Here is a 57,671-nt window from a genome sequence, read left to right on the forward strand (position 1 = left end):
TTACTCCATATTATTAATCGAACTCAGGTTCATAAATTTTAAAAACGTGTTCCACTGAAATGCTCCGTCGGCTTGCCCCGGAAAATTTTACGGTTGAAAATTCAGGTTTCATTCTCTTTACTAATTACAGAACTGAGGCTGCACCAGCAACATCTGGTCTTAAATAGCCTTAGAAAAAGGTGATAAATTGTAGGTAGATTTGGAATGGAATAGGTAAAAATCAGTCATGAGGACTCTCTTTATCGACAAAATCGAACATGTTCTTATCTTCAATTTTTATATGAGCATAATTTCTCTAAAGTGTTAATATTCAACAATATCTGTTTTAATTGTTTACATTTAATAGGAGAACCAACTAAATATATTACAATGAAAAAAGCAATTTTACTTTTGGGATTTTTTGTATTCGGTGTTCAATCTTCTTTTAGTCAGGGAGACATTGTATTGGGGGTAAACGTGGGGCTTCCTACGGGGGATGTAAAAGATTATTCCAATTTTGACGTTGGAGCAGATGTTGCCTATCTTTTTGGATTAGCTGAAATTGTGAAAGTAGGACCTACAGCTGGTTATATGCATTTTTTTTAGAAGATGGTGAAGATGAAGATCTGTCTTTTGAAGAAAGTGATTTTCAGTTTATTCCTGTGGGTGCTGCCGGCCGCGTAGATTTGATTTTTCTTGTTGCCGGTCTGGACCTTGGCTATGCCATAGGAGTGAATGACGGAAACGACGGTGGATTTTTCTACAGGCCCAAAATAGGTTTTTCTTTAGCAATGTTGAACATTGTCGCATCTTATACAAACATAAGTATTGAAGATAATTTCAATGTATCCACGTTTAATATTGGTTTGGAATTTGAACTTTAAAATGAATAAATAAAACAGAAAGAGCAGGGATAAATCCTGCTTTTTCATATTCACTTTTTGGGCTGAAGATAATATGCTCATATTTTGATATATTTACTGTATGAAAATACTTATTATCAATGGTCCTAACCTGAACTTATTAGGAACCCGGGAGCCGGAAACCTATGGAAATAAAACTTTTGAAGACTACTTTTCAAAACTACAATTCAGGTTTCGGAAGGTAGAGCTTTCCTATTTTCAGAGTAATTTGGAGGGGGAAATTATTAATCAGTTACATGAGGCAAACCATAAATTTGATGGCATTGTTCTTAATGCTGCAGCCTATACCCATACTTCTGTAGCTCTTGGCGATGCTGTAAAGGCAATTGAAACTCCGGTGGTAGAAGTCCATATCTCCAATACTCATGCCCGTGAGGAGTTTCGACATAAATCCTTTATTGCGGCAAATGCAAAGGGCGTTATCCTGGGCTTCGGACTCAGAAGTTATGATCTCGCGATTACCAGCTTTATTGAGGATAAAGAATGAAAAAAGCATATTTAAACTGGAGCAGCGGGAAAGATTCAGCGTTAGCACTTTTTAAACTTCAGGAGCAAAAAGGATTTGCTGTAGAAAAGCTGGTAACGACCATTAATACAGATGTAGACAGAGTTTCAATGCACGGGCTAAGAAATGAGCTGCTTTTTCAACAGGCACAAAGTATCGGGTTGCCACTTCAGGTGATCGCCTTAAATGGAGCTGTTTCTATGGAGGAATATAATTCTGAAATGCAGAAGACAACGGAATTGCTGCTTCAGGAAGGCTATAACTACAGTGTCTTTGGTGACATTTTTCTCGAAGACTTACGAAATTATCGGGAAGAGCAGCTAAAAAAAGCAGGATTACAGGGAGTCTATCCGCTCTGGAAAAAAGATACTTCAGAATTGATTCAGGAGTTTCTACAACTGAATTTTAAAGCAATTGTAGTTTGTGTAAACGCTAATGTTCTGGATAAATCCTTTTGCGGAAGAATAATTGACCAGGCTTTTTTGGATGATTTACCTGAAGGTGTAGATCCTTGTGGTGAAAATGGCGAATTTCACAGCTTTGTTTTTGACGGCCCTGTTTTTAAAAATCCCATTGCATTTGAAATAGGAGAGAAGGTGGAAAAATCTTATCCCCAGAACAAAAACAAAGAGGATAATTGCTTCTCTGACGATGACAGGAGCTGGGATTCGAGATTTTGGTACTGCGATTTACTTCCAAAATAACCACCCTGGACCACCCCGACCTACGGTCACCCCTCCTTTATAAGGAGGGGAGCTTTCTTAGTGGAACTTCAACTGACCTGCGGTCATTATTTCTTCATTCAGAAGAGAATAAGAGGAGCTTAAAAATGGCAATTCTCGGCAGTGTATTCTCCGAACGACGAACTCGCGACTGTGAACGAAAAAACCACCCCGACCTACGGTCACCCCTCCTTTAAAAGGAGGGGAGCTTTTTGATTGGTGCTTGATGAGCAGAATCCGGGATTCCTGCTATTTTTTAGCGATACCTTAAAAATGGCAATTCTCGGCCTTTGTTTCTACGAACTACGAACTATTAACTCGCGACTCGAACTACGAACTAAAGACTACAAACAAAAAATCCCCAAAAACCATTTCAGTTTTTCGGGATTTTTAAATTTTTGTCTATAGTTTAGATATGGATTACTTCATCATAAGCGGCGGCAACAGCTTCCATTACTGCTTCGCTCATTGTTGGGTGAGGGTGAACTGCTTTTAGCACTTCGTGGCCTGTAGTTTCCAATTTTCGGCCTAAGACAGCTTCAGCAATCATATCTGTAACTCCGGCGCCAATCATATGGCAGCCCAGCCATTCTCCGTATTTAGCATCAAAGATCACTTTTACAAAACCGTCAGATTTACCGGCAGCTTTAGCTTTTCCTGATGCCGAAAATGGGAATTTTCCAACCTTCAGTTCGTAACCTGCTTCCTTAGCTTGTTTTTCTGTCATTCCAACAGAAGCAATTTCAGGAGTAGCGTAAGTACAACCTGGAATATTTCCGTAGTCAAGAGGTTCTACTTTCATTCCTTTTATCTTTTCCACACACAATATCCCTTCCGCAGAAGCAACGTGTGCCAGGGCAGGGCCGTGAACCACATCTCCAATAGCGTAAACGCCGGAAACGTTGGTTTTATAGAAATCATCTACAATGATTTTATCTTTTTCGGTCTTAATCCCAAGTTCTTCAAGTCCGATATTTTCAATATTTGTTTTAATACCAACTGCAGAAAGAACAATGTCAGCTTCCAGTGTTTCTTCACCTTTTTTCGTTTTCACCTTGGCTTTTACCGTTTTTCCGGAAGTATCTACACTTTCTACTGAAGAATTGGTCATTACTTTAATTCCGGCTTTTTTGATGCTTCTCTCAAATTGTTTGGAAATATCTTCGTCTTCGAGAGGAACTACATTAGGAAGAAACTCTACAACAGTTACGTCTGTTCCCATAGAGTTATAGAAATGGGCAAATTCTACTCCAATAGCCCCGGATCCAACCACGATCATGGATTTAGGTTGTTTTTCCAGCGTCATCGCTTCCCTGTAACCAATCACTTTCTTGCCATCCTGCTTAAGATTTGGCAATTCCCGCGACCTGGCTCCTGTTGCAACGATAATATTTTCTGCTTCGTAATCTGTGGTTTTATCCTTGCTGTCTGTTACAGCAATCTTTTTACCCGATTTTAATTTTCCGAAACCTTCAATGACATCAATTTTGTTCTTTTTCATAAGAAACTGCACACCTTTGCTCATCCCATTGGCAACGTCGCGGCTTCTTTTTATAACAGCACCAAAATCTTTATCTGCATTCTCAAGCTTCAATCCGTAGTCGTCGGCATGTTTTAGATAATCAAAAACTTCAGCACTTTTAAGAAGCGCTTTAGTGGGGATACAGCCCCAGTTAAGACAAACACCACCAAGGTTTTCTTTTTCTACAATTGCAGTTTTAAAACCCAACTGCGAAGAGCGAATTGCAGTTACGTAACCGCCGGGTCCACTACCCAGCACTATGACATCGTATTTACTCATATTCGGAATTATTTTAATCGGTTATAGAAGTAGCGAATTTAAGGAATTATAGCCTAACCTGAAAGTATTATACTTTGGCTTTGTTCCAAAAAAGATGAAATAAAAAAAGCTTATCGGGAAGGATAAGCTTTTTCTGAAAAATGATCTGAAATATTATTTACTGCCAGGGGAAATCGTTCTGATTTTGGAAGCATCGAAATTCAGCTTTTCCATTACAGCGTTATAATCTGAAATATCCACATTCTCCGTCTCGGCAAAATTTGCAGGAACAATTACAATTCTAAATAACTGGTTATTAGTGTAAGCAGCGTTTATGGTGTCAAAATCTTCATAGGGAATACTGCTATCTAAAAAGATTGTGACGTCAAAGAATGTAAAATCAAAATTGTACTGAATTTGCTCTCCGTCGTTTGTATAAATTATCTGCGGAAGCTGGCGCCAAACATAATAAGGTACTCCATCAGAATCTTCATATTGCCCAAAGGCCATATAAACAAGAACGGCATCATCTTCTTCAACGTCTACACCTGCTTCTTCAAAATCTAAAAAGAGGGTGTAATCATTAGCTTCAGTAAAGTTGGAAATTTCTAAATCCAGCACAGTGCCCACAATTGCATCACCAGGTTCACCCTGAGGACCTTGTTCGCCTTGCGGCCCCTGTTCTCCTTGCGGCCCTTCCGGTCCCTGCGGACCACCTGCATCACCAGGTTCACCCTGTGGACCCTCCGGTCCTGGAGGCCCTTGTTCTCCTTGTGGCCCTTCAGGCCCCATTTCTCCATCATCTGAACATCCTACAAAAAGCGCAGCGGAAATTAATAATAGTGTAAAAATTTTTCTCATAATTAGGTTTTGGTTATTAGTTCACGGTTAACCACAAGTAGCGGAAGTAGGGAGGCAGACCTGTAGTTTTAACCTTAAATTTGTTCGCAACTAATTTAGCTTTTTTTTATGAAATCCACTATTCGGAAAAACGGCTTCCAGAAAATTTATTTTTAAAATATTCTATGCCTATTCCGAAACCAATTCCCTGAATCAGGTATTTATTTGATGGCCTGTTTTAACCTGAAAAAGTTTGTATAAGGAAGATGGAGCGACTTCACTCCAATTGTTTTTCTACGCCAGGTATGGGTGGGAAAGCATGGGAGAATGCTAACGCAGAATCCCTCAATGGTATCCTAAAGAACGAATACATTAATTTTAGTTATATGGATATTACATTGACAGAGGTTCGGAAAATGATAAAAAGATGGTTCTTTTTTACAACAATGAGCGGCCAAACGGTTCACTAAAAAATAAAAAACCACAAGAGTTTGCAAACTTTGTTCAGCAGTTAATTGCTGAACAAAGACCAATATTTAACATTAATTGTTAACCTGAAAAAAGGCAACCATATTCAGGCAAGGCCAAAGGTAAAACTTGAAATTGACAACCCGAACTCCGAACTCCGAACGAAAAAGAATTACTTCACCGCATTCATTCCAAACGTGGCGACTTCATGATCCTGGTCTACAGCACCTCCGGAAACTCCAATTGCTCCTATAATATCTCCATTAATGTCCTTAATTGGGACACCTCCGGGGAACGTGATAAGCCCCGCGTTGGAATGTTCAATTCCGTAAAGAGATTCTCCCGGCTGAGATAGCTTTCCAATTTCTCCCGTTTCCATATCGAAGTAGCGGGCAGTTTCTGCTTTTTTAAGTGCGATATCTACCGAGCCAAGCCATGCACCGTCCATTCTTGCAAAAGCCGTAAGGTTTGCACCGGCATCCACAATAGCGATATTCATGGCCACGCCTATTTCATCTGCTTTCTTTTGTGCAGCATCTACTGCAGTTTGCGCTTGTTGAAGTGTAATATTCATAATCTAATTTTTTTGGCTTCTCCTTAAATTAAGAATTAGAATTTAAACAGGGTGGTCCTTTAAGAAGATAATAACATTGGTTTATTTTATTCTTTCCATGCACCCATTTTCCCGGTTTGAAAATCAGCGTAAGCTTCATCAATTTCTTCCATTGTGTTCATTACAAATGGTCCTCTGGCAACTACAGGTTCTTCAAAAGGTTTAGCATGTCCAAAGAGAAGAACGCTTTCGGCTTTAGCCTCAATTTCGAGTTCTTCGCCATTATTGTCAAATTCGGCTAAATGAAGCGCTTTTACCTGCTCACCATTAACTTCAAACTTTCCTTTAATCACATAAAAGAAGATGTTATGGTCTTCAGGAATATTAAGGGTTATTTTTGCGCTTTCTTCAAAATTAAGAGTAGCGAGATTTATATCTGTAAAGGTGTTGAAAGCTCCGGCGGTCTCTTCTAAAGAACCCGAAACAACCTGACCTGTGACTCTTCCATCGTCAAGAGATATCGTAGGGATCTGATCTTTTTGAAATCCGAGATATCTGGGATCTGTCATTTTATATTTTGCGGGAAGGTTTAGCCATAGCTGCAAAATTTCAAGATCGCCGCCTTCTTTTTTAAATTTTTCCGAAGATACTTCGGCATGTAAAAGTCCGCTCCCGGCGGTCATCCATTGTACACCTCCGCTCCCTATAACACTTTTATGTCCGCCAGAATCTTTGTGTGCAATATCACCATCAAGAATAAAAGTTACGGTTTCCATCCCGCGATGCGGATGCGGTCCAAAGGGTAATCCGTTGTTATTTGGAGGGTACTGTTGCGGGCCGTGATGATTCAGAAACAAAAATGGATCGATCATCTGGATACTTGCAGTGGGCATTGGGGAATAGGTAATAAGGTCTGCAATAGGACGATATTCGGCTTTATGTACTTGTTTTATACTTCGCATAATTTATGTATTATTTGTTCCTAACATAGATTAATTTAAACCTGGAATTATGATTTTCGCGAGACTCAATTTCAAATTTGTCAATAGCATTAATCATGGGGGTTAACTTTTGGTACCCATAATTCCGCGAATCGAAATTCGGCTGTTTTTTCTGAAGAAGACTTCCCACATCACCCAAAAATGCCCATCCATCCTCATCGGCAACGTCAGAAATGGTAGAGGCAATAAGACGGGTCACCTTGGGAGTGATTTTGTCTACGTTGTTCTTCTTTTCTCTTCTTTCCTTACTGGTTTCCTGGCTAGTGTCTTTGTCCTTATTTTTTAGGATTTCGATGTAAATAAATCGGTCGCAGGCTACGATAAATGGCTCCGGAGTCTTTTTTTCGCCAATTCCTATTACTTTTTTACCTGCTTCCCGTAACCTTGTAGCAAGACGGGTGAAATCGCTATCACTGGAAACAATACAGAAACCATCAACCTTATTGGAATATAAAATATCCATGGCATCTATAATCATTGCTGAGTCTGTCGCATTTTTACCCTGTGTATAGCCATATTGCTGCATTGGGTTAATTGCGTTTTCCAGCAGTACTGCTTTCCATTTGGCGAGGTGGGGCTTTGTCCAGTCCCCATATATTCTTTTAATGGTTGGATTACCGTATTTGGCAATCTCTTCCATCATTTCTTTAATGTATGCAGAAGGGATATTATCCCCGTCAATTAATACTGCAAGGTTTATTTCCATAGAGTTTTTCGTGATTTTCCTGAACTATAAAGATAGTATTTTTAACTAAAAAAGGCGGCAACTGCCGCCTTAGTGAATTTCTATAATAGATGATCTTAGCTGTATCTAAAGATCGCGTTTACTTTAGCTTCTTTCTCTGGCATAAAAGCACTTTCTATCAGGAAAACCGAACCTCCGGTTTCTATAACTTTTGCTGCCGCCAGGTTCATTAAAGAAGTATTGTCTGAAGATTGCTCTTTACTCACTTCTACTTTACGGTTCTGCTCGTCATAAGTACCCCAAACTTCAGATCTGTTTTCCAAAAATAAAGTATCCACTTTACCTTCATATGCTGCGGGAATAATGTCTGAAATGCTGGAAGATGTTTTATCTGGCGTTAGCTCGTTAAAACTTTCTAATTTAGAGCGCTTTTTCTTTTCCAGGTGAGGCTCCATTACTTTAAGTGCTTTTTCGTGAAGGCCAAACATATCGGTATCAGAAGGATTACCGGGAACTACCTGATCAAAAAGGTTTTTATAGGAATTTGCTTCCTTATAAATTGGGAAAAGATAATCCTGACAGGCAACTACTAAAGGTACATTTTCATCCCGAAGAACCTCGTGCAGTCCTTTGTCTATGGCATTAAAGAATCTTAAAATTTCATTTTTATCATCCCGGTTAGCAGCGTCATAACCATGACTGGTAGAAGTTCCCATCGTGCTGTTTTGCGTTTTCTGCTTCCGGTTTTTTTCTTCAAAATCATAACCAACGCGGTCTTCCAGTTGTGACGGAGTCAAATCTTCTACATAAATTTCTCCAATGGTATTTTTTGTAGCTTCATAAAATTCCACTTTATCCTGCTGTACAGCGAGGAGGTAAAATCGTCCTTCATCTGTAGTGAGAGGCGCCAAAGGTTTGACGTAGAAATCATTTGAAATATAATGGTGAGCTTCAAAATTTACCGGTACGGTGTATTTTTCAAAAAATCCTTCGGAAGAAAATATTGCCAATCCGTCAGACTGATGTCTCCAAAATTCAGGATCTTCCAGCAAAGCCTCTATTGGTTTCCCGATACCCTTAATTTTTTCCGCAGAAACGCTTCTGTCTTCCAATTCTCTTTTTACCTGGTCCCAGGTAGATTTAAGATGTTTCTTATTTTTTTGCTCCAATACTTCTTTTCCCCCTCTTTGAGTAGGAATAAAGATGGAAACACAGATATCCTGCTTAAAGTCTGTTATTTTTTTGAATTCTTCCTGACTTATCAATGCCATATTGTTGTATTTTTTGGGTTAAAAAAGGGAGTGAAAAATTATTTTCATTCCCTGTTCTTTGTTTAGTTTCTCTTATTCTCAAGATAAGCCGAATTGTAGCCAATTCAAAGGCTCACAAGCGCTGTATCTGCTAAATCTTTCTTAATTAATGTTTATGTTTTGAAAATAAATCGAGGAAGAGCGAACAGTATAAAAGAGTTTTGGCTGTTCTCAACAACTATGTTGTTATAAAAAGATAATACGTTCAATTGCTATAGGTCCATAATTGCCAATTTTGAACTCTCGTATTCCAGCCCGGCTGGTGTGTAAAAGTTTTTTGTTGTCAACAGCATAAGAAGCCAGTAATTGTCATTTTGAAGGACCTCCTTTTTTTCTTCAGAAGAAATTTTATACCATTCCCTTTAGTACTGCGGTTTTACCGCTTTTCCAGGCACTCTTTACCACCAAACCACAAAAAAAAGTTCAAATTCTGATTCATTTTTTTTCATCCAGAGTAGAGGTGATCTTTTACATCCTATAAAGTAGTCTACTTGTTTTTTAATGACCTCATAAGAATGCCAGTTTTCGGCATACTGTGGATGGACAGGCCATTGTTGCTTTTTAGGAGAATAGAACCAATATTTTTCATATTCCTCACCGCAAAAGTTTTCTGAATGTATCCAATATCCTGCAATACATTCGGGGTTGATTTCTCCGGTTTCGAGCTGCTTTAAAAGCTTCGGAAGGAATAAATTTGCCTTAAAACAAACTTCCTGCTTCAATTTTTTAGGATTAACCTGAAAAGCAGAGAGATAATCTATAGTTTCGTGCTTATATAGTAGAGGAAATTGCTTTTCCTTTAATTTCTTTACCTTCTGAAGTAGCGAATCTTTTCTGTTTGGTCCAATCCATCGTTCCAGTTCTTTTTTAATGGAAGGATCGTAGACGTAGAATTTATAGACCAGTTCTACATGATATTGTTGATTGCGGGAAATGCTCTTCAGAAGAAAATCCAGCTCCCCAACAGTAATTTTGTTAGTATGAATTTGAATATTTGAGGCAAGCACCTCATAATCAGCAGAAATATTTATGAGTGCTTCAAAAGCACTCTCCATCCTTTTTCCCAGAATAGAATATGGAAAATCCGGAATAGCAGCAGGATCGGTTATTAAAATGTCCTTAGGAAAATCAAACTGAGATAATCCAAAAAGCGTATGCTTCCAGAGGGGAGGAGTAGCGAGAAAACCTAAAACCTGCTGATAACTATTTTTATCCATAGAAATCCTTATTCCAGTATTACCTTTTCCCGACGAGGATATTTCACTTCGTAGCCAAGGATGAGTTCCCTTTGTTGTTGTGGGGCCAGCGATAATTGCCATTTTACCCCACCGGTTTTTTCATCCAGTTTTCCTCCCGAAAGTTCTGTTGCCTCCACTTCAATCTCACCAATTGCCGAAACCGGAATCTGATCAAAAAGAGTGATCTGGATGGGCTGGGATTTTTTATTTTTTACAAGAATTCTGAATTCCCGACTATCAACTTTGTTACTGCCTAAAAATCTTTGCTTAGAGAATTGATCCACTTTTGTCCTTCCAATCACAATATTACGATCCCGCCCAAGGGAAATGTCCAAAGTATCGCTAAGAGATTTTGCGTCCAGAACCGTTCGACCAACAAAAGCATCTTCAAAGAATAAATTTGCTTCTCCTTCCAACAGGTTATATTGATCCCAGTCGGTAATATTGGCAATTAAAAAAGCATCTTTATCCAGTTTTGGAACCGCATAATATTCATAAGCGGTTTCAATATCATATTCATTCAATTCAATGGCGAGTTTCTCTCCGTTGGATTTAATGGAATAAGGTTTTTCTACTTCAAACTCTACAGTGGTCTGATTCTCTACTGCGGTGGTGGTGATTTTTTTAGATTGTGGTAGGGAAGAGGCTCCTCTAATTCTTATTCCTGCCACACTGCCCTGCAATTTTCCTCCATAACCTGTTACCACAACTTCTTCCAGCGCTTGTGAGTCTGCTTCTAACTTTACATCTATTCGGGAACTTGTTATAGGAACTTCCTGTGTTTTCATTCCCACGAAAGAAAAAATTAGCCTTTCAGCATTATTTGGTAACGTTAGTTGATAATTCCCATCAAAATCTGTCTGGGTGCCAACCGTGCTGCCTTCCACCATTATATTTGCACCGGGAAGTGACAGATTATCTTCATCAAGCACTACTCCCGTAACAGTACGGACAGAGCGATCTACTGCTCCATTAAATGTGGGACGAAAAATGGTATTTCTGGCGTAATTGAGATACCATGTGGAAAGTTCCGGAGCCACGCCGCTCTCGTTGGGATTGCCATTGGAAAATTTCAGTTTTACATTATCCCAGTCCACACCTGTATTTTGATAAACATCTGCTTTGTATTGAAGCTGTAGCGGATTGTCAATGTCTTCTACCCGTATGTCATAATTAGGAAACCATCCCGCGTTTGCTACCAGATAATTAATTGTAAACTCTCCGCGGGTGGCATTATCTGCTTCTATTCTTATTTCTATTTCACCTGAAGGTAAATTCTCTTCTCTGCTCACATCAGCAATTTGTTGCTCTAAACGTGATTTTCTTTTGGTAAGTTCCTCAATTTCAATTCTTGTCTCTATTTCTTCATTCTTTATAGCCGAAAGTTGTTCATCATAAAAATTAATGGCTTCTCTTAATTGGGAAAGCGATGCTCCGGAATTTGTTCCGCCAAGATTTTTATTTTTATCGAGCAGACTCTGTTTTTCCTGAAGGATTTCCAGGCGCGCTATATTTTCTGAAATTTGGAGTTCCAGGTTACTTATCAGGCTTTGGATGCTGTCAATTCTATCATTCTTCTGGCGCTCATTAAGGAAGTTTTGTTTATGGTTTACAGAAAGAATGGTGAAATTACCATCTGCACTAACCTGTACACTTTTGTCATTGATGTGTGGCGATAGGCCATCTAAGACAAGCAAAGAATTTCCTGCGGGTATTTGCACTTCTCCTTCACGGCTAATTTGCGCTCCCTGAAGAAAAACGGTGACGTTCTTAATGGAAGTAGATAAAGGAATTTCTTTAAAATTTTGAGCAAATGCTGAAGAGCCAATCAGCACAAGCAATAAGAGGATTTTTTTCATTTTTGTTTGATTGATGATGTGTTTGTGATGTGAAAAATTTTAGCTGTTTTTATATGATTACTTTCTGGTTGTTTTGGAAAAGATAAATGGAATTTCCGTTTCCCCATCTGTTATTGTAGCTAACAGTTGATCGTTTTGCAATTGATATGTAATTTTCTTCGGAAATTCATTTTCTTCGTTTTCTGCAATGAATTTATTTGAAGCATAAGTGCTAACTGGAAAAATGACAGGTTTTTCATCTTCTCCGGTTACTTCAAGATTCCAATTCCCCGCTTTGTAAAAAAATCTCAGGTCTTCCTTAAAAATCGTGTCTCTATTATTTAAGGTATAGCCAACACCGGAATATTCTTCAGAAGATTTCTTTATCCAGTTTTCGAAGGTGCTGCTATTGTCTGTATTGTTGGTGCGTTTCCAGGTGCCCAGCATCCAGTCAAAAGAAACTTGTTGATCTTCATGAGCTTTGCTGCTGTCAATATTTCCGAAGGAAAAAATTATGAGTGCGAGGCAAAAAGTAAAAAGAGCTTTCATAGATTATTCTTGAAGTTGTGCTTCACGAATCCTATTTTGATGAAGTACATTTTTGGTGACTAAAGAATGTAATCTCAATAATTGCCAAATTTCGAGCCTGACTTTAGAATATAAAAATTGAGTTTTAACCCTTCAGATTCAGAAAGAAACAAAATAAGATTTCTGAAAAAACTATTCTTTCAAAAGTAATCCTGTGGGCACTTTTAGATCTTCAGGTGCGGGATCGTACATATTAAAGTAAAGGATTATTGGTTCTTCAAGGCCGTCGTAATTTACTTCATATTTATCCAGCATACCACCTCCAAGAATTCCATTTTTAGTTTTAAATTCACAACAGCTGCCAATTCTTTCATAAGAAATCACTTCTCCGTTGGGGCCGCTAAGGTTGTTCAGGTAGTCTTGTTGATTACGGGGCCCTTCCTGGAGGTTGTCACTGCCCACGATAACGGGGTGCCTTGGATCAACTCCAAAATTACGCTCCATTTGTTCCTGAATCTGTGGGTCACGTTGTGTACCGCAGGAAGCGAGAAGAACTATGGTAAGTATAAATAGTATTTTATTCATGGTTGTTTGTTTTAAGCTGAAATATATTCTAAAAAATTCAATTTTTATTGAAAAATAACTAAGCGGTTAATACTAAGCTAAAAATAATTTTAATAATTAGTTACTAATCGTTATAATTTTTGCAAATCTTTAATATTTTTGAAATTTTCTTCAATGACTGCAGAGGACTTATTTTCCCAGGCGTTTGTTACCTTTGCCGGAAACAACAATTTTGCAGCGAAAACGCTACTATTATCTTATTAAGATTCAGTTTTTGGGCTATAGATTACATGGCTGGCAAAAACAACCAGATGTAAAAACAGTTGAAGGGCTCGTAACCAAAACACTACGTTGGGCAATGCCTGAGGCAAAATTTAAGATTCTGGGCAGTAGCCGTACAGATGCAATGGTATCTGCACAGGAGTCGGCTTTTGAACTTTTCCTCGATAATGAGCCATTGGACGATCTGGATGCCTTTTTGGAAGTTTTCAACCTTAATTTACCACAGGACATAAGGGCTTTGACGGTGGAAGAAGTGGATGCGAAATTTAATATTATACAGCATCCAAAGGTAAAGGAATACGCCTATTTATTTTCTTTTGGAGAAAAGAACCATCCTTTTTGTGCACCATTAATGGCTAACTTTATGGTGGATCTTGATATTGAAGAGATGCAGAAGGCGGCGCGATTATTTAAAGGCATTCATAATTTTAGGAACTATTGCGTGCGAGTATCTGAAAACAGCAAATTTGAAAGGGAAATCAATAATGCTGAAATTACCGATAATGATCTTTTTAGTGCCAGTTTTTTTCCGAAGCAAACTTACATTTTTCATGTGCATGGTGAAGGATTTCTGCGCCACCAGGTACGTTTAATGATGGGCACATTAATCCAGGTGGGAAAAGGGGAACTGAGCGTAGAGCAAATACAACAAAGTCTTACAGGTACTCCAGATTTACAAATGGATTATATTGCTCCCGCATCTGGGCTTATTTTGAACAAAGTGGGGTTTAGGGATTTATAGTAAAATTTTTTCTGTGAAAGTATTCCCCTCCGGCGGAGGGGTGTCCGAAGGACGGGGTGGTATTTCATTTTTTTCCAAAATGCTCTACTATAAAACGTTCCAGTTCTTGCATTACATTTTTTAATTCGTTCCGGACTCTGGAGGAGGGAATTCTATATACATGAAGGCCCAGATTTTTCAGATATTCCTCTCTTTTCTGATCACAGATTTCTTTATTATTATGACTGGAGCCATCAATTTCTACTACCAAGCTTAATGTTTTTACATAAAAATCTACGATAAAACTTCCGATTACCCGCTGCCGGTCAAAATCTATTCTGTGAAATTTGCCTTTATGTACTTGCTTCCAAAAAATAATCTCAGGAAGGTTACCGGCTTTTCTAAGAGCTCTTGCTCTGTTGCGAAGTGATGAATTTGCCGGTAGATTATATGTGAAATTTCGATAAATGGGAACTGCACAAATATGGGTGACTATTTCTCTTGAAGTGCTTTTTTCCACCCCGGTCTTCGACCACCCCTCCAAAGGAGGGGATTTCGCATCCCTAGTATTATCTTCGTTAGAAAGCATTTGATTAAGATACTACTTTTATTCTAAGAGGGTAAATACTCCGAGACTTGTCTCGTTAGTAAATTTTTAAAGTTTGAAAACGTGTTCCTCCAAAATGCTCCGCGGGCTTGCTTCGGGAGAAATTTTACTCTCCATTCCCCTAGTTTCTCACTCTTCCTTCTCCAGAATCCTTAGGGCAACTTTGAGTGTTTCGTATCCTATGGCTTCCTCAAAATGTTCAAAATAGGTTTTTAAAGAACCTGGGTTATCCAGGTCTTTTTTTGCTTTCTTAATTGCTTCCAGGTCGGCTTTCGATACGAACTGATGGAGATCAATATTTTCCCCATCCTTATAAAGTTTCAGCAAATGAGAAAAAATAGTGGTGTTCGCTAAATTCCGTTTTTTGGCAATTTCTTCCACACTAAGTCCTTCTTTGTAAAGCTCTTCCGTAATTTTATGAGTATTTCCTTTTTTAGCCGGTTTCTGTTCGCGCTTTTCTTTGCTGAAGGCGATAATCTCTTTGATAAAACGATAGCCGTAATCCTGCATTTTCTGGCGGCCAACGCCGTTAATTTGCAAAAATTCATCATCGGTCATGGGCCGTTCTTTCTCCATTTCCTTAAGCGTGGCGTCATTAAAAATAAGATAGGCGGGAATTTCTTCTTCTTTTGCAATCTTGAGCCGCAGTTGTCTCAGTTTTTCAAATAATGAATTGTCTTTTTTCTTTAATGAGCCTTTATTTTCTTCCTGAACCGTTTTTCTGTCGGGAACTTCAGCTAAACGGACTTTTTCGCCTTCAAAAAGTACATTTTTGGCTGCTTTTGTAAGCTGAAGGTGATTGTTTTTGTGAAAAGCGACTTCAGCATAACCAATATTGATCAATTGAATAATATATTGCTGCCAGTGATGCCAGGAAATATCCTTTCCAACCCCATAAGTCGGCAATTTCTGGTAATTTTTCGATAAAACGGCTTCATTTTGAGAGCCCCTTAAAACGTCAATTATCGTACTTATAGGTTCGCTGCCTTTAAGCCTGAAGATACATGAAAGTGCTTTTTGTGCGATTACAGTCCCATCAAAGAAGGCAGGCGGATTTTGGCAAATATCGCAGTTCCCGCAGTCTTCCTGCTTTAACTCCCCAAAATAATTAAGCAGAATTTTTCTACGGCACGTTAAAGCTTCAGAATACTGCTTCATGCGATCCAGTTTTGCCAGCTGTACCTCCTCATTTGCGGCATTGGAAGCAAAACGCTGCAGCTGTACCACATCTGCATAGCTATGGAAAAGGAGGGTGTCTGATGGTAATCCATCACGTCCCGCACGGCCAATTTCCTGGTAATACCCTTCCAGGTTTTTTGGCATGTTGTAATGGATTACCCATCTAATGTTGGATTTATCTATTCCCATTCCAAAGGCAACGGTAGCACAAATAATCTGCTTTTCATCGTTGATAAATTCATCCTGGATTGTAATTCGATCTTCATGATTAAGCCCTGCGTGGTAAGCCTCGGCTTTAAAACCTTTTGCTTTTAATTTTGCCGCAACTTCTTCAGTAGTTTTTCGACTTAGGCAGTAAACAATTCCGCTCTCTTTTTTCCGGTTTTTGACGAAATTTGCAATCTGTTCAAAGCGTTTTATTCCCGGCCGAACTTCCAGGCTCAGATTCTTACGGTCAAAAGAAGCTACATGTTTTTTCGCCTTTGGGATATTTAGTTGTTGCGCTATATCACTGCGTGTCGCCTTATCTGCAGTAGCGGTTAGTGCTATAACGGGAGTAGAGGGGAAGCGGTTTTTAAGGTAGCCCAGTTGCGTATAGGCAGGCCGAAAATCGTGGCCCCAGCTGGAAATGCAGTGCGCTTCATCTATTGCAATGAGACTTATTTTTCCTTCAGTTAAAACCTTATCGATAAACTGAAGGCTTTCGGGAGCAACATAAAGCAGCTTTAACTCTTTCTTATCTATCTTCTGAAAAATAGCCTGCCGGTCTGCTTCCTGCTGGCTGCTGTTAAGGTAGGCTGCAGGAACACCGTTGGCAGTTAAACCATCTACCTGGTCCTTCATTAACGCAATTAGTGGGGAAATTACCAGCGTGATTTCGGGAAGTAAAATTGCGGGAAGCTGGTAACAAATAGATTTTCCGCCACCCGTAGGCATTATTACAAGGTTGTCTTTTCCGGCAAAAACAGAATCGATTACTTTTTTCTGAAGGGGACGAAAACTATCGTAACCAAAATATTCTTTAAGCGTATTTAACAGCGTGGCTTCTTCCATTTTACAAAGATAAAATTTAGGTATGGAAGAACATCTACCGGAGTAGAAAAACGTTCCTTCTCTTCAGAAAAAAAAAGGTTTAGCTTTCTCTTTCCCTTAAATTCTCAAGTATAATGTGATTATTATTACTTTTATGGAAACTTTTTAATCTTCATGGCAAAAGTAAAACGTTATTCACTAAAGCGACCAAAATCCACCAGGGCTCTTAACCAGGCGCCGGGAACTATGACTTATGTGGGGCATAAGGAAACAAAAGAGACGCTACTTGAGGTTATAGATTACAACAGGGAAAATTATCAGAGGTTTACTTCGAAATCGTTGGAAGACGCTTTTAAATTTGAAGAAGAAAAGAATATTACCTGGATAAATATTGACGGCCTCAACAATACTTCAGAAATTGAGAAACTGGGGAAATATTACGATTTGCACCCTTTAATTCTTGAGGATATTGTGAATACCGGCCAACGGCCTAAGATTGACGAATATCCCGAATATATTTTTATCGTGGCCAAAATGCTTTATTACAATGCAGATGGTACAATAAATAATGAGCACCTGAGTATGGTGGTGGGAAAGGATTATGTGCTGACTTTCCAGGAGGCGGGGGGAGATGTTTTTGACGGGCTAAGGGAGCGTATAAAAAGTGGAAAGGGGCGCGTAAGGAATAGTGGGGCAGATTATCTTATGTTCGCACTTTTGGATGCTATAATTGATAATTACTTTGCAGTGGTTGATGATATTAGCGATAAAATAGAAATTTTTGAAGACCGGATTTTTCAGGCTCGTAGCGACGAAAATCTTGTGCTGGAAATACAGGATCTAAAACGTACAATTTTAAGAATAAGACGTGCAGTTTTTCCTTTAAGGGAAGTCGTGACCCGGCTTTTAAAAGTAAATCACGAAATTATTGAGGAAAAAACCGAGAGTTATATTAGAGACCTGCATGACCATATGATCCAGATTTCAGAAAATATAGACCTGTATAGGGAAATGATAAGGAGTTTACTGGACATGTATATGAGTACCATTAGTAATAAAATGAATGAAGTAATGAAAGTACTTACCATTATGGCTTCTATTTTTATTCCTCTTACATTTATTGCGGGAATTTACGGGATGAACTTTGAATATATGCCCGAGCTACAATGGAAATACAGCTATTTTGTACTTTGGGGAATAATGTTGCTTCTTTTTGCAGGTATGCTAATCTATTTTAAAAGGAAGAAGTGGCTTTAATTGCCTGATATTATATTTTAGAAAACTAATTATTATAACATGAAAAATTTCCTGCCGGTCCCGCTATTATTATGCTTAGTCCTTACTTCTTGTAGAGATAAAGCTGAACCAAAAACAGAACCAATGGAAAATATAAAAACAGCATATATAGGCACCTATACGAGGGAAGAGGGCCACGTAGATGGTGAGGCACAAGGGATTTACACTATTTACCAGGAACCTGAAAGTGGAAGCCTTAGGTTTGGAACTACCGTTGCCGAAATTACCAATCCGTCATTTGTAAAGGTTTCCGGGGACGGCGAAAATCTTTATGCAGTAAGTGAATTAGGAGGTGGCGGTGAAGAGGCCGGCTTTATTCACTCCTTCAGGATTAAAGAAGACCAGGCGCTTGAGGAGTTGAATAAACTTTCTACCGAAAGTACTGCACCGTGCCATGTGGCGCTGGACAGGACGGGGAGATATGTTTTTGCTGCCAATTATATGGGTGGCGTAGTGATGATGTACAAGAGGCAGGAGGATGGAAGCCTGGAAAAACAGCAGCGTATCGATCTTGAGAACCCAGAGGGATCACATGCACATTCTGTAACACTTTCTAAAGACAATAAGTACGCATATATCGCCGATTTGGGGAATGATAAGATCTTTATCTACAATTTTAATGCAGAAGCAGGAGAACTTACACCCAACGAACAGGTTTCTGTAGCATTAGAAGAAGGAGCAGGACCTCGGCATTTTACGCTTTTTGAGGAGCAAGGTACCGCATATTCCATAAACGAATTGAACAGCAGCGTTACGGTTTTCAGAAAAACTGAATCTGGCGGTTTGGAAATTATTCAGAAAATTTCTGCACTTCCGGAAGATTTTACAGAAAGAAATTCGGCCGCAGATATCCATTTGCACCCTTCGGGAAAATTTCTTTATACATCCAATCGCGGTCATAACAGCATTGCTGCTTTTAAGGTTGGTGAAGACGGGAAATTAACTACACTGGATTTTTATTCAACAGATGGGAGAACGCCCAGAAATTTCGCTATTGGTCCCGAAGGCAAATTTCTATATGTTGCAAATCAGGATTCCAATGATATTACCATTTTTAACATAGACCAGAAAACGGGCGAATTAGTGCAAAAACTTCCGAATTTTGGATTAAAAACTCCGGTGTGCATTGAATTTGTACGACTGAATAATTCGGACTGAACTTGCCTTTCTCAGAAAATTTTTTCGGAGGCAGGTTTTCTTTCTTTATGCTGAAAATTGCCGTTTTTAAACCCTTGCTTATTTAATTTAAACATCTTCGGAAAAACAATACCAGCAAACTTTATCTTTTTTTTATGAGTTAAGGCATTCATATCATTTTAAGAGGTGCTTTCGTTTTTTTATCTTTCAATAGAAGAATTAATGAAAGAACCGTATGAAATTAGGATATCACGCTTCTCACGAACAATTTCCACCTTCAGATCTACTAAAACTCGTACAAAAAGCTGAGGAAGCAGGTTTTGAAGCTGTTCTTTCTTCAGATCATTTTCACCCCTGGAGCAATAAGCAGGGGGAAAGCGGCTTTGCCTGGAGCTGGCTGGGTGCTGCCATGCAGGCCACAAATCTTGAATTTGGAGTTGTAAATGCTCCCGGGCAGCGCTACCATCCTTGTAAATGAAGAACAGGAGGAGTTTATAGATTTTTTTGGCAATAAACTTCAACCTAAATTTCAGAAATAACCCATAAAATTAATGAACAAGTACTGGTATAAAAATGCGGTAATTTACTCTCTGGATGTTGAAACTTTTAAAGATTCAGAAAATGACGGTATCGGAGACTTTGAAGGTCTCAAAAATGGCCTTACTTACTTATCCAGCCTGGGAGTAAACTGCCTTTGGTTGCTGCCTTTTTTTGATACTCCCAACAGGGATAATGGTTATGACGTGCGGGATTATTACAAAGTAGATTCCCGGCTAGGGGACCTGGGTCATTTTGCGCAACTTATAGATGCCGCAGATGAGGTGGGGATAAGGATTATTATTGACCTGGCGGTAAACCATACTTCCAAAGAACATATGTGGTTCCAGGAAGCCAGAAAAGATAAAAATTCCAAATACCGGGATTTTTATATCTGGGTGGACGAAAAACCTGAAGATGTAGAAGAAAACATGATGAGCGATGGTGATAATAAAGGTTCTAAATGGGAATGGGATGAGGAAGCGGGTGCTTATTACTTCCATACGTTCTATCCCCACCAGCCAGATCTTAATATTTCTAATGAGAAGGTGCAGGAAGAAATCTTCAGGATTATGCAGTTTTGGTTAAAAATAGGTGTTTCAGGATTTAGGATCGATGCTGCGCCGCATATGTTTAATGAAAAAGGCAAAGTGGATTTTTGTAAGGATCCTCATTCGGTTTTCAGGCATTTTCGGGAATTTGTGGGAACTCAGAAAAAAGATGCTATTCTCCTGGCAGAAGTAGATCTTCCTCCTGATAAGTATGAGAAATTTTTTGGAGATGAGGATCAAATGCACATGCTTTTCAATTTTTATGTGAACAACTATATGTTTTTGGCTTTTGCAAGAAAAGAAGCTACTCCATTGGCAGACGCGCTCAAAAAGATGCCCCAGATTTCTGAAAAAGAACAAATGGCAATTTTTGTTAGAAATCATGACGAATTGAATCTCGATAAATTATCTGATGACGAGCGGGAAGAAGTATTTGAAGCTTTTGCACCGCAGGAAAACATGCGCATCTTTGAACGTGGTATAAGGAGACGTCTGGCTCCTATGTTGAACAACGACCGTAGGAGAATTGAACTGGCCTACAGCCTGTTGTTTACCCTGCCGGGAACTCCTGTTATAAGATATGGCCAGGAAATTGGAATGGGAGAGGACCTCTCTATGGAAGGCCGTTCCAGCGTGCGCACAGTAATGCAATGGTCTAACGATAAAAACGGCGGATTTTCTGATGCTTCTGAAGATCAACTTATTAGAAATGTTATTTCTGAAGGAGATTTCAGTTACAAAAAGATCAATGTAAACGATCAACATCGCGATCATGATTCTTTACTAAACTGGATGGGACATGCTATTAAATTCAGAAAAGAATTCAGGGAGTTTGGATGGGGCGATTATACCGTAATGGAAACAGGAAACAAAAGTGTCCTTGCCCACTGTAGAAATTCTGATAAAGGCACAGCAATCGCGCTTCATAATTTTTCTGAAGAAGAGGTTGTCGTGGAAATAGAATTTGAAGATCCGGAAGAAATTGTAGACATTTTTGGAGACGAGAGACATAATGCTTTTGATCCAAATACCCGAAAAATTAGACTGAACCCCTATGGATATAGGTGGTTACATAAAAGGAAACGCTTTTTATAGCAGTTTTCTAATGTCCTGTTTAATCAATGAATTGCATAGAAAAAGAAAGCGATCAACAAGAAATTTTGACTTATGAAGGAAAGAGAACCTGAAAATTATAAATGGTGGCAGAAGGAAATTGTATATCAAATTTATCCACGTTCCTATAAGGACAATAGCGGCGACGGAATAGGCGATTTACCCGGAATTATAGAAAAGCTGGACTACATTAAGGATCTCGGGATCAAAGTTATCTGGATTTCCCCAATCTATCCTTCACCAATGGCAGATTTTGGTTACGATGTGAGTGATTATACCGGTATCCATCCTATGTTTGGAACTATGGAGGATTTTGACAGGTTGCTGGATGAAATTCACAAAAGAAACATGAAATTAATCCTGGACTTTGTCCCCAATCACTCCTCCAATATGCATGAGTGGTTTCAGGAATCCAGAAAATCGAAAGACAGCCCAAAGCGGGATTGTTATATATGGAAAGATCCTGCGCCAGATGGTGGCCCGCCAAACAATTGGCTTAGTGTTTTTGGCGGAAGTGGTTGGGAATATGATGAGGAAACCAATCAATATTATTATCATGCCTTTCTAAAAGAGCAACCAGATTTAAACTGGCGCAATCCTGAAGTCCAAGAAGCAATGTTTCACGTTATGCGGTTTTGGCTGGAAAAAGGTGTTGATGGTTTTAGGGTAGATGTGATGTGGCACCTTATAAAAGACGATCAGTTTAGGGATAATCCGCCAAATCCTGATTACACTAAAGATTATTCACCTTATGATAAGCACCTTCAGGCTTTTACAACAGATCAGCCTGAGGTACACGATATTGTGGAAAAAATGAGGTCGGTGATAGATGAATATGATGAGCGGCTTTTGATTGGGGAGATTTACCTGCCGGTTGAGCAGCTCGTGGAATATTATGGTAAAGATAATCGTGGTGCGCATTTGCCATTTAATTTCCAGTTGGTAGTGTTGCCCTGGGATGCCAGGAAAATTGAAGCAGCAATAAATAAATACGAAGGTGCCCTGCCGCCGGAAGGTTGGCCAAACTGGGTTTTGGGCAATCACGATAATTCCAGGATTGCCACAAGGGTAGGTGCGAAGCAGGCCAGGATCGCTGCAATGTTACTTTTGACATTAAGAGGAACCCCAACCATCTATTATGGCGATGAAATAGGCATGGAAGACGTGTCCATTGCTCCAGATCAGGTTCAGGATCCCCAGGAGAAGAATATTCCGGGGAAAGGACTTAATCGTGATCCTGAAAGGACTCCGATGCAATGGAATGCTTCAGAAAATGCAGGATTTACAAACGGAAATCCCTGGCTTCCGTTAATGGGAAATTTTAAAGAGCTAAATGTAGAGAAACAATGGGATTCCGAAGAAAGCATGCTCAGTTTTTACCGGAAATTAATTGCGTTAAGGCAAAAAGAGCCGGCACTCCAAATTGGCAATTATCGGCCTGTATTAAGCAAAGGCAACCTGCTGGCATATATACGTTCTTCTGAAGAAAAGAAAATTTTTATCACTCTTAATCTCGGCAATTCAGGAGCAGTTATGGACTCCGAAATTCCATTTTCCAAAGCTGTTATTCTTGCCTCAACACATGCGGGAAGGGAAGGGAAAAGCTTAAATAAAACAATAGACCTTCAGGCAAATGAAGGTTTAGTAGCTGAAATCACAGAATAATACAATATTAATTTTTATTAAAAGCTTATGAAGACATTCGGAAAAAAAACGTGGGTAATTGCTGAAGGGTACATTCCTTCTTATAGCAACGGGCCGGAACCAGAATTTACAAGTCATGAAACGGCGTGTATTCTAAATACTTCCAACCAGAAAGCTGAGGTAGAAATCACCATTTTCTTTACAGATAAAGATCCTATAGGGCCTTATAAAGTAGAGGTAGGGGCACAGCGAACAAAGCATCTTAGATTTAACGACCTTAAAGATCCCGAGCCTGTTCCCAGGGATACCGATTATGCCTGCGTTATAAAATCCAACATTCCCGTGGTGGTGCAACATACACGGCTGGATTCACGACAGGCAGAGAATGCTTTGTTAACTACTATAGCTTATTCAGAATAAATTTTTATGGGGAATAGGGAATGGAAAAACTGGAGTGGAAGTTTAAGGTTTACACCCGGCAAGGTGGTCACCCCAGAATCTGAAGATGAAATTGTCCAGCTCATTAAAAAAGCAAGAAAAGATAATAAAAAATTGCGGGTGGTTGGAGCCGGACACTCTTCCAGTCCGCTTGTAAAAACTGAAGATATTCTTCTTTCCCTAAAAAATTTTAAAGGAGTGGAAGCACCAGATCTGCAAAAAAACCTAGCTACAGTATTGGCGGGAATGACGATAAAAGAAGCAGGAAAAGATTTATACAGGCATGGGCTGGCCATGCATAACACCGGAGACGTAGATGTGCAGACTGTTGCAGGGGCCATAGGTACAGGAACTCATGGTACGGGGAGGGAATTGCCCAATCTTTCTTCTATGCTCGTTGGCGTAAGAATGTTCACGGGAACAGGAGAAATAATTGATACCAATATAGAAGAAGATAAAGAACTCTTCCGGGCCCTACGTGTAGCAATGGGAACCTGTGGGATCTTTATTAAAATGCGACTTCAACTGCAGCCATTTTTCAGGTTAACAAGAAAGGAATGGTGCGTACCTTTAGAGAAATGTCTTGGAAATCTGGAGGAACTACAGGAGCGTAATCGCAATTTTGACTTTTACTGGTATCCAAGGAGTGACATGGCAAAAATAAGGGTGATGAACAAGGAGGGAGAGAAGATGCCGGAAATTCCTTATGGTAAGCTAACATTCAAAAAAGAAGGAGACAGCCATAAAGTTTTACCTCGCTCCAGGCACCTTAAATTTGATGAAATGGAATACGCCCTTCCCGCCAAAAATGGCCCGGAATGTTTTCTGGAGGTACGTAGAGAAATTAAGCAAAAGTGGCGAAAAGACGTTGCCTGGAGAGTTCTTTACAGAACAATAAAAGCAGATGACGCTTTTATGAGCAGCATGTATGGACGGGATTCGGTGACGATATCCCTGCACCACAATGCCGGACTTCCATTCTGGGAATATTTTAGAGCTATCGAGCCAATATTCAGAAGATACGGCGGGAGACCACATTGGGGAAAAAAGCATACGCTTAAAGCAGCGGAATTAAAAGAGCTGTTTCCCTGCTGGGATGATTTTCAGAAGTATAGAAAGAGATTTGATCCTGATAATATTTTTCTTAGTCCGTATATGGAGGAACTTTTAATACCAAAACAATGAAAGCAATAGGAAAAATCGACTGGGCCTTTTCGGCAGGACGAATTCCTTTTAAAAATAATGGGGAGGAGCCCTTGTTTATGAGCCACGATAAAATTGCTGTTTTAAATACTTCTGAAGAAAATGCTATAGTAGAGTTATTAATTTTCTATGAAGATCAAAAACCTGTTGGGACCTACGAAATATTGGTAAGAGCTAAACGTCTCCGGAAAATAAGATTTAACGATCTAATTGCTCCTGAAGCGGTGCAGCTGGAGCGAAACTACAGTTGTCTTATACAGACCAATGTTCCGGTGGTTATCCAGTTTAGCAGGATGAACACCGGTGCAAATTCAAATGCGGAAATGAGCACAATCGCCTTTCCGGTAGAACCAGAAAATTAGAAAGATGTTAGGATTTTTATTGGCATTCGGGACGGCTATTTCAGAAGCATTAAAGGATATTACCAGTAAATTCAACCTGCATTATATCGACGAGTACACTGCGGCCTTTTCTATGCACTTGGTACAGAGTATTTTGCTTGCTCCGCTCATTTTCTATTTTGGTTTTGAAGAAATGACCCCAAGGTTTCTATGGGCGCTCCTTGCCAGTTCTGTTCTTCAGTTAATTGTTATCCTGCTTTATTTTAAAGCTATAAAACGTTCTGAACTTTCGGTTACTGTGCCGTTAATAACCCTCACTCCGTTGTTTATGTTGCTCACTTCACCAATTTTAATCGGTGAATTTCCCAGTCTTTTGGGTATCGTAGGAATTATTTTAATTGTTACGGGGACTTATATTTCGAACATTAGCGAAAACAATAAGAACTTTTTTGCGCCTTTCGCGATGCTGGTAAAGGAACAGGGGCCCAGATATATGTTGTTGGTTGCTTTTATTTGGAGTATTACCGCAAATATTGACAAAATAGGAGTGGAAGAAACTTCACCCGTGTTCTGGTCTTTCAGTAAAGATTTTGTGATTCTTTTTTATCTTATTCCTATCCTGGCGATAAAGTCCAAAAAACCACTATCACAAATAAATAAAAGAAAATGGCCTTTGTTGCTGGTGGGCTTCTTCAGATCTGCAAGCGTGCTAACCCAGATGTTTGCTATACAATTTATCTTGGTGGCCTATGTAATTTCGATTAAAAGGGCAAGTTCTGTCTTTATTATCCTCTTTGCTTTCTTTTATATGAATGAAAAGAGAAATTTCAGGAACCGACTTATTGGAATTGTTATTATTCTTACCGGACTTTTTATAATTGCGGTTTCCTGAAAAAGTCAATGCTGAAAATTGCCAATTATCGATCCGGAGAGAGGCTCTGATCGATTTGAAAATTTGAAGATTCTTATTTGAGAATGAAGGGCCTTCGACAGGCTCTGGCTGACGGTGATTTGCGTGTAACGAGTGTTGTACGAAGTATTTACTCCGAGTGCGACACTCCTTTGTATCGAGGAGCTCTTACTATTGCCGAAAATTGCCATTTTTCAGGTTTCCCTTCAGAATAAAAAGGTTTCCTGAAAAATATCCAGAAAACCTCTTTGTTTAAAATATGTTTTTAACCGTATAATAGCTCGCTACACTTCCTGAACTATAAAAAAACCATCATTTCCTTGGGCCTGATAAAGCGGCATAAAAATATACGCATCCCATTCGCTTTTAACTTCGTTTCCGTTCTGTTTTGCAAGTAGCTCTCCTTTTTCAATCTTCTGAAAATTCTCATAACCCGGCTGCATTTCAAATATATCTCCATCTTCGAGACCGTGACGATGGATAATTTCAAAAGTTTTTTGTGGTGGTGCATTTTTTTCAGCAAAACGATTTACACAATCAGGATAAGTTGAAATATTGTCAAGATCAAGTCCGCATGCTTCTTTTAGGGCTAGCCAGATCACGCCTTCGTGATTTTCTACAGAACGTTTGTCTGTATGCTGCCCGGCTTCAAAAACAAAACCGGTCATCCCAATGCGACTCAAATAATGGTCAATATCGCCCGTAATAATATCACTGAAACCTCTAATAATGTAGGTCGGAAATTTATGCGCCCATTCATCATTATCATTCACTTCCTGAACCGAAACATACGGAAGACTGGGTGAGGAGGTGGTATGGCAATCGAGAAAATAGCGTTTAGTGAAATCTTTTTCAGAAAACTTTTCGAGAAGTTCTATAATTTCAAACATTTCCTTTTTCTCGTGGGAGTCTTTTTTCTCCTGATTTACGTTTTCTTCAGTCCATGTCCTGTTGAGGTCTTCATCTATATAGCGCTTATTTTGGTTGAGTGCCATTTTATTGCCGGCAACGCCTACAATTGTCCCTTTTATCTCAGGCTGCGTTTTTTCCAGTTCAGAAAAAACCTTTTCCAATGCTTTCACCCCGCTTGGTTCGTTGCCGTGAATTCCGCCGGTTACAAACAGTAAAGGTCCCTCTTTACCTGAAGTATATTTTCCTATTATTCTTGGTATTTCTTCTTTTAATTCACTGTTCATGATCTTTGTATTTAATCCATAGTTGCCAAGGTGCGGTTGGAGAGCGTACCTTTATACATTTTCTTATATTCAACTTTACGCTCAATAGCTTCAATAACCACATCTGTAAATGTTGGAAGGCCAATATCTTTGAAACGTTCCATTCCACCGGGGCTAAGTACATTTATCTCGATAAGTTTATCTTTAACAATATCAAGACCTACAAAAAATAGCCCGTCCCTGATTAATTTTGGAGCTGTAAGTTCCACAATACGTTTCATATCATCTGTTAGATCACTACTATCTGCCGTTGCTCCCAGCTTAAAATTACTACGGAATTCGCCTTCGCCGCTAACCCTCCTGATAATTGCCTTTTTTCCATCTTGCTCCATGACACGACCATTCATAAGAAGTACCCTCACATCACCGTCCTTAACGGCGGGGAGAAATTCCTGTGCGATAACATATCCCTGGGAACTAATGGTTTCTATAATCTGGTTCACATTTTTTTCATTTTCGTCAATAAGAAAAACATCCTTTCCTCCGGAACCTTCCAATGGTTTAAGGACCATCTTTTTATTCTGTTTTTCCCAAAAATCCAGGAGATCCTCCTTACTCCTTGTAATAATAGAGTCTGGTTTAATATCCTGAGGTAGTTCTTCAAAGTAAAGTTTATCTATAAAAGCGTGGGAAAGGGCATAGGCATCATTTAGAACCAGCACACCTTCCTGTTGTATCATTCTTCCAAAAGCCACACCTGCCTGCTCTGCCCACTGTCTCGAATCCTCTTCTGTAGGATTGTTTCTAATAAAAAGTACATCAATATCCTTAGAAGAAATCTTCTTCTTTCTTGCTTTAGAACCTTGTAGCGCCTCCAGAAATTTCTCCGGAGATTTTATTTTCGAATTTTTGGGTAAAATAGTGCTGTTTATGCTTATTGGGGCATCGTGATGAAAACTGAAATCCCCCACTCCCATTGCAAAAACTTCATGTCCTCTGGCATGCGCCTCTGTCATTAATGCTGTAGATGTACCATTTTTTTCGGTGGCCACATCGTTTAATACAAAACATATTTTCATTTACTTACCATTTTTGAAAGAGGTAACCCCTCTCTGATTAAATTTAATTTCTCTTTTACATTTTCAGTTAATAAATAACTGGGACGTAGAGCCCCTGGATTTAATATTTCCCTATCTGTAAGCTCTTTTATTACGCCGGTGTGTTTTATTCCGAATTTACCTGCTAAAAGAGGTTCATACTCACCCCCGTCCTGCAGATATTTTCTTAGCTCAACCAGGCCCTGCATATAGATAATGTCTTTTAAAAAACCACCTCCCTGCATAATCCTGGAGGTAATATTAAAAGCCCTTTCCGGAGAAAATCCGTACCTTTTGTTAAGAAGCCGGAAAATTTCTCGAAAATCCCCGCCATCCATTAAAGCTTTACCGGCTATTACTCTACCCGCCAGTGTTCTAAGCCTGTTTCTTGTAAGCCCGTCTACCATATACTCTGCCATTACAGCCAGGCCTTCCTGCAGGGGATCATAATCTGCCAGGCCAATACTTAATTGCTCCAGCGGCTGCCTTTTACCATTGTGATAGGTTAGAACATGGGTCCCTACTTCATGCTGAATAAGTGCTTCAGATTCTTTTCTTCTCATTTTATAATCATGAGGGACATAGAGTTCCCCCTGTGATACCATCATGATATTCACATCTTTTCGAATATGTACCTTTCCCTTAAAATTTTCATCCTGGTTCCTGAAGTAGTCAAATTCTTTACGTGCAAGGCTACTAAACTCCAGTGAATCTATGAGGTCCTTCTCATCTACGTCTGAATTCTCCTGTCCCTCTTCAATTTCGTTAAGAACCTGTTCTGCTTCTTTGCACAAATCTCTTCCAACTCCTTTGTGAAGCCTGATGCTGTTATAAAAGAAATTACGCGTTCCGCGCTCATTAAGCATGGTAATTTGCTGATCCAGTTCTTCCCGCTTTTCCCTGAATATCTGCGACATTGCAGGATCGTCTACTTCTTCAATTTTTAAATTATAGAGTTTTCTTTTTAGCACATCTGGATCTACAGGAAGCAGCCGATAGTGATAATCCAGAACTTCTTCATAATTACTTTCAAAAAAAGTCTTTTTTATATCATAAATATTGGAAGGGGAAACCAACCATAGAAATTGATAGGATTTTTCAATTTTTGAGAGCTCCCGGTCAATTTCAAAAACTTTGTCTTTGAGCACCTGCCTTCCCAAAGCGTTATAACTGGGGACGCTACTGGAAGTTTGCACTCTTAAAAAGTCATACAACGCTATATGGAGCGCTTTTATAATATAATCTCTGTAGTTTCTGAAAAGGACAGGATAAAATTCTTTGTTGTCACCTCTGTAAATCGGAGGGATTTCCAGTCCCAGAAGTACTGCTCCACATTGCTTGGTTTGTTCTATAGTCAGCAGCGGCTTATCGCCGGTGGCCTGTCGGTCTTTTGTATCTGATATTTCTGCCTTCAGATATAATCCTGAATAAATATGATTTATACTATTTAGTTCCTTCTGTAATACCTCCAAAGTGGTAGGTAATTTTCTTGAAGGGCCTTTTATTACAAAGGTGCTACTTCCATTTTCGCCCGCATACATTTCAAGGAGCATATAGGATTTGAATTTTACCGACAACTCGTCTGAAATAGCAAAAATTAGCTGCTGGTAGCCTTCAAAATCTTTTTCGCCTATTACGAGGTAAGACGATTCACTTATTACCATCCTTTTGGTATAAGGATCATTTTTCTTTTTCCGGTAAATAACCAGGTAGGGAAGTTCTTTTTCAATATGCATCATTCCGCCTCCCGGAAGTTTGCAATTTGTTTCTGATTCTTCCTCTAAGTTTGTTAAAATTTTTTTAATCGATTCTTTAGATAATTCTGATATGTTCAGCATTATTTGAAGCTTCTTTACTTTTTAATTTCCTGCAGCCCTCTAAAGTGGCTAATGCCGTGCTTTTTCAGCACTTGATGCAAGCTGCATTTGCTTAAATTTAGTAATTAATTTGTGTCTCAAATGAGGAAAAACCTACTTTGGCTTTTATTTAAGAAAGAAGAACTCCTCAAAAAGCCGGAGGAGCGTAAATAAAAATTCAGTTGAATTTGAAGATTTATAGCTAAACCTGTTTTGCCAAAGCCGATCCCAGATTTTGGCAATTATCGACTTGTATTGCGCAGTTCGGACTTTTTCTTCGGAAGAAAATTCGGTTTAAAAAAACCAGATTTTTCAGAAGGAATTTTCACTGATTAACTGCAAAATCTGTCCATTATTCTCATTACCGCCAACCCGTCTTCAGCAGAACACGGATTTTTACTCTTTCCAAGAAAATAGTCTGCAGTAGCCCTGATCATTGGTTGTTGGACATGCGGAAGAGGCTCAAAGTTGAACTCTTCACTGCGATCTTTAGATTTCAGGATCACCTTATCTCCAAAAAAGGAAAAGCTAATAGCACCTTTACTTCCGTAGATAATGCATTCATCGTTTTGATCTGCTGCCGATACATTAAAACACCATATTCCACTGAAATGCACTCCATTTTTGAACCTGATAATTCCGTTTACAATATCATCGGCAGGATAAGAAGTGTTTTGATTCGAAGAGAAACCTTCAACCTGCTGAGTTTCTCCAAAAAAATGGTACATAAGATCAATTTGATGCGGTGCTAGATCGTTAAAGTAACCACCTCCTGAAATGGTAGGGTCAATTCTCCAGTTTTCGTCAGAATCTGCAACTAAATCAGATTTTGGAGGCTGAAGTATTTTAATATTTGCAAAACGTAGTTCACCAATACTTTTCTTTTCCAAAAGCTCCTTTACTTTCAAAAAAGCCGGTAATTTTCTCCGGTAGTGTGCCACCGTAAGTTTGCTTTTGCTACCGTCCAGCGCTTTAATTATTTTTGCGCATTCCTGCGAATTTTTTGCCATTGGTTTTTCGAGATAGACATTTTTGCCTGCCTTAATGGCTTTTAAGGTAAGCTCAACGTGTGTAGATGGGGGAGTGGCAATATAAACGGCATTAATTCGTGTGTCGTTTAGGAGTTCTTCGGCATTGTCGTACCATACAGGAACATTATGCCTTTTAGCAAAATCCCTGGCTTTTTCTGTATCCCTGCGCATTACAGCAAGTAATTCAGAATCTTTAATTTGTTGAAATGCGGGGCCGCTTTTAACTTCTGCCACATCCCCGCATCCTATAATTCCCCATACTAGCTTTTCCATTTATTCAATTTTTGGTACCAGGTATTATTTTGGAAATGATATAACTTCAGGTTTTTTTGCGCTGTTCTTCTGCTTTTATTCCTCCTTGTAGCGCTTTAGTGCCTCAACAAAATAATAATCGCCATAAGTAAGTGGTACATCTATTTCAGAATTTTTGGGGAGATGACCAACTCCATGTTTCAGAATAAAGCCACCGTTGGTACCTTCTTCAGCTAAATATTCCGGACCCATAAGTGTATGGAGAGCAGTTTCAGCAGCATTGAAATACTTCTTTTGCTTATCTTTACCTACATATTCGCTTAACTCAAGCAGGGCAGCGGCCATAATCGCACCTGCCGAAGAATCCCTTAAGGCATCCGGAATTTTTGGCGCGTTGTAATCCCAATACGGAATTTTATCTGCAGGCATATTTGGGTGGTCAAGCATAAAATCTGCGATTTTCACGGCCTGGTCCAGGTATTTTTGATCTTTGGTTTTTCGATATACTTCTGCAAAGCCATACAGGCCCCAGGCTTGTCCACGTGCCCAGGCAGATTCGTCGGCATTGCCCTGGGCCGTTCTCTTTTCTTTTACTTCACCCTTGTTTTCGTTGTAATTTATCACGTGATAAGAACTATTGTCTGGTCTAAAGTGATGTTGCATTGTGGTATTCGCATGAGTGATAGCAATATCGTGATACCTGTTGTCCCCACTGTATTCCGAAGCCCAGAACAGCAGCTCCAGATTCATCATGTTATCGATAATTACCAAAAAACTGTCATCATCAGAATCCCAGGAGCGTATAGCGCCAACTTCTTCGTCAAACCGTGTAGCTAAAGATTTAGCGCTGTTCATAAGGATTTCCTCATATTCCTCTCGTGGATCAAGACGATTTGCAGCACCAAAACTGTCAAACATCATAAAGCCCAAGTCGTGGGTAGAGGTGTTATGCTGCTCTTTTTCAAGATCTTCCAGAATTCGTTCTGCTTCTTCCATAAGCTCAGGATCCCCAACTTCTTCATATAAATAGAGGAGTGTGCCGGGATAGAAACCGCTCACCCACCAATCGGACCCGCTGGTCTCAAACCGGTTTTCTTTAGCATAATAAGTTTTGGGAAACCTTCCATCTTCAGGCAGCTGGTCTGCCATATATTTATATTGTTCTGCGGCTAATTCCAGTGTCGCATCTATTTTATCTGCGGGAATGTCCTTTTTTATTGCACAGGATGTAAAGAAAACCACCAGCATTAAAACTGAAAATTTTACGCTTCTGAATACACTAGATTTTGGTCTGCTTTTTTTCATTGATTTATTTCTATTTAGATAAATTGATTATTTCTAACAGTTCCAACTCGAGTAGCAGTTTTACCGGCAATTTTTTTCCCATCTCTTTGCATAAATTTGCGCCAAAATGTGAAACTGGTTTATGATTTAAAAAGTTCCCTATTATTGATTGGCACCCTTTACCCAGCATTTTTGGTCATACCCAAAATTTGCCAATTATCGGCTTTTATACCTGTTCAAAAGCTAAAGAACCTTTTATACTTCCCAAGGTCTGAATTATTTTCTCAATTTACTAAAATCATGGAAGGTGAAACAGAATTTTTTTAGCACCTCTGCCAAAATTGAAGAACACCATTTTAAGGGAGGCATGCTTTTTATGTCAATTATCGTCCTTTAGATCAGCATAAAAGCGGCATTGCTATAACTATCCATCAACAAAAATATAACCTTTAAAGAACCTGAAGCGGGCGATCTGTTGTATCCACCAGATTTTTTCTTATCACAAAGTCACCAAATTGTTCACCTGCTTCCCGGTCCTGCGCATAGGAACCCAGGATAGGATCAAGTTCTTTTAAAATATCTTCTTCAGAAAGCATTTCTTTATATAGCGAATTTAAACGGTCACCGTTATGGCTGGCACCAAGGTACATGTTGTATCTGCCTGGAGCACGGCCCACAAAACCTATTTCTCCTAATGACGACCTGGCGCAATTATTTGGGCATCCGGTCATCCTGATATTTATTTCTTCGTCCTGAAGATTATGTTTTCTCATAATATCGTCCAGCTTATCTACGAGCGAAGGTAAATAGCGCTCAGCTTCTGCGAAGGCGAGGGGGCAGGTGTTCAGGGCCACGCAGGCCATTGAACTTTTGCGGAGTCCGGTTAATTTCTCATTGTTTAGCACTCCGTGTTTTTCGAGAGCAGCTTCAATTGCTTTCTTATCCTTTTCTTCAACATTGGCAATAATAAGGTTTTGATTTCCGGTAAGCCGGAAGTCTCCTTTTAGTATCTCGGCCACTTCCTTTAAAGCCTTCTTGAGCTCATAACCTTCGTCGTCTTTTACTCTGCCATGCTCCACAAACAAGGTGTAGAACCATTTGCCATTGGTTCCTTGTACCCATCCGTATTCATCGCCATTTTTATTGAATTCAAAAGCGTGGGGTTTTTCCAGGTTCGAACCAAGGCGATTTTCAATTTCATCTACAAACCATTGTAGTCTATGTTTATCTATCGTATACTTAAGTCTTGCATTTTTCCTGTCCACCCGGTTTCCATAATCCCTCTGAATTGTAATCACCGCTTCGCCAACTGCAATAACCTTGTCCTTCGGAACAAAACCTATCACATCTGCAAGACGCGGATAGGTGGATTTTTCTCCGAAAGTGCTTCCCAATCCTCCGCCAATGCAAACATTGTAACCAACGATCTCATTCTTTTCTTCAATGGCAATAAAACCAAGATCATTGGCAAAAACATCAATGTCATTATTAGGCGGAATAGTTAAGCCGATTTTAAATTTCCGTGGCAGGTAATGTTCAGAATATAAAGGTTCTACATCTGGTGTTCCCGCCACTTTCTCTTTATCCAGCCATATCTCGTGATAAGCTGAAGTCTTCGGAAGAAAATGCTCACTTATTTCCCCGGCCAATGCATACACTTCTTCGTGTATTTTTGACTGATAGGGATTGGGGTTGCACATCACATTCCTGTTTACATCACCGCAGGTCGCGAGGGTGCTCAGCAAAGCATCATTTATAGCTTTGATTGTAGGCTTAAGCTCATTCTTGAAAATCCCATGAAACTGAAAAGACTGTCTTGTGGTAAGCTTCATCGTCCCGTTTCCGTATTGATCTGATAGTTTATCCAGAGCAATCCACTGCTTTGGAGTTGTAATTCCTCCCGGGGTCCTCACCCTTATCATGAACTGATAAAGTGGCTCCAGTTTTTGCTTTTTCCGTTCGGTGTCCAGGTCCCGGTCGTATTGCTGATAGGAACCATGGTATTTTATAAGCTTTACATCATCAGGATCCAAAGCACCCGTCAGCGGATTCCTAAGGCTTTCTTTTATGGTGCCCCTAAGAAAATTACTCTTGTCTTTTATATATTCGTCTTCCGATAACTTTTGCTCATCCATAATTCTGCCTTTTGTCTAAGTTATAAATTCCTTTTTAACCTTTGCCAGTAAATTTCAGCTGAAGTTCAGCAAGTCCACATTGGTTTTAAAGTCTCTGAATTTTCGCGTAATCTGATTAATAAATATCTGTCTGATATCGTTTTGATACCTGAAGGTATTTAATGTATTCTTCTGCTTTCTCCGGAGTTACGCCGCCCTGTTGCTGAATTATTTCCCGCAAGGCATTGTCTACATCTTTTGCCATTCTTTTGGCATCGCCACATACATAAAAATGCGCACCTTCTTCCAGCCATTCATAAAGTTCTTTTCCGTTTTCCAACATCCTGTGCTGTACATAAAGTTTTTCCTGCTGATCCCTGGAGAAAGCAACATCTGCCTTTGTAAGCAAACCTTCTTTAAGATATTGCTGCCATTCTGTTTGATAAAGAAAATCAGTTCTAAAGTTGCGGTCTCCAAAAAATAACCAGGACTTTCCTTTTTTCTCTGCCAGCTCCCTATGCTGCATAAAAGCCCTGAAAGGAGCGACACCTGTACCGGGACCTACCATTATAACCGGCGCATCGGGATTTTGCGGAAGCTTGAACCTACTGTTTTTATCTACAAAAACTTTTACTTTATCGTCTACCTTAAGACGGTCTGCCAGCGTAGTAGAGCAGTGCCCTTCTTTATCCCTTCCAAATGCATTGTACCTAACAACCGAGACCAATAAATGCACTTCATCTTCAACGGCCTGCTGCGAGGAGGCGATAGAATACATTCTGGGAGTGTTTTTTCTTAATACCGAAATCAGTTCATCCGGTTTTAATTTATAGGATTCTTCTTGTATTAAATCTAAAATATCCCGTCCAGTAAGATATTCGAGGACCTTATCGTTGTCTGAAAGAAGGTCTTCTAACTTTGTACTTCCTGTAAGTTCGGCATATTTTGTAAGGGAAAGTCTGGAAAGCGGTGTTAATTCATAATCGTAAGTTAAAGCTTCATTCAAACTCTTTTTTCCTTTGTGGCTTTCAACTTCTTCATTACCTGAAAGTTTAGTGGCTTTTAAAACTTCATCTATTAATGTAGAAGAATTTGCTCCATATACCCCAAGGGCATCACCGGGCTCGTAAGTTAAGCCCGATCCTTCCAAATCAAGTTCCAGGTGAATGGTTTCTTTGGAAGACCCTCTTCCGTTTAATTTTATTTTTTCAATAATAGTGGCTTCAAATGGATTTTTCCTGGAATATTTTGCTTCGGCTTTAGGGGCAGCTATTTCACTCTGCGCCTCTGCGGAAGGTGCTTCAACAGAAGTTTCTGCAAAAGCATCAAGAAATTTCTCCTGCCATGCTTCTGCATCCTCTTCGTAATCTACGTCACAATCCTGCCGCGGACCAATACGTTCAGCTCCCAGTTTTTCCAGCGCAGCGTCAAAATCTTTTCCGGTTTGGCAAAAATCAACGTAACTACTATCTCCCAATGCCAGCACAGAAAATTTCATATGAGAAAGGTCCGGCGCTTTTTTGCTGTGTATAAAATTGTAAAGATCCTCTGCCTGCACAGGAGGTTCTCCCAAACCATGAGTACTTACAATCACGGCAAGGTTATCAATTTTCTTCAGGTTTCTTGCTTTAAAAGAAGCCATATCTGAAACTTCTGTTTCTATGCCCTTCTCCTTTGCCCGCGTGGCCAGGTTTTCAGCTAAACCTTCACTGTTACCGGTATGACTACCGAAAAGAATATGTAGCTTTTGCGGTCTGGAGGCTCCAGCAGTTGTAGTAGCGGTAGCGTTCTGTTGGACAGCTTCTGCTGAAGTTACAGAGGAACCTTGCATAATACCGGAAAAATATCCGCTCAACCATTGAAGCTGTCCGGAATCTAATCCTGATAATGCTTCACTAAGTTTTTCAGCTTGCTTATCGCTAAAAGGCCCCTTCTTTAAATCCATGTCTCTCTATTTTCAAAATTAATTCTCGCTGTGTTCTGAAGACTACGAAAGTAAGTCATTCAATATACTAATACCAATTGCAAATATTAATATAGGATAACCTGAAGTTATATCGATAAAAGAATTTAAGGGATCTTAAGGGAAGAATAAAAAGTCAGGTTGAACAGGATCTTTTTTAATAAGTTTTCAGATCTTTTCAGGAGATAAGTAAGGCATTCGAGAAAAATAACCCTCTCCTGGCATAATTAAAAATTATGGTTTCTGAGCAGGAACTGGATCAGCAGGGCGGGTAGTCCACCCTCCGGACCTTGGGGAGTGATAAAATAAAAATTACGATGAATGGGAAGCTTTTTGATCTCAATAATCTTCAGAACCCCGCTTTCCAATTCCTTGAGAATAGCGTGAAGGGAAACAAATGCCATACAATCTGAGTGCTGGAGGTAAGATTTAATAGCTTCGGTGCTTCCCAGTTGCATTTCCACCTGCAGGTCGGCCAGTCGGATTCCTTTTTGCTTCAAAGCGTCGGCGGTAACTTCCAACGTTCCCGATCCCGGTTCCCTAAGTAAAAGCGGAATTTTCTTTAGCTCTTCCGGTTTGATTTCATCCTTTTTGGCCATGGAATTTTTACTGCCACACACAAGGACGATTTCATCTTTTAGAAATGGCGTATAACTTATTTCACGGCGTTTGGATTGACCTTCTATTACGCCCAGTTCTATTTTCTTATTCAGTAAAGCCTGCTCAATCTGTTCTGAATTTCCACTGAGCAATTCCACCTTTACTTCCTGGTGGATATTGTGAAACCGCGCCAGCAACGGTGGCAGGATATATTGGGTTATGGAAGTACTGGATCCTACATGCAGCGTACCCTTAAAAGCACTGTTTAGCTGGTTGAGATCAAATTCTATGCGCTGGTAAATTTTCTGAATTTCGGTGGTGTGGCTTAAGAGAATTTCCCCGGCGGGAGAAAGCAGCACCTTATTTCCCCTTCTGTCGAATAATGCCAGGCCAAATTGGTTTTCCAACTCCTTTATGTGCTTTGTAACCGCAGGCTGGGAAATGAGCAGCTCTTCGGCAGCCTTGGTAAAGCTGAGCCTTCTTGCTACGGTGCTAAAAACTTTAAGTCGGAAATCAAACATATACAATAATAACAATCATTTCTGAAACAAGCAGTATTTTGTAGCACCTGGAATTTTAATATCGGCGGAGAAATTTTAAATGTTTTTCGGTTTTGTGTCTATTGGTTCTACTGAATATTTAATCTGTAATAAATGAAAAACAATGAAATAAATTCCCTCAATTACAGTCATATCAATTAAAACAAAAGTGTAAATTGCACATTTAAGGTTCAAATTATGACAATTAACATGCGCTTTTTTACGCTGCTTTTTAGTTTTTGCTTAAGTCTCGTTTCTCTAAATTTTGAGGCTCAAACCAATTCTGTAAAGAAAAATCCTGATCCTGTTTTACATAAAGCTTTTCAGAATAAATTTTATATCGGTACGGCGTTAAACGCTTATCAGGTTTTAGGACAGGCACCGCAAGAAATGGAAGTTGTAAAGCAACATTTCAATTCTATTGTGGCTGAAAATTGCATGAAAAGCGGTCGCATTCAGCCCCGGAAAGGAGAATATGACTTCTCACTTTCAGACGGCTTTGTCGAGTTTGGTGAACGTAATAATATGCATATTCACGGCCATACGCTTATTTGGCATTCCCAGGCTCCGCAGTGGTTTTTTGTAGATGAAGAAGGGGAAACCGTTTCCAGGGAGGTACTTGTCCAGAGAATGAAAGATCACATTTATACAGTCGTGGGCCGTTATAAAGGAAAGGTAGATTCATGGGATGTGGTGAATGAAGCTATACTGGATGACGGCAGTTTTCGGGAAAGTGAATTCTATAATATTATTGGTGAAGATTTTATAAAACTTGCCTTTAAATTTGCTCATGAGGCAGATCCCGAAGCTCAACTTTTTTATAATGATTATTCCATGTCCAATCCGGGAAAACGTAGAGGTGTGGTAAAAATGGTTCAGAAATTAAAGGAAGAGGGAATTGTTATACACGGTATTGGCATGCAGGGACATATTGGCCTAAACCATCCAGATATTAAGGAATTTGAACAAAGCTTAGAAGCTTTTGGAGCTCTCGGGAAGGTGGTGATTTCTGAACTGGATCTTAGCGTTTTGCCATCTCCCTGGGGTGATGCAGGTGCCAATATTTCTGAAAATTTTGAATATGAAGATGAAATGAACCCTTTTAAGGAGGAGCTGCCAGCTACTGTAGAAGCACAATTTAACGAACGGTACACAGCATTTTTTAATCTTTTTCTCAAGCATCAGGACGTGATTTCACGCGTGACACTTTGGGGAGTGAATGACGGAAATTCCTGGAAGAACAACTGGCCGGTAAGGGGAAGAACAGATTATCCTTTGCTTTTTAACAGGGAGAATGAACCAAAATCTGTAATTAAGGATATTATTAAATTAACCAAAACCAGATAAATTTCATTTTTACTATAACATTTCAGGTGACGTAAAGATTTTGCTATCTTCAAATTGCACTCAAACAAATTCAAAATGTTAAAAATAAAAAACCATAAAAGTGCCTGCAGTAGAAGGCTTTCAGCAATTCTGTTTATTTTTATTACTTTTTGCATGGCCGGTAATACCTGGGCGCAAAATCCTTTAATTATGGATCAATTTACTGCAGATCCTTCTGCCAGGGTCTTTGGGGACAGGGTTTACGTATATCCGTCGCACGATATTTATTGCAGCGAAAACAATGGGAGGAAAAACTGGTTTTGTATGCCAGATTACCATGTTTTTTCTTCGGAAGATTTGCAGGAATGGACAGATCACGGGGTGATTTTGAGTCAGGAAGATGTGCCCTGGGGAGATCCCGGTGCCAATAGTATGTGGGCTCCAGATGCGATTGAGAGGAATGGTAAATATTATTTCTATTTTCCCACCAGGACCAAAGGAGCCAGTTCTGGTGAAAGTGGTTTTTCTATTGGTGTTGCGATTGCCGATAATCCTGAAGGGCCTTTTGAACCCGAGGAGGAGCCAATTAAAGGCGTGCAGGGGATAGATCCAAACGTGTTTATAGACAAGGACGGTCAGGCTTATATTTACTGGTCGCGGGACAAAATTTTTGGAGCGAAGCTGAAGGATAACATGCTGGAACTGGCTTCAGAACCTGAAATTTTTGAATTACCGAAGAAGGGACATATAGAAGGTCCCTGGGTTTTTGAGCGGAATGGTACGTACTACCTCACATACCCTCATGTTGCGAACAATATTGAAAGACTGGAATATGCCACCGGCGATAATCCGCTGGGGCCCTTTGAACACCAGGGTGTGGTTATGGATGAATCGCCTAACAATACCTGGACCAACCACCATTCCATTACAAAATTTCGGGATCAATGGATACTATTTTATCATGATAGTGAACTTTCTCCAAATTTTGATAAGAACAGGTCGATTAGAGCCGACAGCCTCTTTTTTACTGAAGACGGATTAATTGAAAAAGTAATCCCTACCCACAGAGGTGTGGGCATTACAGACAGTTCAAATAAAATCCAGTTTGACAGATATAGCGAAATAAGTGAATCTGGAGCTTCGATTAAATTTATAGACAGTACAGATACTTTTAAAGGTTGGAAAATTGTTCTGAAAAAACCTGAATCCTGGGTAAAATATAACAATGTCGCTTTTTCTTCCGCTAAACCGAAAACTGTAAAATTTAAGGCTCGATCTTTACAAGGAGGAATTTTACATCTAAAAATTGCAGGAAATGGTCAGATTATTTCTGAAGTAACCGTTAAAAAAGGCGCAGACTGGAATATTTTAACTGCCCCTGTGCAAAATGAGGTGTCCGGTGTTCAGGATCTTGTTTTAAAGCTTCAAAAAGGAGAAAAAGTTGAAGTAGATTGGGTGACTTTTGAATAAAAAGCTGCAAATAATAAAGCCAACCTAAAAAATAAATCAGAAAAGGCCTTTATGTTCTTTGTGATGAAGTGATTCCGGTTCAAAAACTAATATTTTCATTACTACCAACCACTGAAGGCCGATAATTGCCAAATTTGTAGCCTCACCTTTTCTGTTAAGAAAGCACATCCAAAAAGCAACAAGAAAAATCTGCCAGGAACTTATGGACAGATTTTGTGCTCGTCTGGATTAAGCAGGCATGCTTAAATTTCACAATATCGATGCGTAAAAATCCTAAGAGCGGATAAGTGTAATTTTAGAAATCCAGTCTGCTTCAAAAATATCCTACTAAACCTATAGGAAAAATAATTAGTGTCTTTATGACCTGCTGTGCTGGTTTTTTTACTAAAAAAGATTAATAACTGGCACTTTGGAAACACCTCTTTAACCTGAAAAGAAGTCACCAATATTTATGACCCTGGGATTTTTGTTTAACAGTTTCTTTACAGTCTGTTTCTATAGATTAACTTAATTTCAATTCAAAACCTAATCAAATTTTGTTATGAAAGAAAAGGAAGAAAAATCTTCAAAAAAGATTGAAGATTTAAAGAAGAATACCTCTGATCCCAAGGGGAAAACGATGACCACCAATCAGGGTTTAAAGGTTAACGACACCAACAATTCCTTAAAAGCAGGAGAACGTGGTGCGACCTTGTTGGAAGATTTTATTTTAAGAGAGAAAATCACTCAATTTGACCATGAGCGTATTCCGGAGCGTATTGTGCATGCCCGCGGAAGTGGTGCCCACGGTTATTTTGAACTATATGAGAATCAGGAGGAATTTACCAAAGCAGGAATTTTTACAGATACTTCAAGAAAAACACCTGTATTTGTACGTTTTTCTACTGTAGCGGGTTCTAAAGGATCGGCAGATCTTGCCCGTGATGTACGAGGTTTCGCCACCAAATTTTATACAGATGAAGGTGTTTTCGATTTAGTTGGAAACAACATGCCCATATTTTTTATCCAGGATGCAATGAAATTTCCGGATCTAATCCATGCTGTAAAACCAGAACCGGACAGGGAAATTCCGCAGGCAGCTTCAGCCCACGATACTTTTTATGATTTTGTTTCGCATACACCGGAAACGCTTCATAATCAAATATGGTTAATGAGTGACCGCGCAATTCCGCGGAGTTTCAGAATGATGGAAGGCTTTGGAATACACACATTCAGACTTGTAAATGCTGAAGGAAAAGGGCACTTTGTAAAATTCCATTGGAAACCATTATTAGGGGTAAAATCTGTTACCTGGGACGAAGCCGTGAAAATTCATGGTGCCGATGCAGATTTCCACAGGAGAGATCTCTGGGATGCGATAGATGCCGGAAAATATCCCGAATGGGAATTAGGGTTCCAGATAGTTCCCGAAGAAGACGAGCACAAATTCGACTTTGATCTTTTAGATCCTACAAAATTAATTCCTGAAGAAATGGTCCCGGTAAAACGCATTGGAAAAATGACGCTAAACCGAAATCCCGATAATTTCTTTGCTGAAACCGAGCAGGTGGCATTTCATCCCGGCCATGTAGTCCCGGGAATAGATTTTACAAATGATCCATTGTTACAGGGACGATTGTTTTCTTACACAGATACGCAATTGTCCAGGTTAGGAAGTCCTAATTTTAATGAAATCCCAATCAATCGCCCGGTAAACGAAATTCATAATAATCAGCGGGACGCACATATGCGAATGACGGTAAATAAAGGGAAAACTGCATATTTTCCAAATTCGATTGGAGGCGGTTGTCCTCACCTTGCTAAAATAGCTGAAGGTGGATTTAGCCATTATGAAGAGCGCATAGATGCGAAAAAAATCAGGGAACGCAGTGAGAGCTTTAACGATCACTTCTCCCAACCCGCTTTATTTTATCGCAGTTTGACCGAGCACGAGCAGGAGCATGTGGTACAGGCCTATTCCTTTGAACTGGGAAAATGTACCTACGACCATATAAAGGAGCGCATGCTTTACATCCTTGCCCAAATAGATGAAAGTCTTGCAGCAAAAGTTTCAGTAAACCTTGGTATGGAAATTCCGGAAAAAGTTGACCAGCCTTTAAATCAGGCAATAGGAGCAGATGCTGATGTAGAGAAACAACAGCCGGGCCCTGCAAAGAATTATCTGGATAAATCCAAAGCTTTAAGCCAGGAGTTTCTTCCTTCAGAAGGTATTGCTACAAGAAAAATAGCAGTCCTGGCGGGAGACGGCTTTAGTGAAAGTGACTATAATAAGATAAAAAAGCCTTTGGAAGACGCAGGAGCGATGGTACAGATCGTAGGGGTTCATGGAGGAACTATAAAGTGTGATAAAGGAGATTCTCACAAAGTGGCACATGCGCTTATGACTACAGAAAGTGTTGTTTTTGACGCCCTGTACATTCCTGGTGGAAAGAAGAGCATAGATGCACTTATGAAGCAGGCAAAAGCCAAAAAGTTTATAAATGAAGCTTTAAAGCACTGCAAGGCCATAGCTCTTGATAGTGAAGCAGAAGAACTTTTTGATGCCACTTACGGTAAGGATTTTAAAGATGACGAAGCAGTATGCATAAATGAAAGTCCGCAGAAATTTATAAAGGCCATTAGTAAGCACCGCAACTGGAAGCGGGAAAAAGCAGCTATGGAAATTCCTGCCTAGTACTTTCCAACATATTTAATCGGAATATTTTAGAATGGGTTCAGCTCTTAAAAGGTTGAACCCGTTTTTTTATATGGAAAAACTTCAGATTAAAATTGATAATTACATAATAGGAAGTGTAAGCTTCCCCTAATTAGAACTGCCTGATGGTATAAAATTATTGTTTTTTATTTTTCCAGTTTTTCATTAGGCCGGGGAAAACGATCAAAGTTCGGAATTAGAAGCTGGTCTTACAAATATAGGTGAGTTTCAGTTATAGGTGGAATTGGAGCTATTATAAATATAAAAGCATGACAATATTTGGCAGGTTTTATTAAAAGGTTTTGGCCTGGGTGCTCTTGGCGGCTACTTAATTTTTGAAACTAAGAGATTGACCCAAACTTTACCCGAGGAAGAATACTTATGCTTTTATTTACCCTGCTAAAATTCTGAATTCTGCTGGAAGTTCTATAATAGAGAATGCGGCACACTATGATTTTTTATGGGTGCGGGGACATATAAATATTAATCCAAAATTCATCTTTGGACAAGGGATAGCGCGAGATCCACGCGGTCTCCTATGTCAATAAAGAATCTTGAAGAAAACTATTAGCAATAAAAAATAAGTTCTTTTTCAAGTTTAAGCTTAGCCTAACATTATGATTTGCATCAAATTATATCAAATCGAATTATTTTTTTACAAAAATTAGAAAGTGCGCGTAAAGTGCGCGTTTTTTTTCTATAACCTAAAATGATTAAGTACTAAAAACAACAAAACCCCTGTATTTACAAGGGTTTTTCCGGTGATCGCGCCAGGATTCGAACCTGGGACCGCCTGCTTAGAAGGCAGGTGCTCTATCCAGCTGAGCTACGCGACCGTTTTTGCGGTTGCAAATATAAACGTCTTTGCAGATAAAACAATGTTTTTTATTTAAAAAAATGAATTATAACTAAAAATGCTTTTTAGTAGTCATGGAAGTTACTAAGTACCAGGTAATAATATTTCTGCGGGGCAAGCCTTCGGAGCATTTCAATGGAATAATTTTTCAACCTTTCTAGCATCTACTAAATAGGCGAGCCCTCGGGGTATTTATCCTTATTAAAAAAGCGGCTTTAAAGCCGCTTAAAATTCCTGGACCATTAGTTGCTGTTCCAGATGTTGAGAATTTATTATCAGTTGATTCACAAGGCTGGGAGTTTGCTCTTCCTCCTTAACAACACGATCGAATAACCCGTTGAAGCGTCTTATTAATTCGAGCGTTTTTAATGGTAAATGAAAAAAATTCCCTTTTGCGTAGACCTCGTCCACCAATATTTTTACAGAAGCAATTTGATTATATTCCTCTTCTGTTGTTTGTATGTAATTAATTTCCTGAATCAAAGCTGACATGTTTTATAGTCTTGAGCTAAGCAGGTATTAAGTGTAGATTTGGCGTGATAAATATAAGAGGTATTTACATTATACATTCACATAGTTTAGGATAATCTGTAAAACACAAATTTTTATCGATAAAGTGATTCTATGTTGAGTTTTTCTTTCAATTTCTGACTCCTACAGAATCACGATTATTATACCCAATTTTAGAAAGCTTAATTTTTATGTAATCATTTTTAAAACTATATTTGATCGACTTAAACAAATCAAAAAACTCTTCAATGTTAGATTACCCGTTAAAATTCACACCGATACTGAAGGAAAAGATTTGGGGTGGAAATAAATTAAAAGATATTTTAAACAAGCATTCTGTTGTCGAGAATCTTGGTGAGAGCTGGGAAATTTCCGGAGTGCAGGATAATGTATCGGTTGTTGAAAACGGTTCCTTACGTGGTACTTCTTTGAAAAAGCTTATAGAAGAGAACAAAGGCTACTTATTGGGAGAGAAAATTTATGAGCAGTTTGGCAACGATTTTCCCTTACTTATAAAATTTATTGATGCGAGTACAGAACTTTCAGTTCAATTACATCCCAATGACCGGCTTGCAAAAAAGCGGCATAATTCCTTTGGAAAGACAGAAATGTGGTATATAATGCAGGCTGATAATAATGCTAAAATAAATGTTGGCTTTAAAGAGACTATAAGTCGCGATGACTACCTTCAGGCTCTGGAAGCGGGTGAGATTACTAAACTTCTGAATTTTGAAGAGGTAAAGAAAGGAGATAGCTTTTTTATAAATACAGGTAAGGTCCATGCTATAGGAGCCGGGGTTTTATTGGCAGAAATTCAGCAGACCTCAGACATTACGTATAGAATTTACGATTGGGACAGGAAAGATGCAGATGGTAATGGCCGGGAGCTTCATACCGCGTTGGCAATAGACGCGATAGATTTTGAGAGAAAGGACGACTTTAAATTGAGCTACGACAAAAATATCAATCAGTCTTCCAATATAGCCCGGTGCCAGTATTTTACAACAAATTACCTCCCAATTAAAGGAAAGCTGAAAAAAGATTATTCTGATCTGGATTCTTTTGTAATCTACATGTGTGTTAGTGGACAGGCTGAAATTTCTGTAAAAGGGAATTCGGAAAATATTAAGCAGGGCCAAACGATCTTAATTCCTGCAAATATTCAAAAAGTGGAGATAGAAGGGGAAGATTGCGAACTTTTGGAAGTTTGTATTAACTAAAAAGCAATCTTGATTTTTACTTCCGATTTGTTGTCTGTTGTCAGTTATTAAAAAGCAGGTGGCGGTTTTAAAATGGCAATTATCGAAATAGAATAAACTTCTGCTTCAGAGTTTTCCCGCGGATTCCGCAGATTTCCGCAGAAAAACAAAAAATATCATCCCAATAGCGGGAAATTTTGTTTTTGAACAAGAACAATATTTCTTTTTTCCTCATGTTTCTTGGAGCAAAGCGATCCTGGGTCTTCTTTTCCGTTTCGGTTTTAAAATGGCATTTATCGGCAGAGAATAGTTGCATAGCTCAGTTTCTCCCGCGGATTCCGCTGATTTCCGCAGAAAAACAAGAGAAAACACTCATATAGCAGGAGAATTTAATCTTTTCATAAAATATTTTTCTCCTGCCTCTTGTTTCTTGCAGCGAAGCGATCCTGGGTCTTCTATCCTGTTTCGGTTTTTAAAATTCAGACCTCAAAAAGACGATATTCATAAGGACATTTTGCAGTGAGGCGCAATTAATCCTTCTTGAGAATTTCCTCTATTTTCTGTAATTCCTCTTCACTAAATTTCAGGTTTTGCAACGCTGCGATGTTATCCTCCAGCTGGGAAACCTTGCTCACGCCCACAAGTACAGAAGTTACACGCTCATCTTTTAATAACCATGCCACCGCCATTTGCGCCAGACTTTGATTTCTTGATTCTGCAAGTTTATTTAGTTTCTGAACCTGGTCCACTACCTCGGGTGTAATCTGGGTTTCATCAAGGTAACTGCCTTTGGTAGCTGCCCTCGAATCTTCTGGAATTCCGTGCAGATACTTAGACGTTAAAATTCCTTGTTCAAGAGGTGAAAAAACAATACTGCCAATACCTTCCCTTTCCAACGTGTTCAATAACCCATTTTCTACCCAACGATCCATCATATTATAGCGCGGCTGGTGAATTAGAAATGGAGTTCCCTGTTCCCTTAGGATTTCTGCGGCTCTGGCGGTATCTTTTGGAGAATATTGAGAAATTCCTACATACAGAGCCTTTCCTGATCTTACAATCTGATCCAGTGCACCCATTGTTTCTTCCAGAGGAGTGTCTGGGTCTGACCTGTGATGATAAAAAATATCCACATAATCCAATCCCATTCTTTTTAAAGATTGGTCCAGGCTGGCAATGAGATACTTCCTGGAACCAAAATTACCATAAGGCCCGGGCCACATATCCCAGCCTGCTTTGGTGGAAATTATAAGTTCATCCCTGTATTGCTTAAAATCTTCTGCAAAGATCTTACCGAAATTTTTCTCTGCCGAGCCATAAGGAGGGCCGTAATTATTAGCTAAATCAAAGTGAGTTATACCATTATCAAAGGCTGTTCTCAAAATGTTCCTGGCGTTGTCAAAATCGTCATTGTCCCCAAAGTTGTGCCAGAGTCCCAGCGAAAGAAGGGGGAGCAGAATTCCACTTTTACCGCAACGGCGGTATTGCATTTTATCGTACCTGTCTTTATTGGCAGTGTAATTTTCCATTTTTAATTTTTGAATTGGTTATTAAGTTTCGGCTTGTTAATTGGCTTTAAATTTTCCGAATAAAAGCCATATGATATATGTTTTAATCGTAAAGTTACATTTTTACGCGGTTTTTATTACTTTAATGGCTGTATGAATCACTCACTTCTTCAGTTTTAAGCTTCTGGATGCAGAAAATAGTATGCTTTGAATATTCAAATTGTGACCTCATTAAATTGGCAGTTTTCGGTCTGTGTTGTTTATTCCGCAGTATTAAGGGCGATTTTAATCATTTTAGAAAAGGACCTCTCCCTGTCTTCAGCGCTTAAACTTTCTCCGCTAATCAGGGAATCGGAAATTGTTAATATGGAAAGGGCAGAAACGCCGTGCTGTGCTGCGACGGTATAAATTCCTGCAGTTTCCATTTCGACACAAAGGATGTTGAATTTTGCCCATTTTTGATATTCATTCTCATCTTCTTCATAAAAAGCATCAGAAGAAAGAATATTCCCGGCGTGCACTGCTATATTTTCTGTCTGTGAATAATTAGCTGCTCTCAAAAAGAGTTCTGAGTCTGCAGTAGGGGAGAAATGTGCACCCGGAAATCTTGCAGTGTTAATACCCGATGTAGAAGAAGCCGCCATTGCGATTACAATATCATTTATTTTAACTTTTTCCTGATAAGATCCTGCTGAACCTACCCGGATAAGATTTTTTACTCCAAATTCGTTTATCAGTTCGTGGCAGTAGATAAGCGTAGAAGGAATTCCCATTCCCGTACCTTGCACTGAAACCTTTTTTCCCTGGAAAGTGCCCGTAAATCCCAGCATTCCCCTTATATTATTATACTGTACAGCATTTTCAAGAAACTCTTCTGCAATCCACTTTGCCCTTAAGGGATCTCCCGGTAAAAGAACAGTTTCTGCAATTTCTTCTTTTTTTGCATTTATGTGAATGCTCATATATTTTTGATTAAAGATATTCCTGAAGAGGTACCCAGGCGGGCTGCCCCAAGTTTAATATATTTTTCTGCAGTTTCGGTGTCTTTTATTCCGCCTGAAGCTTTTATCTGAAGTTCTTCTTTTACTATAGATTTCATCAGTTTTACATCCTCAAAACTGGCACCGGAAGTTCCAAAGCCTGTAGATGTTTTTACAAAATTTGCCTTTGCACGGAGCGCACAATTACATGCCGCAATTATTTCTTCCTTGGTAAGGTAACAGGTTTCGATGATAACTTTCAGGATTTTTCTTCCAATTGCTTTTTTTATAAGCGCAATTTCATTTTGAACAACTTCTAAATTACCTGCTTCTAACTGCCCGATATTGATGACCATATCTATCTCATCGGCTCCCTGGGCTATACATTGTTCAGCTTCAAAAATTTTAGATTTGGTATCCATTGCACCAAGCGGAAATCCAATAACTGCAGCCAGCTTGATCTTCGAAGTTTTAAGCTGTTCATGGGCGAGATGAACGTAACAGCCGTTTACGCAAACGGCATAAAATTGATGTTCTACGGCTTCAGCGCACAAATTCTTAATATCCTGTGGTGTCGCTGTCGGTTTTAAATTAGTGTGATCTATAAATTTGTTCAGTTGCATTTAAGGTTGTTTTGTGAGGTAATCAAGCTTCTCTTTCGGACTCTTTTATAACTGATAAGAATATTTAGAGTAAAGTTATAATTTCTGATTGAATATAATTTTCGATTTTAACTGAAAAAGAAGCCAAAACTTATAACTCTCCAGAATTTGGGCCGTTAAGAAGTTGCTCCGGACTCAATTCTTCCTGTATTCCCCTTAATTTTTGATCACCAAATTCTTCATCCCGCACGTCCCAGTACAATTCTATATAAACACTGTCAGGATCATAAAAATAAAGCGACCAGCTAATCTGGTTATCTTTAAGTTCGGGATTTAAGTTTTCCCTTTCCAGGTTTTGATAATATTCCGCAAGTTTTTCGCGGCTGTTCAGCTTAAATGCCAATTGTTGAAGGTACCTTTTACTGGTGGCAATTCTTTCCTGCAAACCTTCCTTTAGAACCAGTTCGTGGTGACTTTCTGTAGCACTTAAAAAGATACGCTTTTTGCCGTTATAACTGGCTTCTTCATTGGTTCTCATATGCAGGAAGTCTTCATAAAAACGCTGTGATTCTTGTAAATCTGAAACCTGCAGTACGATATGCCCGATTTGCTGATCGTTAAATGCTTCGGAAGAAGTGTTATCGTCTTTAGAAACATTTTTACGGTCGTTACAAGAGCTGAAAGCAAGTGCAGTAAAAATAAAAATTATTCCTCTAAAAAGTTGAAGATGTAGTTTTAGGTCTTTGGAAAGTGGTTTCATAACTTCTTCTTTTTAAAAAGGTAGCAAAAAATTAATTTTCATCATATTTAAAAAGGAATTTTCTGATTTGGATTTCATTTTAATAGAAACCTGAAGCTTTTCTCAATATTTAACTAAATTGCCCTCAGCTCCTGAAGCCTTCCAAGGTTTGGAATATGAAAAATCAAATAATCCAACTGCTGCTTTCCTGATAAGTTAGCACTAAAATGTTAATATGAAGAAGATTTTTACCTGGTCCATAAGTGCCGCATTAGCGGGCTTTCTTTTTGGTTTTGATACGGTTGTAATTTCAGGAGCAGATCAGCAGCTCCAGGAATTATGGGGCACAACAGATGCTTTTCATGGTTCTGTAGTAATAGGAATGGCCCTTTGGGGAACTGTGGTGGGAGCTCTTTTTGGAGGTTTTCCAACAAACAGGTTTGGGAGAAAAAATACACTTCTGGTAATAGGTTTACTCTATTTTGTGTCCGCACTTGGTTCTGCAATGGTAAACGATCCAATTTCCTTTGCTGTTTTCAGGTTTATTGGCGGTTTGGGAGTAGGAGCTTCCACTATCGCAGCTCCTGCCTATGTCTCAGAAATTGCTCCTCAGGAAAACCGGGGCAGGCTGGTATCTTTGTATCAATTTAATATCGTACTCGGAATTTTAATTGCCTTTTTTTCAAATTATCTGCTAAGAAATACCGGGGAAGAACCCTGGCGCTGGATGGTGGGTGTAGAGGCTATTCCTGCGGTGGTTTATATGATCTTTGTTTTTTTTATTCCAAAAAGTCCGAGGTGGCTTATCTCGCGCTCAAGGGATAAAGAGGCAATGGAAGTACTTCAAATTATCGATCCTACATACAATGTAGAGGCAAAAATGAAGGAGATAAAATCCCAGTCTGAAGCAGAAGCAAAAGGGGAAAATATATTCATGAAGAAATATCGTTTTCCTTTGATCCTTGCTTTTCTAATCGCTTTTTTTAACCAGTTATCAGGTATTAATGCTTTTTTATATTATGCTCCACGAATATTTGAATCTGCCGGTCTTGGTGAGAGTACAGCCCTGTTAAGCAGCATTGGAGTTGGAGTTGTAAATTTACTTTTCACCCTTCTTGGTGTGTTTTTAATAGATCGTGTAGGTAGAAGAAAGCTCATGCTGGTTGGCTCAATTGGCTACATAATTTCCCTGTCGCTGGTAGCAGCAGCTTTCTTTCTGGACTGGCAGGGATTATACGTGCCATTGTTTCTATTCATTTTTATAGCAGCACATGCCATAGGACAGGGAGCGGTAATATGGGTTTTTATTTCTGAAATATTCCCGAACCATCTTCGGGCTTCAGGCCAGGCATTTGGATCTTCCACCCACTGGCTGCTGGCTGCCGCAATTCCTTCAGTCTTTCCTTTTCTTATTTCTGCGGTAGGGCCGGGGTTTGTTTTTTCAATCTTTACTTTTATGATGATTCTGCAGTTATTTTTCGTAATCTTTATGATGCCCGAAACTAAAGGAAAGTCGTTGGAAGAGCTTGGCAAAGAGTTTTCCCTTGGCAGATCGAATAGGAAGTAACCAACTTAAGTGTAGTGCCTAAAATGTCAATTTTCGACCGTAAGTAATGAAATCAAAGAAATTTTCCGATTAAAATTGAACAAGATGAAACAGGATATGAAAGCAGTTTGTTTTGGAGAGGTTCTGTGGGATGTATTTCCAGATGAAGAACGTATTGGCGGTGCCCCGCTTAATGTAGCTTCCCGTTTAAGTAGCTTCGGAATCAATACCGAAATGATAAGCCGGGTTGGAAACCATAAAAAAGGGGAAAAGCTTATTTCGTATTTAAAATCCGCTGATATTGAGGTGAAAAACATTGCCAAAGATGAAAAATATCCTACCGGAGTGGTCAATGTGAGCCTTTCTTCAGGTGGATCTGCAACTTACGAAATTGCCTATCCGGTTGCCTGGGATAAAATTGCTATTTCCGAAGAAATTATACGTTCTGTAAGAAAAGCCGAAGTTTTTATCTTCGGAAGTTTGGTTTGCCGGGACAAAGTTAGCGGCAACACACTTTTTGAACTTTTACCGGAAGCAAAACTCAAGGTTTTAGACATCAACTTAAGGCCGCCACATTATGAAAATGAGGTTTTACAGAAGCTGATTGCGCAGGCCGATATTATCAAATTTAACGATGACGAACTTTTTGAAATTGCAGAAATGATGGGTTCACCATTTAATTCCCTGGAGCAAAACCTTAATTTTATTTCTGAAAAAACTTCGGCACGCTCCATTTGTGTAACCAAAGGGCAGCACGGAGCAGTTTTTTTAACAGAGGGCAAATTGTACTATAACAGCGGATTTCAAACTAATGTGAAAGATACGGTAGGTGCCGGAGATTCTTTTCTGGCCACTTTAATCGCAAAACTTTTAACAGACGAAAATCCGCAAAAGGCATTAGATTATGCCTGTGCGGTTGGAGCATTGGTGGCAGCTAAAGAAGGTGCAAATCCAAAGTTGTCCACTGCCGATATTGAAGCTTTTGTGAATCCGAAAGAGTAAACTGCTTCGGGGCAAGCCCACGAAGCATTAAGAAGAAATCATTTTCAATTTCGAGGCAAGCCCCGGAGCATTAAAATCTCGATTATCGAGTAAAATTAGTTATTTTTCACCTTCAGGAGATTTTTCGGGAACATCAGTAAAAAATCGTAAATGATCTGAAGCTAATTTTATTTTGAATTTACTTCCGAAGTAATCGGAAATAAGGGTATCGTCAACATGAACCCTGGAACCGCTCCATTTAAGGCTGGCTTTTTGCACCGGCAGCACAGTAACAATTTTTTCCAGGTCTGCATGACAGGCTTTATTTTCTATAAGTTTTCTAATATATCCCTCCAGGTCTTTTCTCTTTTCTTCGGGAATTAAAACCATATCGAAATGATCATCTGCCGGATGGGCATTTGGAGCCAGTGTAAAATTTGGGCCTATAAGTTTAATGTTCATTATTTCCACAAGCAAAAAGACACCTTTTATTTTGAAGCCACTGGTTTTGATTTTTGCCTTTTTTGCCTTGTAACTTTTTACAATTTCAAGAAGTACTTGCAGGGTTTGCTTCAGTTTTTTGTCAGGATCATCGGGAGAATCTCTCTTTTTCATTTCTGAAATTAACTTTGGAAATATTCCGAAGCCAAAACTTTCTAAAAAGAAGTCTTTTTTTACTGTACTTTTAATCTTTCCGTAGCTAAAGTTCGTAGTTTTTCTATTTAGATCTATCTCATGATGCTCTTTATTTTGCGCAACATTAAGTACTTTAGAAATATTGTTTGCAGTCCCTAAAGGCATTAAATGAATGGGCACCATATGCGAAGGATCTTTTTTAATGAGATTTTTTGCCAGTTTTCGCACAGTACCATCACCTCCGGCCAGTAAAATAGCATCGGTTTCCTGAAGATCAAGCTGTTTCTTCCAAAACACATAGTCGGTAGAAATGTATTGGGCGCGATAACCGGAAGCCTCTACAATTTCTATCAACTCTTCCTTATTATGTTCGCCGCTACCCGCAGTGGGATTATGAACTATTTGTACCATCTTCATGTGCAGAGATTTATGAATAAAGTTAATCACAAAATTTGTCTCTACTTTCAGATTAACGATAACTTAAGATTGAAAAAATAATCTTTAAGAATAAATGTTAGCCTCCTGTTATAAGAACTATAAAGTTTATCAGTTTTCAGAAATAAAGGCTAAAGAAAACATTGGTTTTTGTAATTTAAAGTAGAAGAACCTAAACCAAAAATTTGAAATTATGAAAATACTGGTAACCAATGACGACGGAATTTATAGTCCGGGTCTTTCCTGCCTGGCACATGCAGCAGCAAAATATGGTGAAGTAATAGTTATGGCTCCAGATGTGGAGCAATCTTCTATGGGACAGGCTATAACTTCGGGAAAACCAATTACCTATAAAAAATCGCCTATTCACTTTGAAGGAATAGAAGCTTACCGTGTGAGTGGCACTCCTGCAGATTGTGTAGCACTTGGCGCTCACTTATTTGAAGACATAGATTTGGTGCTTTCGGGTATTAACATAGGCTCAAACTTGGGAAATTCTGCATGGCACTCAGGAACCCTTTCCGCGGCAAGACAAGCTGTTCTTTTTGATATCAGGGGGATTGCATTAAGCGTTTCAGTAGGAGAAGAAGATACAGATTTTGAGGCGCTGGAACCTTTCGTTTCTGATGCTCTTAAAGAAGTGGTGCACGAAAAGGAACGTAAACTGCTCAATATTAACTTTCCCAGATCTCCTGAAGGTGAGATCCTTTGGACACACCAATCTGTAAGGCATTATGATGGTAAGGTAATAGCCAATAAAGATCCCATGGGAAGGCAGCATTACTGGTTTACCGTAGTACAGATTGAAGAAGTTGAAGAAGGGACAGATCGCTGGGCGGTAAGGCATGGCAAAACCAGTATTACCCCAATGATCCTGGACCTTACCGATCATAACTATTTAAACGAAAGAAAAAGAGATAAATAGCAACAGGTTTTTTGAACATAATTGAATCTTGTTTGGTCATGTCCTGTTAAAGATAAGAACTGCTGCAGAAGAAAAGCCTTTAAGGTTCTGAACGGTACTAAATATCGAAAATTGCCATTTTAAGACAGGGACCTGATTTTAAAAAATTGAACCGACCTTCTGATTATCCGGAATCTATATCTGAGTAAATCTGAAGATCTGTAGCGGTAAGCGATTTGCTGTTCAAGATAATTTCTATATTTGCATTGTGAAAATAGCAGCACTAATACTATCTTTTTACTTTTTAGGACTTAACTTCCTGGATTGTTCAGATGAGCCGCAGACTTCTTCTTCAGATTCTGAGGTTTCTATAGAAGTTTAGGCTGAAAGTGATAATCCGCAAGGCTCATCAGAAGATCTATGTCCTCCTTTCTGCCATTGCCACTGCTGCCATGTGCATGTAGTAAATTTGCAATCAACAGAAGTTTCTATTTTTACTCCCGAAATTCTCACTCTTATTTCCACAAGATTGGAAGCACCGGAAAAAGATTTTTCCAGCTCCCTGCTTCAACCACCCCGTATTTAATTCAGACCAGGGACACCTATGTCCTGTCGTGAATGACTACTTAAGTTATTCTTCTATTAGTTTCTGAATTAAATAAAAATACCAGATGTTAGATAAAATCATTGATTTTTCAATCAATAATAAATTTATAATTGGTTTATTAACCCTTGTTCTTATTGGATTCGGAATGTGGAGCATGAGCCAGGTACCCATAGATGCTCAGCCGGATGTTACGAATAACCAGGTGCAGGTAATATCACAGGCTCCCAACTTAGGTACCGAAGATATTGAACAGTTTGTCACTTACCCCGTTGAAGTGGCCATGAGCAACCTTCCCGGAGTCTTAGAAATAAGGTCGGTTTCCAGGTTTGGCCTTTCAGTAGTAACCATTGTTTTTGAAGACGATATGGGAACTTATCTGCCAAGGCAATTGGTGGGTGAAAAACTGAGGGCTGTGGAAGAAGAAATTCCCGAAGGATTTGGTAATACATTTATGGGGCCCATTTCTACCGGACTTGGAGAAATCTATCAGTACACGTTGGAAGTAGCGGAGCCTTATAAAGAGGAATACAGCCTTGCTGAACTCCGCACGATACAGGACTGGATTGTACGGCGGCAAATGGCAATGGTTCCGGGAGTGGTTGAAGTTAACGGTGTTGGCGGCCGTATAAAACAGTACGAAGTTGCTGTAGATCCTGATGAACTCAGGGCGATTGGCCTTAGTATTTCAGATATTTTCACTGCACTTAAAAACAATAACCAAAACACCGGCGGAGCTTATATTGAACGTAACCACCAGGCAAACTTTATACGTGGGGAAGGATTGGCGAGAAGTGTGGAGGATATAGAAAATATTGTCATTACAACTTCCGGAGGAGTGCCGATAACTGTAAGGGACGTCGCTACGGTAAAGACAGGAAGTGCTGTAAGTTATGGAGCTCTAACAAAGAACGGAGAGGGGGAAGCAGTAGGCGGAATGATAATGATGCTGAAAGGCGCGAATTCTAACGAAGTCATAGAAAATGTAAAAACCAGGATAGATGAAATTCAAAAATCACTTCCCGAAGGTGTTTCCATAGAACCCTTTTTGGACAGGAGCGAACTTATTGCCGAAACCACGGGTACAATTAGTGAAAACCTGATGGTTGGAGGTTTGATAGTAATTTTTGTTCTGGTTTTGTTGCTGGGAAACTGGAGGGGCGGATTAATAGTTGCTTCTACGATTCCGTTATCGCTTCTTTTTGCTTTTATTTTGATGAATGTGTTTGATGTTTGGGCGAATTTAATGAGCCTGGGTGCTATTGACTTTGGGATTATTGTGGACGGTGCTGTAATTATTGTAGAAAGTACAGTATTTCTCATTTACCAGAGGATCAATAAAAACAAGCAGCTAACTCAGGGAGAGAAAGATGAAATTGCTTCCGGTTCTGCAAAGAAGATGATGAATTCGGCGTTTTTTGGACAATTAATCATCCTCATCGTTTTTCTGCCCATCCTTGCGCTGGAAGGGATAGAAGGAAAAATGTTCAGGCCAATGGCACTCACTTTTATGTTTGCCATGCTGGGCGCAATGATCCTGTGCCTTACGTATGTACCGATGATTTCGGCGTTGTTCCTAAAGGCGCCCACGACACAAAAAAAATCCTGGGGCGATAAATTTATATTTTGGCTTGAGGCCAGGTATGAACCTCTTCTCAAAAAATCTCTGGATAAAGGAAAAGTTGTTTTAGGTGTAGGAATAGCCCTTTTAGCACTTACTGTTTTCGTTTTTATCAGAATGGGTGGAGAATTTGTACCGCAGCTGGATGAGGGTGATATTGCCTTTCATATCATAATGAAACCGGGTAGTTCTTTAACTGAAGGAACAGAAACAGCCACCAAAATAGAAAAACTTCTGCTAAGTGAATATCCCGAAATTGAACAAGTAGTGAGCAGGTTTGGGGTTTCTGATGTGCCTACAGATCCTATGCCTATGGACCTGGCCGATAGCTTCGTTATTCTAAAACCCCGTTCCGAATGGGTTTCAGCAGATACAAAAGACGAGCTTATAGAGAGAATGAAGGAAACCCTGAGTATTATTCCGGGAGTGAGTTACGAATTTACACAGCCAGTGGAGATGCGGTTTAATGAATTGCTTACCGGCGTTCGGGAAGATGTTGCCATAAAATTGTATGGCGAAGACCTGAACATTCTTGCTGAAAAGGCTGAAGAGATGGGAAGTATTATCTCCACCGTAGAAGGGGTTGCAGATATGAAGGTCGAAGCAACTGCAGGTCTTCCCCAAATTACAGTGAACTATAACAGGAGCAAAGTTGCACAATATGGATTGAATATCAACGATCTTAATTCTCTGGTCCAATCTGCTTTCGCCGGGGGAAAGGCCGGGGTTATTTTTGAAGGCGAGAGGCGGTTCGACTTGGTCGTCCGTTTGGATGAAGAGCACCGTACGAATATTGATAATCTCAGGAACCTGTATGTTGCTTTGCCTTCAGGAAATCAAATTCCGCTACGGGAAATAGCAGAGGTAAGTTATAAGCCCGGGCCAATGCAAATAAGCCGCGATAATACTAACAGAAGAATAAACGTTGGTGTAAACATCAGGAATCGCGATGTAAAGTCTGTGGTAGAGGACATCCAGACAAAGCTGAATGCGGAATTTGATCTGCCGGCGGGATATTATATCAGGTACGGTGGAGCATTCGAAAATCTGGAAAGAGCAAGTAGCCGGTTACAGGTGGTAGTGCCCATCGCTCTGTTGCTCATATTCATTCTTATTTATTTCGCTTTAAAATCATTTAAACAGACCACGATGATCTATGTAGCTATACCGTTGGCAGCTATTGGCGGAGTTTACGCACTGTGGTTGCGGGATATGCCTTTTAG

The 57,671-nt window shown here is 39.3% G+C and carries 49 protein-coding genes, 1 tRNA gene and 1 pseudogene (1 of these 51 running past the window's edge); 24 read left to right on the forward strand and 27 right to left on the reverse strand.

The features are described 5' to 3' along the window. Positions 1-369 precede the first annotated feature (369 nt). From RM529_RS02460 to RM529_RS02475, 4 genes are all read left to right on the forward strand, one after another. Positions 370-585 (forward strand): hypothetical protein, encoded by a 216-nt coding sequence (locus RM529_RS02460; RefSeq protein WP_311483164.1) that lies wholly within the window; start codon positions 370-372, stop codon positions 583-585. Between the two features lie 56 nt (positions 586-641). Continuing rightward, positions 642-863 carry a hypothetical protein gene (locus RM529_RS02465; protein WP_311483165.1) on the forward strand — a complete coding sequence of 74 codons (222 nt, stop codon included), beginning with the start codon at positions 642-644 and terminating at the stop codon, positions 861-863. 100 nt (positions 864-963) lie between these two features. Further along, positions 964-1,389 carry a type II 3-dehydroquinate dehydratase gene (aroQ, locus tag RM529_RS02470; protein WP_311483166.1) on the forward strand — a complete coding sequence of 142 codons (426 nt, stop codon included), beginning with the start codon at positions 964-966 and terminating at the stop codon, positions 1,387-1,389. Then, positions 1,386-2,111, forward strand: coding sequence for a Dph6-related ATP pyrophosphatase (locus tag RM529_RS02475; protein WP_311483167.1), 726 nt, complete (start codon positions 1,386-1,388; stop codon positions 2,109-2,111). Before aroQ ends, RM529_RS02475 begins: the two co-directional genes overlap by 4 nt. A 427-nt stretch (positions 2,112-2,538) precedes the next feature. Here RM529_RS02475 and lpdA read toward each other — a convergent pair whose 3' ends face one another. Next, a complete protein-coding gene (lpdA, locus tag RM529_RS02480) occupies positions 2,539-3,930 on the reverse strand; it encodes a dihydrolipoyl dehydrogenase (RefSeq protein WP_311483168.1) in 1,392 nt (463 codons plus the stop codon). 153 nt (positions 3,931-4,083) lie between these two features. Further along, positions 4,084-4,770: a collagen-like protein gene (locus RM529_RS02485; RefSeq protein WP_311483169.1), complete on the reverse strand. Its 687-nt coding sequence runs from the start codon at positions 4,768-4,770 to the stop codon at positions 4,084-4,086. A gap of 284 nt (positions 4,771-5,054) precedes the next feature. Between RM529_RS02485 and RM529_RS02490 the strand changes: the two genes are divergently transcribed. After that, positions 5,055-5,219, forward strand: a complete 165-nt coding sequence (locus RM529_RS02490) for an integrase core domain-containing protein (protein ID WP_311483218.1) — start codon at positions 5,055-5,057, stop codon at positions 5,217-5,219. A 170-nt stretch (positions 5,220-5,389) separates the two neighbouring features. Here the strand turns inward: RM529_RS02490 and RM529_RS02495 are convergent, their stop codons facing one another. From RM529_RS02495 to RM529_RS02530, 8 genes are all read right to left on the reverse strand, one after another. Further along, entirely contained in the window at positions 5,390-5,791 is a 402-nt protein-coding gene (locus RM529_RS02495; protein WP_311483170.1) for a GlcG/HbpS family heme-binding protein, read from the reverse strand. 86 nt (positions 5,792-5,877) lie between these two features. Beyond that, a complete protein-coding gene (locus RM529_RS02500) occupies positions 5,878-6,732 on the reverse strand; it encodes a pirin family protein (RefSeq protein ID WP_311483171.1) in 855 nt (284 codons plus the stop codon). Between the two features lie 10 nt (positions 6,733-6,742). Next, positions 6,743-7,477 carry an NYN domain-containing protein gene (locus RM529_RS02505; protein ID WP_311483172.1) on the reverse strand — a complete coding sequence of 245 codons (735 nt, stop codon included), beginning with the start codon at positions 7,475-7,477 and terminating at the stop codon, positions 6,743-6,745. Between the two features lie 95 nt (positions 7,478-7,572). Further along, entirely contained in the window at positions 7,573-8,727 is a 1,155-nt protein-coding gene (locus RM529_RS02510; RefSeq protein WP_311483173.1) for a baeRF7 domain-containing protein, read from the reverse strand. A gap of 437 nt (positions 8,728-9,164) precedes the next feature. Then, positions 9,165-9,983, reverse strand: a complete 819-nt coding sequence (locus RM529_RS02515; RefSeq protein ID WP_311483174.1) for a DUF1853 family protein — start codon at positions 9,981-9,983, stop codon at positions 9,165-9,167. Positions 9,984-9,991: 8 nt separating this feature from the next. Next, positions 9,992-11,863 (reverse strand): DUF4139 domain-containing protein, encoded by a 1,872-nt coding sequence (locus RM529_RS02520; protein WP_311483175.1) that lies wholly within the window; start codon positions 11,861-11,863, stop codon positions 9,992-9,994. 57 nt (positions 11,864-11,920) lie between these two features. Next, on the reverse strand, positions 11,921-12,391 hold the full coding sequence (locus tag RM529_RS02525) for a DUF6265 family protein (RefSeq protein ID WP_311483176.1): 471 nt from the start codon (positions 12,389-12,391) through the stop codon (positions 11,921-11,923). A 171-nt stretch (positions 12,392-12,562) separates the two neighbouring features. Next, positions 12,563-12,955, reverse strand: a complete 393-nt coding sequence (locus RM529_RS02530) for a 2-dehydro-3-deoxyphosphooctonate aldolase (protein WP_311483177.1) — start codon at positions 12,953-12,955, stop codon at positions 12,563-12,565. A 211-nt stretch (positions 12,956-13,166) separates the two neighbouring features. Here RM529_RS02530 and truA point away from each other — a divergent pair, with 211 nt between their 5' ends. Continuing rightward, complete coding sequence (gene truA / locus RM529_RS02535; RefSeq protein ID WP_311483178.1) at positions 13,167-13,958, forward strand: tRNA pseudouridine(38-40) synthase TruA; 792 nt, start codon at positions 13,167-13,169, stop codon at positions 13,956-13,958. 64 nt (positions 13,959-14,022) lie between these two features. Here the strand turns inward: truA and RM529_RS02540 are convergent, their stop codons facing one another. Next, the gene (locus RM529_RS02540) at positions 14,023-14,526 is read right to left on the reverse strand and encodes an endonuclease domain-containing protein (protein ID WP_311483179.1); all 504 of its coding nucleotides are present in this window, start codon (positions 14,524-14,526) and stop codon (positions 14,023-14,025) included. 147 nt (positions 14,527-14,673) lie between these two features. After that, positions 14,674-16,776, reverse strand: a complete 2,103-nt coding sequence (recQ, locus tag RM529_RS02545; RefSeq protein WP_311483180.1) for a DNA helicase RecQ — start codon at positions 16,774-16,776, stop codon at positions 14,674-14,676. A gap of 153 nt (positions 16,777-16,929) precedes the next feature. Between recQ and corA the strand changes: the two genes are divergently transcribed. From corA to RM529_RS02590, 9 genes are all read left to right on the forward strand, one after another. Further along, positions 16,930-18,012, forward strand: a complete 1,083-nt coding sequence (corA, locus tag RM529_RS02550; RefSeq protein WP_311483181.1) for a magnesium/cobalt transporter CorA — start codon at positions 16,930-16,932, stop codon at positions 18,010-18,012. A 123-nt stretch (positions 18,013-18,135) separates the two neighbouring features. Further along, positions 18,136-19,209 (forward strand): lactonase family protein, encoded by a 1,074-nt coding sequence (locus tag RM529_RS02555; RefSeq protein WP_311483182.1) that lies wholly within the window; start codon positions 18,136-18,138, stop codon positions 19,207-19,209. Positions 19,210-19,423: 214 nt separating this feature from the next. Beyond that, entirely contained in the window at positions 19,424-19,666 is a 243-nt protein-coding gene (locus tag RM529_RS02560; RefSeq protein WP_311483183.1) for an LLM class flavin-dependent oxidoreductase, read from the forward strand. 73 nt (positions 19,667-19,739) lie between these two features. Beyond that, positions 19,740-21,371: an alpha-amylase family protein gene (locus tag RM529_RS02565; RefSeq protein ID WP_311483184.1), complete on the forward strand. Its 1,632-nt coding sequence runs from the start codon at positions 19,740-19,742 to the stop codon at positions 21,369-21,371. 72 nt (positions 21,372-21,443) lie between these two features. Further along, positions 21,444-23,054, forward strand: coding sequence for an alpha-amylase family glycosyl hydrolase (locus RM529_RS02570; RefSeq protein WP_311483185.1), 1,611 nt, complete (start codon positions 21,444-21,446; stop codon positions 23,052-23,054). A 27-nt stretch (positions 23,055-23,081) separates the two neighbouring features. Continuing rightward, a complete protein-coding gene (locus RM529_RS02575; protein ID WP_311483186.1) occupies positions 23,082-23,453 on the forward strand; it encodes a sensory rhodopsin transducer in 372 nt (123 codons plus the stop codon). A gap of 6 nt (positions 23,454-23,459) precedes the next feature. After that, a complete protein-coding gene (locus RM529_RS02580) occupies positions 23,460-24,656 on the forward strand; it encodes a D-arabinono-1,4-lactone oxidase (protein ID WP_311483187.1) in 1,197 nt (398 codons plus the stop codon). Beyond that, entirely contained in the window at positions 24,653-25,036 is a 384-nt protein-coding gene (locus tag RM529_RS02585; protein ID WP_311483188.1) for a sensory rhodopsin transducer, read from the forward strand. Before RM529_RS02580 ends, RM529_RS02585 begins: the two co-directional genes overlap by 4 nt. Before the next feature lie 4 nt (positions 25,037-25,040). After that, the gene (locus RM529_RS02590) at positions 25,041-25,907 is read left to right on the forward strand and encodes an EamA family transporter (protein ID WP_311483189.1); all 867 of its coding nucleotides are present in this window, start codon (positions 25,041-25,043) and stop codon (positions 25,905-25,907) included. A gap of 302 nt (positions 25,908-26,209) precedes the next feature. Here the strand turns inward: RM529_RS02590 and RM529_RS02595 are convergent, their stop codons facing one another. From RM529_RS02595 to RM529_RS02630, 8 genes are all read right to left on the reverse strand, one after another. Continuing rightward, complete coding sequence (locus RM529_RS02595; RefSeq protein ID WP_311483190.1) at positions 26,210-27,121, reverse strand: succinylglutamate desuccinylase/aspartoacylase domain-containing protein; 912 nt, start codon at positions 27,119-27,121, stop codon at positions 26,210-26,212. 11 nt (positions 27,122-27,132) lie between these two features. After that, positions 27,133-28,179, reverse strand: a complete 1,047-nt coding sequence (locus RM529_RS02600; RefSeq protein WP_311483191.1) for a glutathione synthetase — start codon at positions 28,177-28,179, stop codon at positions 27,133-27,135. Next, positions 28,176-30,035 carry a peptidase MATCAP family protein gene (locus tag RM529_RS02605; protein ID WP_311483192.1) on the reverse strand — a complete coding sequence of 620 codons (1,860 nt, stop codon included), beginning with the start codon at positions 30,033-30,035 and terminating at the stop codon, positions 28,176-28,178. The genes RM529_RS02600 and RM529_RS02605 overlap by 4 nt, the downstream gene beginning before the upstream one ends. A gap of 350 nt (positions 30,036-30,385) precedes the next feature. Continuing rightward, positions 30,386-31,357 (reverse strand): Gfo/Idh/MocA family protein, encoded by a 972-nt coding sequence (locus RM529_RS02610; RefSeq protein WP_311483193.1) that lies wholly within the window; start codon positions 31,355-31,357, stop codon positions 30,386-30,388. Positions 31,358-31,432: 75 nt separating this feature from the next. Then, complete coding sequence (locus RM529_RS02615; protein ID WP_311483194.1) at positions 31,433-32,641, reverse strand: glycoside hydrolase family 88 protein; 1,209 nt, start codon at positions 32,639-32,641, stop codon at positions 31,433-31,435. A gap of 428 nt (positions 32,642-33,069) precedes the next feature. Then, positions 33,070-34,755: an assimilatory sulfite reductase (NADPH) hemoprotein subunit gene (gene cysI / locus RM529_RS02620; protein WP_311483195.1), complete on the reverse strand. Its 1,686-nt coding sequence runs from the start codon at positions 34,753-34,755 to the stop codon at positions 33,070-33,072. 115 nt (positions 34,756-34,870) lie between these two features. Beyond that, a complete protein-coding gene (locus RM529_RS02625) occupies positions 34,871-36,679 on the reverse strand; it encodes an assimilatory sulfite reductase (NADPH) flavoprotein subunit (protein WP_311483196.1) in 1,809 nt (602 codons plus the stop codon). A gap of 245 nt (positions 36,680-36,924) precedes the next feature. After that, positions 36,925-37,818, reverse strand: coding sequence for a LysR family transcriptional regulator (locus RM529_RS02630; protein ID WP_311483197.1), 894 nt, complete (start codon positions 37,816-37,818; stop codon positions 36,925-36,927). Between the two features lie 216 nt (positions 37,819-38,034). On the opposite strand from RM529_RS02630, the gene RM529_RS02635 reads away from it, so the two are divergent. The 3 genes from RM529_RS02635 (at position 38,035) to RM529_RS02645 (ending at position 43,306) form a co-directional block, all read left to right on the forward strand. Then, on the forward strand, positions 38,035-39,183 hold the full coding sequence (locus RM529_RS02635) for an endo-1,4-beta-xylanase (RefSeq protein WP_311483198.1): 1,149 nt from the start codon (positions 38,035-38,037) through the stop codon (positions 39,181-39,183). A 75-nt stretch (positions 39,184-39,258) separates the two neighbouring features. Then, a complete protein-coding gene (locus tag RM529_RS02640; protein WP_311483199.1) occupies positions 39,259-40,632 on the forward strand; it encodes a family 43 glycosylhydrolase in 1,374 nt (457 codons plus the stop codon). Positions 40,633-41,173: 541 nt separating this feature from the next. Next, positions 41,174-43,306 (forward strand): catalase, encoded by a 2,133-nt coding sequence (locus tag RM529_RS02645; protein ID WP_311483200.1) that lies wholly within the window; start codon positions 41,174-41,176, stop codon positions 43,304-43,306. 783 nt (positions 43,307-44,089) lie between these two features. Here RM529_RS02645 and RM529_RS02650 read toward each other — a convergent pair. Next, positions 44,090-44,163, reverse strand: a tRNA-Arg gene (locus RM529_RS02650). Positions 44,164-44,408: 245 nt separating this feature from the next. After that, positions 44,409-44,675 (reverse strand): hypothetical protein, encoded by a 267-nt coding sequence (locus RM529_RS02655; protein ID WP_311483201.1) that lies wholly within the window; start codon positions 44,673-44,675, stop codon positions 44,409-44,411. Between the two features lie 266 nt (positions 44,676-44,941). On the opposite strand from RM529_RS02655, the gene RM529_RS02660 reads away from it, so the two are divergent. Continuing rightward, positions 44,942-45,913, forward strand: coding sequence for a type I phosphomannose isomerase catalytic subunit (locus tag RM529_RS02660; RefSeq protein WP_311483202.1), 972 nt, complete (start codon positions 44,942-44,944; stop codon positions 45,911-45,913). Between the two features lie 509 nt (positions 45,914-46,422). Here RM529_RS02660 and mgrA read toward each other — a convergent pair. From mgrA to RM529_RS02680, 4 genes are all read right to left on the reverse strand, one after another. Next, a complete protein-coding gene (gene mgrA / locus RM529_RS02665) occupies positions 46,423-47,421 on the reverse strand; it encodes an L-glyceraldehyde 3-phosphate reductase (protein ID WP_311483203.1) in 999 nt (332 codons plus the stop codon). Between the two features lie 239 nt (positions 47,422-47,660). After that, a complete protein-coding gene (deoD, locus tag RM529_RS02670; RefSeq protein ID WP_311483204.1) occupies positions 47,661-48,362 on the reverse strand; it encodes a purine-nucleoside phosphorylase in 702 nt (233 codons plus the stop codon). After that, the gene (gene deoC / locus RM529_RS02675; protein ID WP_311483205.1) at positions 48,359-49,003 is read right to left on the reverse strand and encodes a deoxyribose-phosphate aldolase; all 645 of its coding nucleotides are present in this window, start codon (positions 49,001-49,003) and stop codon (positions 48,359-48,361) included. Before deoC ends, deoD begins: the two co-directional genes overlap by 4 nt. A gap of 130 nt (positions 49,004-49,133) precedes the next feature. Next, a complete protein-coding gene (locus RM529_RS02680; protein WP_311483206.1) occupies positions 49,134-49,742 on the reverse strand; it encodes a VOC family protein in 609 nt (202 codons plus the stop codon). Positions 49,743-49,956: 214 nt separating this feature from the next. Here RM529_RS02680 and RM529_RS02685 point away from each other — a divergent pair, with 214 nt between their 5' ends. Then, positions 49,957-51,288, forward strand: a complete 1,332-nt coding sequence (locus RM529_RS02685; protein ID WP_311483207.1) for a sugar porter family MFS transporter — start codon at positions 49,957-49,959, stop codon at positions 51,286-51,288. Positions 51,289-51,372: 84 nt separating this feature from the next. Next, a complete protein-coding gene (locus RM529_RS02690; protein WP_311483208.1) occupies positions 51,373-52,269 on the forward strand; it encodes a carbohydrate kinase family protein in 897 nt (298 codons plus the stop codon). Between the two features lie 99 nt (positions 52,270-52,368). On the opposite strand, the gene RM529_RS02695 is transcribed toward RM529_RS02690, so the two are convergent. Next, the gene (locus tag RM529_RS02695; protein ID WP_311483209.1) at positions 52,369-53,301 is read right to left on the reverse strand and encodes a diacylglycerol/lipid kinase family protein; all 933 of its coding nucleotides are present in this window, start codon (positions 53,299-53,301) and stop codon (positions 52,369-52,371) included. Between the two features lie 211 nt (positions 53,302-53,512). Between RM529_RS02695 and surE the strand changes: the two genes are divergently transcribed. The 3 genes and pseudogenes from surE to RM529_RS02705 form a co-directional block, all read left to right on the forward strand. Then, positions 53,513-54,244: a 5'/3'-nucleotidase SurE gene (gene surE / locus RM529_RS02700; RefSeq protein ID WP_311483210.1), complete on the forward strand. Its 732-nt coding sequence runs from the start codon at positions 53,513-53,515 to the stop codon at positions 54,242-54,244. Positions 54,245-54,644: 400 nt separating this feature from the next. Continuing rightward, positions 54,645-54,809: pseudogene (locus RM529_RS18110) on the forward strand (DUF6660 family protein); the annotation flags it as partial. Positions 54,810-54,894: 85 nt separating this feature from the next. Next, positions 54,895-57,671, forward strand: the 5' portion of a protein-coding gene (locus RM529_RS02705) for a CusA/CzcA family heavy metal efflux RND transporter (RefSeq protein ID WP_311483211.1). The gene runs 1,564 nt beyond the window's last position; 2,777 of the gene's 4,341 nt are visible here — the first part of the coding sequence; the start codon lies at positions 54,895-54,897; its stop codon lies beyond the right edge, outside the window.

Origin of the sequence: Autumnicola edwardsiae (assembly GCF_031846505.1) — a bacterium.
Taxonomy (GTDB): Bacteria; Bacteroidota; Bacteroidia; order Flavobacteriales; family Flavobacteriaceae; genus Autumnicola; species Autumnicola edwardsiae.

Excerpts from the sequence above, each read along its gene's own strand:
- RM529_RS02460 (WP_311483164.1), top strand. The coding sequence starts at position 370 with ATGAAAAAAGCAATTTTACTTTTGGGATTTTTTGTATTCGGTGTTCAA.
- aroQ (WP_311483166.1), top strand. The coding sequence starts at position 964 with ATGAAAATACTTATTATCAATGGTCCTAACCTGAACTTATTAGGAACC.
- RM529_RS02475 (WP_311483167.1), top strand. The coding sequence starts at position 1,386 with ATGAAAAAAGCATATTTAAACTGGAGCAGCGGGAAAGATTCAGCGTTA.
- lpdA (WP_311483168.1), bottom strand. The coding sequence starts at position 3,930 with ATGAGTAAATACGATGTCATAGTGCTGGGTAGTGGACCCGGCGGTTAC.
- RM529_RS02485 (WP_311483169.1), bottom strand. The coding sequence starts at position 4,770 with ATGAGAAAAATTTTTACACTATTATTAATTTCCGCTGCGCTTTTTGTA.
- RM529_RS02490 (WP_311483218.1), top strand. The coding sequence starts at position 5,055 with ATGGGTGGGAAAGCATGGGAGAATGCTAACGCAGAATCCCTCAATGGT.
- RM529_RS02495 (WP_311483170.1), bottom strand. The coding sequence starts at position 5,791 with ATGAATATTACACTTCAACAAGCGCAAACTGCAGTAGATGCTGCACAA.
- RM529_RS02500 (WP_311483171.1), bottom strand. The coding sequence starts at position 6,732 with ATGCGAAGTATAAAACAAGTACATAAAGCCGAATATCGTCCTATTGCA.
- RM529_RS02505 (WP_311483172.1), bottom strand. The coding sequence starts at position 7,477 with ATGGAAATAAACCTTGCAGTATTAATTGACGGGGATAATATCCCTTCT.
- RM529_RS02510 (WP_311483173.1), bottom strand. The coding sequence starts at position 8,727 with ATGGCATTGATAAGTCAGGAAGAATTCAAAAAAATAACAGACTTTAAG.
- RM529_RS02515 (WP_311483174.1), bottom strand. The coding sequence starts at position 9,983 with ATGGATAAAAATAGTTATCAGCAGGTTTTAGGTTTTCTCGCTACTCCT.
- RM529_RS02520 (WP_311483175.1), bottom strand. The coding sequence starts at position 11,863 with ATGAAAAAAATCCTCTTATTGCTTGTGCTGATTGGCTCTTCAGCATTT.
- RM529_RS02525 (WP_311483176.1), bottom strand. The coding sequence starts at position 12,391 with ATGAAAGCTCTTTTTACTTTTTGCCTCGCACTCATAATTTTTTCCTTC.
- RM529_RS02530 (WP_311483177.1), bottom strand. The coding sequence starts at position 12,955 with ATGAATAAAATACTATTTATACTTACCATAGTTCTTCTCGCTTCCTGC.
- RM529_RS02540 (WP_311483179.1), bottom strand. The coding sequence starts at position 14,526 with ATGCTTTCTAACGAAGATAATACTAGGGATGCGAAATCCCCTCCTTTG.
- recQ (WP_311483180.1), bottom strand. The coding sequence starts at position 16,776 with ATGGAAGAAGCCACGCTGTTAAATACGCTTAAAGAATATTTTGGTTAC.
- corA (WP_311483181.1), top strand. The coding sequence starts at position 16,930 with ATGGCAAAAGTAAAACGTTATTCACTAAAGCGACCAAAATCCACCAGG.
- RM529_RS02555 (WP_311483182.1), top strand. The coding sequence starts at position 18,136 with ATGGAAAATATAAAAACAGCATATATAGGCACCTATACGAGGGAAGAG.
- RM529_RS02560 (WP_311483183.1), top strand. The coding sequence starts at position 19,424 with ATGAAATTAGGATATCACGCTTCTCACGAACAATTTCCACCTTCAGAT.
- RM529_RS02565 (WP_311483184.1), top strand. The coding sequence starts at position 19,740 with ATGAACAAGTACTGGTATAAAAATGCGGTAATTTACTCTCTGGATGTT.
- RM529_RS02570 (WP_311483185.1), top strand. The coding sequence starts at position 21,444 with ATGAAGGAAAGAGAACCTGAAAATTATAAATGGTGGCAGAAGGAAATT.
- RM529_RS02575 (WP_311483186.1), top strand. The coding sequence starts at position 23,082 with ATGAAGACATTCGGAAAAAAAACGTGGGTAATTGCTGAAGGGTACATT.
- RM529_RS02580 (WP_311483187.1), top strand. The coding sequence starts at position 23,460 with ATGGGGAATAGGGAATGGAAAAACTGGAGTGGAAGTTTAAGGTTTACA.
- RM529_RS02585 (WP_311483188.1), top strand. The coding sequence starts at position 24,653 with ATGAAAGCAATAGGAAAAATCGACTGGGCCTTTTCGGCAGGACGAATT.
- RM529_RS02590 (WP_311483189.1), top strand. The coding sequence starts at position 25,041 with ATGTTAGGATTTTTATTGGCATTCGGGACGGCTATTTCAGAAGCATTA.
- RM529_RS02595 (WP_311483190.1), bottom strand. The coding sequence starts at position 27,121 with ATGAACAGTGAATTAAAAGAAGAAATACCAAGAATAATAGGAAAATAT.
- RM529_RS02600 (WP_311483191.1), bottom strand. The coding sequence starts at position 28,179 with ATGAAAATATGTTTTGTATTAAACGATGTGGCCACCGAAAAAAATGGT.
- RM529_RS02605 (WP_311483192.1), bottom strand. The coding sequence starts at position 30,035 with ATGCTGAACATATCAGAATTATCTAAAGAATCGATTAAAAAAATTTTA.
- RM529_RS02610 (WP_311483193.1), bottom strand. The coding sequence starts at position 31,357 with ATGGAAAAGCTAGTATGGGGAATTATAGGATGCGGGGATGTGGCAGAA.
- RM529_RS02615 (WP_311483194.1), bottom strand. The coding sequence starts at position 32,641 with ATGAAAAAAAGCAGACCAAAATCTAGTGTATTCAGAAGCGTAAAATTT.
- cysI (WP_311483195.1), bottom strand. The coding sequence starts at position 34,755 with ATGGATGAGCAAAAGTTATCGGAAGACGAATATATAAAAGACAAGAGT.
- RM529_RS02625 (WP_311483196.1), bottom strand. The coding sequence starts at position 36,679 with ATGGATTTAAAGAAGGGGCCTTTTAGCGATAAGCAAGCTGAAAAACTT.
- RM529_RS02630 (WP_311483197.1), bottom strand. The coding sequence starts at position 37,818 with ATGTTTGATTTCCGACTTAAAGTTTTTAGCACCGTAGCAAGAAGGCTC.
- RM529_RS02635 (WP_311483198.1), top strand. The coding sequence starts at position 38,035 with ATGACAATTAACATGCGCTTTTTTACGCTGCTTTTTAGTTTTTGCTTA.
- RM529_RS02640 (WP_311483199.1), top strand. The coding sequence starts at position 39,259 with ATGTTAAAAATAAAAAACCATAAAAGTGCCTGCAGTAGAAGGCTTTCA.
- RM529_RS02645 (WP_311483200.1), top strand. The coding sequence starts at position 41,174 with ATGAAAGAAAAGGAAGAAAAATCTTCAAAAAAGATTGAAGATTTAAAG.
- RM529_RS02655 (WP_311483201.1), bottom strand. The coding sequence starts at position 44,675 with ATGTCAGCTTTGATTCAGGAAATTAATTACATACAAACAACAGAAGAG.
- RM529_RS02660 (WP_311483202.1), top strand. The coding sequence starts at position 44,942 with ATGTTAGATTACCCGTTAAAATTCACACCGATACTGAAGGAAAAGATT.
- mgrA (WP_311483203.1), bottom strand. The coding sequence starts at position 47,421 with ATGGAAAATTACACTGCCAATAAAGACAGGTACGATAAAATGCAATAC.
- deoD (WP_311483204.1), bottom strand. The coding sequence starts at position 48,362 with ATGAGCATTCACATAAATGCAAAAAAAGAAGAAATTGCAGAAACTGTT.
- deoC (WP_311483205.1), bottom strand. The coding sequence starts at position 49,003 with ATGCAACTGAACAAATTTATAGATCACACTAATTTAAAACCGACAGCG.
- RM529_RS02680 (WP_311483206.1), bottom strand. The coding sequence starts at position 49,742 with ATGAAACCACTTTCCAAAGACCTAAAACTACATCTTCAACTTTTTAGA.
- RM529_RS02685 (WP_311483207.1), top strand. The coding sequence starts at position 49,957 with ATGAAGAAGATTTTTACCTGGTCCATAAGTGCCGCATTAGCGGGCTTT.
- RM529_RS02690 (WP_311483208.1), top strand. The coding sequence starts at position 51,373 with ATGAAACAGGATATGAAAGCAGTTTGTTTTGGAGAGGTTCTGTGGGAT.
- RM529_RS02695 (WP_311483209.1), bottom strand. The coding sequence starts at position 53,301 with ATGAAGATGGTACAAATAGTTCATAATCCCACTGCGGGTAGCGGCGAA.
- surE (WP_311483210.1), top strand. The coding sequence starts at position 53,513 with ATGAAAATACTGGTAACCAATGACGACGGAATTTATAGTCCGGGTCTT.